Annotated in this window: 53 protein-coding genes and 6 tRNA genes (1 of these 59 cut by a window edge); 17 read left to right on the top strand and 42 right to left on the bottom strand. The window is 64.4% G+C overall.

Translation table 11 applies throughout. The features are described 5' to 3' along the window. A protein-coding gene (locus IFT65_RS18770) for a Cache 3/Cache 2 fusion domain-containing protein (protein WP_249405206.1) crosses the window boundary here: on the bottom strand, positions 1-315 show its start. It extends 2220 nt beyond the left edge of the window; the window shows 315 of its 2535 coding nt (coding positions 1-315); its start codon is at positions 313-315; its stop codon lies off the left edge, out of view. A gap of 237 nt (positions 316-552) precedes the next feature. Between IFT65_RS18770 and IFT65_RS17295 the strand changes: the two genes are divergently transcribed. After that, positions 553-628: transfer RNA gene (locus IFT65_RS17295), tRNA-Ala, on the top strand. Between the two features lie 62 nt (positions 629-690). Here the strand turns inward: IFT65_RS17295 and IFT65_RS17290 are convergent. Then, entirely contained in the window at positions 691-861 is a 171-nt protein-coding gene (locus IFT65_RS17290; protein WP_188326792.1) for a hypothetical protein, read from the bottom strand. Between the two features lie 170 nt (positions 862-1031). On the opposite strand from IFT65_RS17290, the gene IFT65_RS17285 reads away from it, so the two are divergent. Then, positions 1032-1493 (top strand): hypothetical protein, encoded by a 462-nt coding sequence (locus IFT65_RS17285; protein WP_192082623.1) that lies wholly within the window; start codon positions 1032-1034, stop codon positions 1491-1493. Between the two features lie 13 nt (positions 1494-1506). Here IFT65_RS17285 and IFT65_RS17280 read toward each other — a convergent pair whose 3' ends face one another. Continuing rightward, positions 1507-2535: an NADP-dependent oxidoreductase gene (locus IFT65_RS17280; RefSeq protein WP_192082621.1), complete on the bottom strand. Its 1029-nt coding sequence runs from the start codon at positions 2533-2535 to the stop codon at positions 1507-1509. A gap of 337 nt (positions 2536-2872) precedes the next feature. Here IFT65_RS17280 and IFT65_RS17275 point away from each other — a divergent pair. From IFT65_RS17275 to dxs, 8 genes are all read left to right on the top strand, one after another. Continuing rightward, positions 2873-2948, top strand: a tRNA-Phe gene (locus tag IFT65_RS17275). 104 nt (positions 2949-3052) lie between these two features. Next, positions 3053-3265 carry a ParD-like family protein gene (locus IFT65_RS17270; protein ID WP_192082620.1) on the top strand — a complete coding sequence of 71 codons (213 nt, stop codon included), beginning with the start codon at positions 3053-3055 and terminating at the stop codon, positions 3263-3265. Continuing rightward, a complete protein-coding gene (gene map, locus IFT65_RS17265) occupies positions 3262-4029 on the top strand; it encodes a type I methionyl aminopeptidase (protein ID WP_192082618.1) in 768 nt (255 codons plus the stop codon). Before IFT65_RS17270 ends, map begins: the two co-directional genes overlap by 4 nt. A gap of 282 nt (positions 4030-4311) precedes the next feature. Beyond that, entirely contained in the window at positions 4312-4863 is a 552-nt protein-coding gene (locus tag IFT65_RS17260; protein WP_192082617.1) for a lipocalin family protein, read from the top strand. 174 nt (positions 4864-5037) lie between these two features. After that, the gene (locus tag IFT65_RS17255; protein WP_192082615.1) at positions 5038-5514 is read left to right on the top strand and encodes an LEA type 2 family protein; all 477 of its coding nucleotides are present in this window, start codon (positions 5038-5040) and stop codon (positions 5512-5514) included. A 44-nt stretch (positions 5515-5558) separates the two neighbouring features. Next, entirely contained in the window at positions 5559-7346 is a 1788-nt protein-coding gene (locus IFT65_RS17250) for an acyl-CoA dehydrogenase C-terminal domain-containing protein (RefSeq protein WP_192082613.1), read from the top strand. Positions 7347-7466: 120 nt separating this feature from the next. Continuing rightward, positions 7467-8132, top strand: coding sequence for an HNH endonuclease (locus tag IFT65_RS17245; RefSeq protein ID WP_188326784.1), 666 nt, complete (start codon positions 7467-7469; stop codon positions 8130-8132). Between the two features lie 104 nt (positions 8133-8236). Continuing rightward, complete coding sequence (gene dxs, locus IFT65_RS17240; protein WP_192082652.1) at positions 8237-10144, top strand: 1-deoxy-D-xylulose-5-phosphate synthase; 1908 nt, start codon at positions 8237-8239, stop codon at positions 10142-10144. A 138-nt stretch (positions 10145-10282) separates the two neighbouring features. Here the strand turns inward: dxs and IFT65_RS17235 are convergent, their stop codons facing one another. The 3 genes from IFT65_RS17235 to IFT65_RS17225 form a co-directional block, all read right to left on the bottom strand. Further along, positions 10283-10879, bottom strand: coding sequence for a DUF3011 domain-containing protein (locus IFT65_RS17235; RefSeq protein ID WP_192082611.1), 597 nt, complete (start codon positions 10877-10879; stop codon positions 10283-10285). A 149-nt stretch (positions 10880-11028) separates the two neighbouring features. Beyond that, entirely contained in the window at positions 11029-11232 is a 204-nt protein-coding gene (locus IFT65_RS17230; RefSeq protein ID WP_192082609.1) for a hypothetical protein, read from the bottom strand. Positions 11233-11396: 164 nt separating this feature from the next. Then, a complete protein-coding gene (locus IFT65_RS17225; protein ID WP_192082608.1) occupies positions 11397-11615 on the bottom strand; it encodes a hypothetical protein in 219 nt (72 codons plus the stop codon). Between the two features lie 409 nt (positions 11616-12024). On the opposite strand from IFT65_RS17225, the gene IFT65_RS17220 reads away from it, so the two are divergent. Both IFT65_RS17220 and IFT65_RS17215 read left to right on the top strand, forming a co-directional pair. Further along, positions 12025-12258 (top strand): DUF1653 domain-containing protein, encoded by a 234-nt coding sequence (locus IFT65_RS17220; RefSeq protein WP_192082606.1) that lies wholly within the window; start codon positions 12025-12027, stop codon positions 12256-12258. 53 nt (positions 12259-12311) lie between these two features. Beyond that, positions 12312-13091 carry a transporter gene (locus IFT65_RS17215; protein ID WP_192082605.1) on the top strand — a complete coding sequence of 260 codons (780 nt, stop codon included), beginning with the start codon at positions 12312-12314 and terminating at the stop codon, positions 13089-13091. 307 nt (positions 13092-13398) lie between these two features. Here IFT65_RS17215 and IFT65_RS17210 read toward each other — a convergent pair whose 3' ends face one another. Then, positions 13399-14721, bottom strand: coding sequence for an MFS transporter (locus IFT65_RS17210; protein ID WP_192082603.1), 1323 nt, complete (start codon positions 14719-14721; stop codon positions 13399-13401). 394 nt (positions 14722-15115) lie between these two features. Between IFT65_RS17210 and IFT65_RS17205 the strand changes: the two genes are divergently transcribed. After that, positions 15116-16882 (top strand): sensor domain-containing phosphodiesterase, encoded by a 1767-nt coding sequence (locus IFT65_RS17205; protein WP_249405205.1) that lies wholly within the window; start codon positions 15116-15118, stop codon positions 16880-16882. 326 nt (positions 16883-17208) lie between these two features. Here IFT65_RS17205 and IFT65_RS17200 read toward each other — a convergent pair. From IFT65_RS17200 to thrS, 9 genes are all read right to left on the bottom strand, one after another. Beyond that, positions 17209-17285, bottom strand: a tRNA-Pro gene (locus IFT65_RS17200). 68 nt (positions 17286-17353) lie between these two features. Further along, on the bottom strand, positions 17354-17710 hold the full coding sequence (locus IFT65_RS17195) for a MerR family transcriptional regulator (protein ID WP_042612987.1): 357 nt from the start codon (positions 17708-17710) through the stop codon (positions 17354-17356). Beyond that, positions 17691-17990: an integration host factor subunit alpha gene (locus IFT65_RS17190; protein WP_188326777.1), complete on the bottom strand. Its 300-nt coding sequence runs from the start codon at positions 17988-17990 to the stop codon at positions 17691-17693. The genes IFT65_RS17195 and IFT65_RS17190 overlap by 20 nt, the downstream gene beginning before the upstream one ends. Positions 17991-18018: 28 nt before the next feature. Further along, the gene (pheT, locus tag IFT65_RS17185; RefSeq protein WP_192082602.1) at positions 18019-20400 is read right to left on the bottom strand and encodes a phenylalanine--tRNA ligase subunit beta; all 2382 of its coding nucleotides are present in this window, start codon (positions 20398-20400) and stop codon (positions 18019-18021) included. A 71-nt stretch (positions 20401-20471) separates the two neighbouring features. After that, positions 20472-21467, bottom strand: coding sequence for a phenylalanine--tRNA ligase subunit alpha (locus IFT65_RS17180; protein WP_188326775.1), 996 nt, complete (start codon positions 21465-21467; stop codon positions 20472-20474). 193 nt (positions 21468-21660) lie between these two features. After that, positions 21661-22020 carry a 50S ribosomal protein L20 gene (rplT, locus tag IFT65_RS17175; protein ID WP_166924555.1) on the bottom strand — a complete coding sequence of 120 codons (360 nt, stop codon included), beginning with the start codon at positions 22018-22020 and terminating at the stop codon, positions 21661-21663. 11 nt (positions 22021-22031) lie between these two features. Continuing rightward, positions 22032-22229, bottom strand: coding sequence for a 50S ribosomal protein L35 (gene rpmI / locus IFT65_RS17170; RefSeq protein ID WP_002811096.1), 198 nt, complete (start codon positions 22227-22229; stop codon positions 22032-22034). Between the two features lie 494 nt (positions 22230-22723). Then, positions 22724-23251 (bottom strand): translation initiation factor IF-3, encoded by a 528-nt coding sequence (infC, locus tag IFT65_RS17165; protein WP_342029549.1) that lies wholly within the window; start codon positions 23249-23251, stop codon positions 22724-22726. A 64-nt stretch (positions 23252-23315) separates the two neighbouring features. After that, on the bottom strand, positions 23316-25217 hold the full coding sequence (gene thrS / locus IFT65_RS17160) for a threonine--tRNA ligase (protein WP_192082601.1): 1902 nt from the start codon (positions 25215-25217) through the stop codon (positions 23316-23318). A 385-nt stretch (positions 25218-25602) separates the two neighbouring features. Here thrS and IFT65_RS17155 point away from each other — a divergent pair, with 385 nt between their 5' ends. From IFT65_RS17155 to IFT65_RS17140, 4 genes are all read left to right on the top strand, one after another. Next, a complete protein-coding gene (locus IFT65_RS17155; RefSeq protein WP_188326772.1) occupies positions 25603-25920 on the top strand; it encodes a hypothetical protein in 318 nt (105 codons plus the stop codon). Continuing rightward, positions 25920-26183, top strand: a complete 264-nt coding sequence (locus tag IFT65_RS17150) for a hypothetical protein (protein ID WP_192082600.1) — start codon at positions 25920-25922, stop codon at positions 26181-26183. The genes IFT65_RS17155 and IFT65_RS17150 overlap by 1 nt, the downstream gene beginning before the upstream one ends. A 10-nt stretch (positions 26184-26193) precedes the next feature. After that, positions 26194-27756, top strand: coding sequence for a PepSY-associated TM helix domain-containing protein (locus IFT65_RS17145; RefSeq protein WP_192082599.1), 1563 nt, complete (start codon positions 26194-26196; stop codon positions 27754-27756). Between the two features lie 157 nt (positions 27757-27913). After that, positions 27914-29353 (top strand): insecticidal delta-endotoxin Cry8Ea1 family protein, encoded by a 1440-nt coding sequence (locus IFT65_RS17140; protein ID WP_192082597.1) that lies wholly within the window; start codon positions 27914-27916, stop codon positions 29351-29353. A gap of 126 nt (positions 29354-29479) precedes the next feature. Here the strand turns inward: IFT65_RS17140 and pnp are convergent, their stop codons facing one another. The 26 genes from pnp to tpiA all read right to left on the bottom strand — a co-directional run bounded on the left by pnp (position 29480) and on the right by tpiA (position 56355). Continuing rightward, a complete protein-coding gene (gene pnp / locus IFT65_RS17135; RefSeq protein ID WP_192082595.1) occupies positions 29480-31588 on the bottom strand; it encodes a polyribonucleotide nucleotidyltransferase in 2109 nt (702 codons plus the stop codon). Positions 31589-31737: 149 nt separating this feature from the next. Next, positions 31738-31998 carry a 30S ribosomal protein S15 gene (rpsO, locus tag IFT65_RS17130; protein ID WP_188326768.1) on the bottom strand — a complete coding sequence of 87 codons (261 nt, stop codon included), beginning with the start codon at positions 31996-31998 and terminating at the stop codon, positions 31738-31740. Positions 31999-32169: 171 nt separating this feature from the next. Next, positions 32170-33081 carry a tRNA pseudouridine(55) synthase TruB gene (gene truB, locus IFT65_RS17125; RefSeq protein ID WP_192082593.1) on the bottom strand — a complete coding sequence of 304 codons (912 nt, stop codon included), beginning with the start codon at positions 33079-33081 and terminating at the stop codon, positions 32170-32172. A 96-nt stretch (positions 33082-33177) separates the two neighbouring features. Beyond that, the gene (gene rbfA / locus IFT65_RS17120; protein WP_188326766.1) at positions 33178-33561 is read right to left on the bottom strand and encodes a 30S ribosome-binding factor RbfA; all 384 of its coding nucleotides are present in this window, start codon (positions 33559-33561) and stop codon (positions 33178-33180) included. 95 nt (positions 33562-33656) lie between these two features. Beyond that, positions 33657-36302, bottom strand: a complete 2646-nt coding sequence (gene infB / locus IFT65_RS17115; RefSeq protein WP_192082591.1) for a translation initiation factor IF-2 — start codon at positions 36300-36302, stop codon at positions 33657-33659. Positions 36303-36394: 92 nt separating this feature from the next. Continuing rightward, positions 36395-37906, bottom strand: a complete 1512-nt coding sequence (nusA, locus tag IFT65_RS17110; RefSeq protein ID WP_188326764.1) for a transcription termination factor NusA — start codon at positions 37904-37906, stop codon at positions 36395-36397. Positions 37907-37910: 4 nt separating this feature from the next. Next, the gene (gene rimP, locus IFT65_RS17105) at positions 37911-38495 is read right to left on the bottom strand and encodes a ribosome maturation factor RimP (protein ID WP_188326763.1); all 585 of its coding nucleotides are present in this window, start codon (positions 38493-38495) and stop codon (positions 37911-37913) included. Positions 38496-38851: 356 nt separating this feature from the next. Then, positions 38852-38928, bottom strand: a tRNA-Met gene (locus tag IFT65_RS17100). Between the two features lie 710 nt (positions 38929-39638). Further along, a tRNA-Met gene (locus tag IFT65_RS17095) sits at positions 39639-39715 on the bottom strand. A 122-nt stretch (positions 39716-39837) separates the two neighbouring features. Beyond that, the gene (gene nuoN, locus IFT65_RS17090) at positions 39838-41298 is read right to left on the bottom strand and encodes an NADH-quinone oxidoreductase subunit NuoN (protein WP_188326762.1); all 1461 of its coding nucleotides are present in this window, start codon (positions 41296-41298) and stop codon (positions 39838-39840) included. 36 nt (positions 41299-41334) lie between these two features. Continuing rightward, a complete protein-coding gene (locus tag IFT65_RS17085) occupies positions 41335-42843 on the bottom strand; it encodes an NADH-quinone oxidoreductase subunit M (RefSeq protein ID WP_188326761.1) in 1509 nt (502 codons plus the stop codon). A gap of 23 nt (positions 42844-42866) precedes the next feature. Then, positions 42867-45086 (bottom strand): NADH-quinone oxidoreductase subunit L, encoded by a 2220-nt coding sequence (gene nuoL, locus IFT65_RS17080; protein WP_192082589.1) that lies wholly within the window; start codon positions 45084-45086, stop codon positions 42867-42869. Between the two features lie 7 nt (positions 45087-45093). Further along, on the bottom strand, positions 45094-45399 hold the full coding sequence (gene nuoK, locus IFT65_RS17075) for an NADH-quinone oxidoreductase subunit NuoK (protein WP_042614969.1): 306 nt from the start codon (positions 45397-45399) through the stop codon (positions 45094-45096). Then, positions 45396-46067, bottom strand: coding sequence for an NADH-quinone oxidoreductase subunit J (locus tag IFT65_RS17070; RefSeq protein ID WP_192082587.1), 672 nt, complete (start codon positions 46065-46067; stop codon positions 45396-45398). The genes nuoK and IFT65_RS17070 overlap by 4 nt, the downstream gene beginning before the upstream one ends. A gap of 9 nt (positions 46068-46076) precedes the next feature. Next, a complete protein-coding gene (nuoI, locus tag IFT65_RS17065; protein WP_005417924.1) occupies positions 46077-46565 on the bottom strand; it encodes an NADH-quinone oxidoreductase subunit NuoI in 489 nt (162 codons plus the stop codon). A gap of 4 nt (positions 46566-46569) precedes the next feature. After that, complete coding sequence (gene nuoH, locus IFT65_RS17060) at positions 46570-47664, bottom strand: NADH-quinone oxidoreductase subunit NuoH (RefSeq protein WP_188326758.1); 1095 nt, start codon at positions 47662-47664, stop codon at positions 46570-46572. Further along, a complete protein-coding gene (gene nuoG / locus IFT65_RS17055; protein ID WP_192082585.1) occupies positions 47661-49895 on the bottom strand; it encodes an NADH-quinone oxidoreductase subunit NuoG in 2235 nt (744 codons plus the stop codon). The genes nuoH and nuoG overlap by 4 nt, the downstream gene beginning before the upstream one ends. Next, positions 49892-51232, bottom strand: a complete 1341-nt coding sequence (gene nuoF, locus IFT65_RS17050; protein WP_188326756.1) for an NADH-quinone oxidoreductase subunit NuoF — start codon at positions 51230-51232, stop codon at positions 49892-49894. The genes nuoG and nuoF overlap by 4 nt, the downstream gene beginning before the upstream one ends. A 3-nt stretch (positions 51233-51235) precedes the next feature. Next, complete coding sequence (nuoE, locus tag IFT65_RS17045; RefSeq protein WP_188326755.1) at positions 51236-51763, bottom strand: NADH-quinone oxidoreductase subunit NuoE; 528 nt, start codon at positions 51761-51763, stop codon at positions 51236-51238. A 97-nt stretch (positions 51764-51860) separates the two neighbouring features. Further along, the gene (locus IFT65_RS17040; protein ID WP_192082583.1) at positions 51861-53168 is read right to left on the bottom strand and encodes an NADH-quinone oxidoreductase subunit D; all 1308 of its coding nucleotides are present in this window, start codon (positions 53166-53168) and stop codon (positions 51861-51863) included. After that, complete coding sequence (locus tag IFT65_RS17035) at positions 53165-53911, bottom strand: NADH-quinone oxidoreductase subunit C (protein WP_188326753.1); 747 nt, start codon at positions 53909-53911, stop codon at positions 53165-53167. Before IFT65_RS17035 ends, IFT65_RS17040 begins: the two co-directional genes overlap by 4 nt. A 35-nt stretch (positions 53912-53946) precedes the next feature. After that, positions 53947-54501, bottom strand: a complete 555-nt coding sequence (locus IFT65_RS17030) for an NADH-quinone oxidoreductase subunit B (protein WP_182339617.1) — start codon at positions 54499-54501, stop codon at positions 53947-53949. After that, a complete protein-coding gene (locus tag IFT65_RS17025) occupies positions 54492-54848 on the bottom strand; it encodes an NADH-quinone oxidoreductase subunit A (protein ID WP_042614960.1) in 357 nt (118 codons plus the stop codon). Before IFT65_RS17025 ends, IFT65_RS17030 begins: the two co-directional genes overlap by 10 nt. Before the next feature lie 116 nt (positions 54849-54964). After that, positions 54965-55049, bottom strand: a tRNA-Leu gene (locus tag IFT65_RS17020). A gap of 51 nt (positions 55050-55100) precedes the next feature. Continuing rightward, positions 55101-55571, bottom strand: a complete 471-nt coding sequence (gene secG, locus IFT65_RS17015) for a preprotein translocase subunit SecG (RefSeq protein ID WP_192082581.1) — start codon at positions 55569-55571, stop codon at positions 55101-55103. A gap of 28 nt (positions 55572-55599) precedes the next feature. Then, on the bottom strand, positions 55600-56355 hold the full coding sequence (tpiA, locus tag IFT65_RS17010; protein WP_192082580.1) for a triose-phosphate isomerase: 756 nt from the start codon (positions 56353-56355) through the stop codon (positions 55600-55602). Positions 56356-56617: the final 262 nt, after the last annotated feature.

Here is a 56617-nt window from a genome sequence, read left to right as displayed (position 1 = left end):
CGCGGACTGGCCGGCCACCTCGACACGCTGCTCGGCGTCGACCGTCGGATCGCCGGGCGGCAACGCACTGCGGAACAACTCGGCCATATGGCGTGTGCTCTCACCCAGGCTGCGGTCATACAGCGCCACGGAGTCGCGCATCAGGCTGGCCGATGTGGTGAGTCCGGCCTCTACCCGCTGCTGGTAGCTGGCTGCTGTCTGCCGGTAGATCAGCAGGGCGAGCAGGATGAAGGCCGTGGCCGTGATCGCGGCGAGCAGAAGCGCCAGGCGGCTGGAAATGGACATCGTGGAACCGGTGGCGGCAGAAGTCGTCATCGAGAGGCACTTTGGTTGGAAGGGGAAGGCGCGTGTTGCACGTCACACTTCTATCGGCACCAATTCGGTCCTCTTTAGCCTTGGATCGATCCAAGGAACCCCGCGATTTATCTGCAAGCCGTTGATCGGAATCGAAATAGCCGTGTAACCGGTTACATCACCACGATGTGCGCCCTTCCGGGTGAAGCGCGGATGCTTGGCAAGTATTCAGCAGTTGGATAGACTCGACCACGCCATGGGGCCATAGCTCAGCTGGGAGAGCGCGTCGTTCGCATCGACGAGGTCAGGAGTTCGATCCTCCTTGGCTCCACCATGATTACAACGAAAAACCCCGGGAGCGATCCCGGGGTTTTTTGTTGTCGCGGCCGGCACGGATCAGGCTGGCTCGCCGCCACCATCCTTGCGCTCCGGTTTCTTCGAGTGCGCGTCACGCACTTTCTCGTCCTGCTGGCCCGGCCGCTGCTTGGCCACGTCGTCGTGGCGCTGGTCCTGCTGGCTTTCCTGCACGCCGGCCTTGTCGTCCTGGTTCTGCTTGTCATCCACCATGAGTGCTGCCCTGTGCTGCTGCGGCGGCACGATGCCCCCGCCTGCCGACCACGCTAGCGACGTGCTCGTGAGCCGCACATCACGACGACGCGATGGCGCCGTGCAGCGTCGCTTGGCGCGGCCGCATGACCGCGTCACACTGGGCGCCTGCCATCGAACACGGACGTCCCATGCGCATCACCCTGCTGCTCCCTGCCCTGCTGCTGTGCGCCAGCTGTGCCCATCACGGCAGCGTTGCGCCGCCACGGCCGCCAGCGATGGCAGGCTGGATCACCCCTGCCGAAGCGGTGCACGCCGCCAACGATGATCCGCAGCGCGGCATCAGTGGCACCTTCGTGATCAACGTGCGCGCTGTCGACCTGACCGACCACGGGTTGTACCTCAACAGCGAAACGGACTATCGCCACCAGGCCAATCTGACCGTGTGGCTGGCGCCCGAGCAGGCCGATGCGCTGCGGGCACGGCTGGACAATCTGCCGCTGGACCGGCTGGTCAACCGCCGCCTGCTGGTACAGGGCACCGCCCGTCGCGAGAAGATCGTCTTCAGCCGCGATGGCGTGCCCAGCGACAAGTACTACTACCAGACGCACGTGCGCCTGAGTGACCCGCGCCAGGCCCGCTTCGCCCCCTGATCGCGGCGGCTGATCAATCCAGCTTCACCACCAGCTTGCCGAAGTTGCGTCCCTGCAGCAGTCCGAAGAAGGCATCCGGAGCCGCATCCAGCCCCTGCACGATGTCTTCGCGGTACCGGATGCGGCCTTCGCGCAGCCACTGCGCCATGTCCTGTTCAAAGCGCGGGAACAGATCGTTGAAGTCGGACTGGATGAAGCCGCGCACGTTCAAGCGCTGGCGCAGGACCTGGCTGAAAAAGCCGGGCAGCCGATCCGGCCCCGGCACCTGCACACCGCGTGTGTTGTAGGTGGCGATGGTGCCGCACACGGGCACGCGGGCGAAGTCGTTGAGCAGCGGCAGCACCGCATCGAACACTTTGCCGCCGACGTTCTCGAAGTAGACATCGATGCCGTCAGGCGCAGCGTGGCGGAGCTGCTCGGCGAAGTCATCCGCACGGTGGTCCAGTGCCACATCCGCGCCCAGTGTTGCCACATACGCGCGCTTGGCCTCGCCACCGGCGATGCCCACCACGCGCGCGCCCTGCTGCTTGGCCAACTGCACCACCGTAGCGCCCACCGGGCCACTGGCGGCGGCAACCACCAGGGTTTCGCCGGGCTGCACACGGCCGATTTCCTGCAGCCCCGCGTAAGCGGTGAAACCCGGCATGCCATGCACGCCCAGCGCGGTGCTCAGCGGCAATCCCGCGGGGTTCAAGCGGCGGCTGATCGATGCGGCATCCACCACGGCATGGGTCTGCCAGCCACCGGGCGCGATCACCAGCGTGCCGACCGTCAGCGCATCGTCGGCCGACGCCACCACCTCGCTTACCGTGCGTCCCTCCATCACGGCATCCAGCGCAACCGGCGGTGCATACGACGGTCCCTCTTCCATCCGACCGCGCATGTACGGGTCCAATGAGAGATAGTGATTGCGCAACAGCACCTGCCCCGGTTGCAGCGGAGGAAGTGCGGCCTGCTCACGACGGAAGTTGGCCGCCACCGGCGCCCCGTTCGGCCGCGAAGCAAGCACGATGCGGTCGGTACTGCTGACAGAAACGCTCATCGGTCATATCCATTTTCTGAAAGGAGACCACCGACGTTACGCCCCTCGGCCGCAGCAGAGTGCGACACGAAAACAGCGTTCCATGGCGTGCTGTGCATCTGCACGCGTGCGGTGCCTGACACAGCAGCATTGCCCACGCACGCGTCGCGACAGTTTTCCACGCAGCGCATCGCACACGCAGAAGGCGGGTTGCAGCAACGCAGGATCAACCACTTGCATGCGCATCCGCAGCGCGCAGACACGAATGTGAAGTTTTTTCTGCAAAAGGCTTGCCGAACTGCTTCGACGTCCGTAATATGCGCCTCCTCGGCAGCGACATCGCTGCAACGAAACAAGTGGCCGAGTAGCTCAGTTGGTAGAGCAGGGGATTGAAAATCCCCGTGTCGGCGGTTCGATTCCGTCCTCGGCCACCATTAGTTTCGAAGGGTCTGCGTACATGCAGGCCCTTTTTTTTTTGCCCGTTGCTTGCGATATACGATACATATACGATTCGTATATTCCGTAACCAGGTACTTCCATGGGCATCGTCAACATCGACGACGAACTGCACGATCAGCTGCGTCGCGCGTGCACGGTCAGCCACCGCTCGATCAATGCGCAGGCCAACTTCTGGATCAAGGTGGGCATGCTGTGCGAAATGCATCCGGAGACGAGCTTCCAGGACATCGTCGCCAGCGAGCTGCGCGCTGCCGGCGTACAGCCGAAGCGACTCAGTGAACCGCGCACATGATCAAGAGTGCGCAGGAAATCGCCTTGATGGCCACGTCCGGCGCCCTGCTCGCGCAGGTGTTCGATCGCCTGGACCGGCTGTCGCTCGAGGGCCGCAGCACGATGGAGCTAAATGATCTGGTCGAACGGATGATCGTCGACGACCTGCAGGCGCGACCGGCCAGCAAGGGGCAGTACGATTTCCCGTTCGTGCTCAATGCGTCCATTGACGACATCGTCTGCCACGGCATGCCGTCAGCAGATGACGTGCTGCGCAGCGGGCAGATCGTCAATCTCGATATCACCCTGGAAAAAAATGGCTACATCGCCGATTCCAGCACGACGTATCTGGTGGGCGAAGTTGCCTATCCGGCGCGTCGCCTGGTGCGCGCGACGTACCTGGCGATGTGGAAAGGCATCGCGGCGGTGCGGCCGGGTGCACACACCGGCGACATTGGCCACGCCATCGCCCGCTTCGCGCGCGAAATGGGCTACAGCGTGGTCAAGGAATACTGCGGTCACGGCATCGGTACGGAGATGCACGAGGAACCCCAGATCCTGCATTACGGCCATGCCGGCACCGGCGTGGAACTGGAAGAGGGAATGGTGTTCACCATCGAACCGATGCTCAACCAGGGCAAGGCCGCGATCCGGCACCGCCCGGACGCATGGCCCGTGCATACGCGCGACGGCAAACTGTCAGCGCAGTTCGAACACACCGTGGCGGTGACACGCGAGGGTGTGCAGGTACTGACCCTGCGACAAGGCGAGAGCGCTCCCGCCTGAGCGGAGCGCCCGCACCTGCCGGCAGTTCGTGCGGATCAGGTCGGCGCGAAGCTGCGGGTTGCCTTCTTTTCGGTCTTTTCCGCCTTCTTTTCCTTGGCCGTCTTCGCCGGCTTCTTCTTCTGGTCTTTCTTCTGGTTCATACCCTTGCTCATTACGGCATTCCCTTTGTCGGTAGCGACGGCCGGAGCATGGCACATCCGGGGCGGAGGCGGATCGCGCACTTCACATCGGTGGAGCTGTCGGCATGGCTAAGATCGACCCCTACGACCTTGGGCCCCCACCATGAAAAATCGTCATGCCCTGCCCCGCCTGCTGGCATCCGCTGCGCTGCTGTGCCTCACCGTGAGCGCATACGCTGCCGAGCCGGTGCGCTCGGTTGCAGCGCTGGATATCGACCGCTACGCCGGCCAGTGGCATGAGATCGCGCACCTGCCCGTGTCGTTCCAGAAAAAGTGCGTGGGTGACATCACCGCGACCTACAGCCTGCGCAGCGACGGGCGTATCAGCGTGCTCAACGGCTGCCGCGTGGAAGATGGCAGCCGGCTCCAGGCTGAGGGCGTGGCGCGTCCGGTCACCGGCGAGCCCGGACAGCTGCAGGTGCGCTTTGCGCCGGACTGGCTGTCGTGGGTACCGCTGGTATGGGCGGATTACTGGGTGATCGCGTTGGACCCGGACTACCAGTGGGCGGTGGTGGGCGAGCCGGATCGCGAATACCTGTGGATCCTGTCGCGCTCGCCAAGCATGCCGCGGGCGCAGTTGGACGCACTGAAGGCACGTGCCGAATCGATGGGCTACGACCTGGCGCCACTGCGGGTGTTGGCGCCCATCGAATAACGGGCTCGCCACGATGATCCAGGAGCCGGATCCAGCTTGCGGCACTGCAGAGGGCGCGGGCCCCGTCGTCGTGCGTACCGATTAGGATTGGCGTTCAGCCGAAGCCCTGTGCACGGCACCATACGCCGTAGTATCTTCCTTCCCACGCACTCTCTTCCGCGAGGACCTGCGCCCATGTTCCGCCGCTTCCGTACTGCCCTGATTCTGCTTTCCCTGCTCGCCCTGACCGCCTGCGGCGAGGGCGTGGTGAAGCGCGTTTCCGAACCCGCCACGCGCCTGCAGCAGCTCACCGTCAATGCCGACGGGAGCTGGAAGATCGCGCTGCGCCTGCAGAACTTCAGCTCGATGCCGATGCGCTTCGATGACGTGGCACTGAAGCTTTCGGTCGGCGACGCCGACGCCGGGACGCTCAGCGCCAAACCCGGCGTGTCCATCGGCGGCACATCGGCCGACGTGATCGAACTACAGGTGCAGCCCGCTGCACAGGCGCGCCTGATGGTGGCCGATGCGCTGGCCGGCAACCACACCCTTTCCTACACGCTGGAAGGATCGGTCTCAGCCACGCCGGAAGAGAAAAAGCAGCGCACGTTCCAGATCAACAACCGCAGCACCCTCAACCCCGCACCGGGCCTGCCCGGCGTGCTGCGCTGATTCCCACCTTCCCTGCCCCCCGCCCCTGATCGAGACGCTTCACGATGAGCAGCTATACCGCACCGCTTTCCGACCTGCGCTTCGCCCTGCATGACGTGCTCAAGGTGGAGGCGCTGTTCGCCCGCCTGGGCTTCAGTGATGCCACCGCCGACGTGGTGGATGCCGTACTCGAAGAGGCAGGCCGCTTCAGTGGCTCGGTGCTGGCGCCCTTGAACAGCGTCGGCGACGAAGTGGGCTGCGCGCTCGACCAGGCAAGCGGTGAAGTCACCACGCCGCCGGGCTTCAAGCAGGCCTACGACCAGTTCGTCGAGGGCGGGTGGACGGGCCTGACCGCGTCGCCCGACGTTGGCGGACAAGGTCTGCCGCACACGCTGGGGGTCCCGCTCAATGAAATGATCAACGCGGCCAACCTGGCCTGGGGCAATTTCCCGCTGCTGTCGCACGGTGCGATCGAGGCGCTGAAGCACCATGGTGAAGCGTGGCAGCACGAGGCGTTCCTGAAGCCGCTGATCGAAGGCCGCTGGACCGGCACCATGTGCCTGACCGAACCCCACTGCGGCACCGACCTGGGCCTGCTGAAGACCAAGGCCGAGCCGAATCCGGATGGCAGCTACGCGATCACCGGCACCAAGATCTTCATCACCGCCGGCGAGCACGACCTGACCGACAACATCGTGCATCTGGTGCTGGCCAAGCTGCCCGGCGCACCGGCCGGCGCGAAGGGCATTTCGTTGTTCGTGACGCCTAAGCTCAAGGTCGATCGCGAGGGCCAGGTCGGCGAACGCAACGCGCTGCGGTGTGGCTCGATCGAACACAAGATGGGCATCAAGGGCTCGGTCACCTGCGTGATGAACTTCGACGGCGCCGAAGGGTATCTCGTCGGCCAGCCGCACAAGGGCCTGCAGGCAATGTTCACCATGATGAACACCGCGCGCTTGGGTGTAGGCCTGCAGGGCATCGGCCTGTCCGAGCGCGCTTATCAGAACGCGCTGAAGTATTCGCGTGAGCGGCTGCAGTCGCGCTCGCTGAGCGGCGCGAAGTTCCCGGACAAGCCGGCTGATCCGATCATCGTGCACCCCGATGTGCGCCGCATGCTGCTGACCATCAAGTCGCTGCTGGAAGGCAGCCGCCTGCTCGCGCTGCATGCCGGCACGTTGATCGACATCGCCCACGGCGCGCAGGACCCCGCCGAGCGCGAGCGTGCCGACACGCTGGTGAGCTTCCTGACGCCCATTTCGAAGGCATGCCAGACCGAATGGGGCATCGAGAATACCTACAACGCCCTGCAGTGCTTCGGCGGCCACGGCTATATCCGCGAACACGGCATGGAGCAGTTGGCCCGCGATGCCCGCATCACCACGCTGTATGAAGGCACGACCGGTATCCAGGCCCTGGACCTGATCGGCCGCAAGACCGCCTCCAGCCAAGGCGCAGGCCTGAAACTGTTCCTGGCGGAGATCGAAACCTTCGCGCAGGCGCACCAAGGGGATGACGCGTTGGCGGAGTTCATCGCACCGCTGCGCGCGAAGGCCAGTGAGTGGGGCGCATTGACGATGGACGTCCTGCAGCGTGCGGCCGGCAATCCCGACGAACTCGGCGCAGCCAGCCACGACTACCTGTTCTACTCCGGGTATGTGGTGCTGGCGTACTGGTGGGCCCGCAGCGTGGCCGCCGCTGATGCCAGCGCACAGAGCGATGCGTTCAAGCAGGCCAAGCGCGAAACGGCACGTTTCTACTTCGCGCGCGTGCTGCCACGCACCCTGGCCCACGCCGCCGCGATCGAGGCCGGCGCCGACACGCTGATGGCGATGGACGACGCGCGCTTCGGCTGACGGCCAGCGGCCGTCACTACCCGGTAGCGCCGAGCCATGCTCGGCGAGCGCAGCGGCGGTCATGACCGTGCGGGGGCTGTTACACAAAGCGTCATCTTTCGGGTATAAGCTGTTACTCCGATGGAGACAGACACTACACGCCTGGGTCTGATCACTACCGGAGCTGCCTCATCCGCTCCGGAGGCCGGGTCATCGCCGCTCGCCAGCGCACTGCATCGCCCCGGCACCGTCCGCCTGCTTTCCCTTGATGCCCACGGCCGGGTCCTGGACTGGATCAACTGGCAGGACGCGTCGTGCCTGTATGCCCGCGGTGCGGTGTCGTGGACGCTGGGCGACCCCTGCCTGCACATTCACGGCGGCGTCAACCGGCTCAGCGGCCTGCGCAGCGGGATGGACCTGCACCCCATCATCGCCACCCGCGGGCACGCGCGTTCGCGGTCGCCCGCTCCCACGCCCAACCTCACCAATGCCGCGCTGTTCGCGCGTGACGCCCATCTTTGCCTGTACTGCGGGCAACAGCATTCACGTCCGGTTCTCACCCGCGATCATGTGATGCCGCTGTCCAAGGGAGGCCTGGATGTCTGGGAAAACGTGGTCACCGCGTGCTTCCACTGCAACTCGCGCAAGAGCAACCGGACCCCGCAGCAAGCGGGCATGCCCTTGCTGGCCGTGCCTTTCCGGCCGAGCTGGATCGAACACCTGATCCTGTCCAACCGCAATATCCTGGCTGATCAGATGGCCTTCCTTAAAGCGCAGCTGCCGAAGAAATCCAAGCTCTCGGCGTGATCCGGCAGCCATCAGCACTCACCGGGCGATCACGGATGTCGGAGTCTGCTTGCTCCACCTTGGAATGAGCGCGAAAATAGACGGTCAGCACAAGTACGAACATGATGATCGACTCTGCCCGCTATCCCCGTCTCTCGCGCATCCAGACACCGGATGAACTGCGCACGTTCGAAGAACCCGAACTGAGGGCGGTCGCCGACGAACTGCGCGCCTATCTGATCGAATCGGTAGGCCGCAGCGGGGGGCATTTCGCTGCCGGCCTGGGCGTGATCGAACTCACTGTCGCCCTGCATTACCTCTATCAGACGCCGCACGACCAGTTGGTATGGGACGTGGGCCACCAGACCTATCCGCACAAGATCCTGACCGGACGGCGCGATGAGATCCATACGGTAAAGCAGAAAGACGGCGTCGCTCCGTTCCCCAAGCGCGAAGAGAGCGAATACGACACCTTTGGCGTCGGCCATTCGTCGACCTCGATTTCGGCCGCGCTGGGCATGGCGATCGCCCGCCAGCGTGAAGGCGATGATCGCCGCGTGGTGGCTGTGATCGGCGATGGCGCGATGACGGCAGGCATGGCCTTCGAGGCCCTGATGCACGCCGGCGGCATGGAACCGGAGCCGAACCTGCTGGTGATCCTCAACGACAACAACATGTCGATCTCCGAAGCCGTGGGCGGACTGACCAAAGTACTGGGCCGCGCAACGGGCAGCCGCACGCTCAATGCCCTGCGCGAAGGCGGCAAGAAGATCCTCGGCGACAAACGCAATAATCCCGCGCGCTTCGTCAAACGCTGGGAAGAACACTGGAAAGGCATGTTCGTGCCGTCCACGATGTTCGAAGAGATGGGCTTCCATTACACCGGCCCCATCGATGGCCATGACATGCCAGCGCTGCTGTCCACGCTGAAGACCCTGCGCACGCTGAAGGGCCCCAAGCTGCTGCACGTGCTGACCACCAAGGGCAAGGGCTACGAGCCGGCCGAGGGTGACCAGATCGGTTACCACGCAGTGGGGCCGTTCGATCCGGTCAAGGGCCTGGTGGCCAAGGGCGGCACGAAGAAGCCCACCTACACCGATGTCTTCGGCGACTGGCTGTGCGACGCCGCCGCCGCAGAGCCGCGCCTGCACGCCATCACCCCGGCCATGCGCGAGGGCTCCGGCCTGGTGCGTTTCAGCCGTGAGTATCCCGACCGCTACAACGACGTAGCGATCGCCGAACAACACGCGGTGACACTGGCAGCCGGCATGGCCACGCAGGGCGCCAAGCCGGTGGTGGCGATCTATTCCACCTTCCTGCAGCGCGCCTATGACCAACTGGTGCATGACGTGGCGATCCAGAACCTCGACGTGCTGTTCGCCATCGATCGCGCCGGCGTAGTGGGTCCGGACGGTGCCACGCATGCCGGCAACCTGGACCTGAGCTTCCTGCGCTGCGTGCCGAACATGGTGGTGATGGCGCCGTCCAACGAAGCCGAATGCCGGCAGATGCTGAGCACGGGCCTGCAGCACGCGGGTCCTGCCGCCGTGCGTTACCCGCGTGGCAGTGGCACCGGCGTGGCCGCCGGCACCGATCTGTCCACCCTGCCGATCGGCAAGGGCGAGGTCCGCGTGGAGGGCAGCCGGATCGCGCTGCTGGCCTTCGGCAGCACCGTCAACGATGCCGAGGCCGTCGGCCGCGCACTGGGCCTGACGGTGGTCAACATGCGCTTCATCAAGCCGCTGGATCGCGATCTACTGCTGCAGCTGGCTGCGCGCCACGAGGGCTTCGTGACCATCGAAGACAACGTGGTGGCCGGTGGTGCCGGGTCCGCCGTGGCTGAGCTGCTCAGCACGGAAGAGGTGCTGAAGCCGTTCCTGCACCTCGGGCTGCCGGATGCCTTCCAGCATCACGCCAGCCGCGAAGATCTGCTGGGGGAAGCCGGCATCGATGCCGCCGGGATCCGGGCGGCGGTGCTGAAGCGCTGGCCGACGTTGGCGGCGGGCAGTACGCCGCTGAGCGCGGCAGGCTGATCGGGTAGCGCCGACCCCGGGTCGGTGGCGTGTCGCGTGGCTCCCGCCGAGCATGGCTCGGCGCTACACGCATTCCGATGGATCGTCAGGCCGTCCGTAGCGCCGAGCCATGCTCGGCGGGCCCCTGTATCCGCTAGCTCAGCGGACCTGGAACTGGCCGCGGCAGCCGTTGCTGACCCACACACCGTTGCGATCCCAGCCCCAGCTTTGCCCTTCGATGCAGGCCGTACCGGATTTCTGCTTGATCAGGCGCGCGTCCTGCCGGATGGTGACGTTGCAGCGGCGCTGGCGACGATCATTCGAGTCGCAGTCGATCACCTGCCCTGCCGAGCCCCAGCCATTACCGTTGCCATTGCCGCCGCCCCAGTTGCCGCCGCCGCCGTGGCCCGGGCGTGAGGGACGTCCCCGCTCGCCGACGAACTCTGCACGGCACCCATTGCTGACCCACACGCCGCCGCGCGACTGGCCCCAGCTCCGCCCTTCAACGCAGGCCGCGCCGGACAGCTGGCGTACCAGCCGTGCACGGCCATCAAGTCGGCATTCCTTGTTGCGGTTTTTCACCGATTCGCAGCGGATGGTGGTGTTGCTGTTGCCGTACCGATCCTCCGCGTAGCGATCGTTGTCACGATACTGCGCGTGTGCCGTGCCGGCGATGCCGGCACCGACCAGCAGCGGCAGGCAGATCGCCCACAAGGAGCCCAAGGGGCGGCGTGAGGAAGACAGTTCCTGGGTCATGTGAAGCGTCCTGATCGATCGGTAGGCCGAGCATGGCGCAAGTTCAGCCCGACGCAAAGCCTCCACGGGCGGAACCGGTCAGCCTCCGTTGTACTACCCCTACGCCCTGTTCAGCCTTGGGGCCACCTGCCTCGCGCTGTACTGCGATTTCAGCCGTAGCGGACGGTGTCAACGTAACTGTCGGGGGTTTCCACGCGTACCGCGCAGGCCTGGCCGGTGCGTGCATGCAGTTCACGCGCAAGCGCATCTGCGAAGTCGAACGCGGCGGTGCCTTCGTGGAACGAAACGGTTTCAGTCTTCTGGGGATGGAGCACGCGCCAGTGGCGCTGCTCGTTCTGGACGCGGATCAACATGTCGGTCTCTCTCCATGAGCAAACGGGATGCCACGACATACGGCCCGGGAGGGAAGCCTTCGCGCTGCCCTCGCCGTCCTGACCTGTGCCTGGCACCAATGGCCCCCGCCAGCCACCGAGACTAGGGGATGTCTGTCTCGGACTCCATCAGGGTTTTCTGATTTTCAGGCGGGGCCACTGCCACTGATACGCAGCGCCTCCACGCCCGCCTGGAACGCTTCGACACGCACCACGACATCCTGGCCACCCTCGCGGTGGCAGGAGCGGGCCAGTGCAGCCGCCACGTTGAATGCATCGCTGCCGCTGGCGAAATCCCGGTGCAAGGGATGCTGGGGGTGGACGACACGCCAGCGGCGTTCGACCTTTTCTACGACGATGACCATGGGGGAGCTCCTGGCAGGTAGGTGTGGGTCGGGTCAAGGCTGATGACGACAGCCCAGCCGTTGAGCAGATGCTAGGCGCCGGGCGTCCCTGACCCCATCGGTCCGGTCTGAAAGGCCCGCCCTGCCGGGAAATCACATCCCTGAGTCCGTTCACCGTGAACGCTACGTGATGCTTGTCACGTACCGGTGTTTTATTTCACACTGCGTACACCACAGGGGGCCCCTTCCACATGCGCACCTACTTCGCTCAACGTCCGTCATTGATCAAGTTCTACTTCGTCGCCAGCTACCTGGTCCTGGTCGAAGAGCTGCTGCGCGCCACCGTGTTCTGACCCGCGCTGCAACCGCAGTGGACGTGGCGACCGGGCCGTTGAACAATCCCGGTTCTTCCCCGTTGACCGGTGCCGCCATGTCCGACCTCCCCGCCCTGCCTCACCTGACACCGGGGCGCTATCGTCATTTCAAGGGCGGCCTCTATGAGGTGGTCGACGTCGTGCGCAGCAGCGAGTCGCTGCAGCCGATGGTGTTGTATCGCGCCCTGTACGGCGAAGGCGGTCTGTGGGTACGCCCGTACGACATGTTCGTCGAAACGATCGCCGGCGCAGAGGGTCCGCAGCCCCGCTTTGCCCGCCTGATCGATTGACCCGGGTATCGCGGCGGTCGCATCATCCGCGCACCGTTTCTGCAGGACATCCCATGCGCACTCCCCTGTTCGTCGCCTCCTTGCTGGGCCTGCTGCTGAGCGGCACCGCCGCCGCGCAACAGACAGACGATGAGGACGTCCCCGCGTTCGATCGTCCGGGTCTCGGGCTGGGGACCGGTATCGTGACGCGTGGCGCCATGGCACTGGAACTGGGCCTGCCGTCCTACACGCGCGACACTGATCGCGACGGCGTCCGCAGCGAACAGTTCGACAGCGAGGTCACCCTGCGCACGGGCCTGGCGCCGCAGCTGGAACTGCAACTGTCGGGGTCGCCCTGGCAACGCGAGCGCATGCGTGCACCGACGGAACCGAGTCTTCGTGAGCGCGGCACCGGCGATACCCAGGTCGCACTGAAGTGGCTCGCCCCCCTGCGCACCGAGAACGACCGCTTTGCCGTGCTGGCGTCTGCGACGCTGGCACGGGGGAATGCCGCGTTCAGTGAGGGCAGGCAGTACGCGCTCGCCGGCAGCTGGGAACATGATTTCACTGAGGATCTGACCAGCGATCTGTATGTCAGCCATAGTCGTGGCGACGGACAGCGCTCAACGGTGTGGTCACCCAGCCTGTCGCTGGCCTTGGGGCCGCGCTGGTCAGCTTTCATTGAAGCGGGTTTCACCCATACGCGGGGCGAGCCCAATGAATCGGTCGCGGGCGGCGGTGTCACCTTCCTGTGGAGCGAACGCATCCAGCTGGATGCGTCACTCGATGCCGGTCTGGACGCTGACAGCCCGGATCTGCAGGCAGGTGTGGGGCTGGCGGTCTACTTCGACTGAAGGGGACAGCGCGTTACCAGGGATTGAACATGGTGATGAACACGATCACCAGTACGACTGCAAAGGCGACCCAGAGGTAGCGGCCCTGACGCCACGAGGGCTTGGGCTTGCCGGGAGTATTCATGTGGCTCCGATCAGGTGAAGGACATTCCCAGAGTGCGTGAGTGGCAGCATCCGCAAGGTGCACGCCGCGTGCAGGGCGCGTCAGCATCGACGAGCCACACCTGTCCGCTCCGCACCACGAAAAAGGGCCCGCGCATCGCTGCACGGGCCCTTCTCATTTCATCACTGCTGGGGCTCAGCGCAGTCAGTTGCGTGTGCCATCCAGCCAGTTCGGGCCCTTGTTCTTCAGGAAGAAGATATAGACCACCAACGACACGGCAATGACCGCCGTGATGTAGATGATGAATTCATCCACGCGGCCCGTCGCGAGCGCGCCCTGGTACAGCAGCGGCGCGGTGCCACCGAACAACGAGTTGGCCAGGGCATAGCCCAGTCCGACGCCCAGCGCACGGATGTGTGCCGGGAACAACTCGGCCTTCACCACGGCGTTGATCGAGGTGTAACCGGTCAGGATGACAAAGCCGGTGGCCAGGATCAGGAACGCCGACAGGGCCGAGGTCTGCTGCGGAAGTGCCGTGATCAGGTACCAGGTGTAGAGCACGCCACCGATGCCGAAGAACACCAGCAGGCTCTTGCGGCCGATCCGGTCGGACAACAGCCCGCCCAGTGGCTGCAGCAGCATCAGGAACGTCAGGACGCCCAGGTTGATCAGCGTACCGGTGATCACGTCATCGCCGGCGAAAGCGGTCTGGATCATCTTCGGGCCATTGATGGTGTAGGTGTAGAACGCCACGGTACCGCCGGCCGTGATCAGGAAGCACAACAGCAGCGGACGCCACTGGTTGACGAACAGCTCACGCATGGAGCCCGTGGCCTTCGCCTTGCCGTCCTTCGCCGCTTCGATCGATTCCGCGCTCAGCGATTCGTCCATCGTGCGTCGCAGCCAGAACACGACCAGCGCGCCGATGCCGCCGATACCGAAGGCCACACGCCAGCCCCATTCAGACACGTGCGTCGCGTCCCAGGACAGCAGCATCACCAGCAGCACCGCCTGTGCGAGCACGTGGCCGCCGACCAGGGTCACGTAATGGAACGAGGACAGGAAACCGCGCCAGCCGGGAACGGCCGCCTCGGACATGTATGTCGCACTGGCGCCGTATTCGCCGCCGGTGGCGAAGCCCTGCAGCAGGCGGGCAAACAACAGGATCACCGCCGCCCAGATGCCGATGGAGGCCGCCGTAGGCGCGATGGCGATCAGGAACGAACAGGCGGCCATCACGCTGACCGACACGGTGAGCGCAAGCCGGCGGCCGTAACGGTCGGCGAAACGACCGAAGTACCACGCGCCGATCGGGCGCATCAGGAAGGTCGCGGCAAAGATGCCCCAGATGTACATGTTGGAGTTCTTGTCGTCGGCCGAGAAGAACTGGGATTCGAAATACTTGGCAAACACCGAGTAGACGTAAACGTCGTACCACTCGACCAGATTGCCGGCAGAGCCTTTCAGGGTATTGGATACCGAGCGCCGGAGAGCACCGGGCGCCAGGGGGATGGGGGAATTGCTCATGGGTGGATCATGCCCTCGGATGAAAAACAGATGGTCCTTTCGGCCCACGTCACACGGCGTTTCAAACGACACAGGTGAGCGCAGGCAACGCGGTACCTTACCTCACGTCAATAACACCTGTCCGGTGAAGCCCCTGAATACGCAGCACTTTCTGATCCGGACTATCGGCGTGACGCGGCGTTGATGTCGCAGGGTGCACGCTGTGCGCATGGCACCGGGACGTGACGGGGGGTGGCGGGATACTGCAGCGGAACATGCGATCTGCCTCTGCACCACGTCTGTGCACTGAACGATTTAGCCGGCTTGCCGATGATGTGCGCCTGCATCTGCCGCTTCTGCCCTCAGTGCGGCACTATCGAATCGTTCATTGCAGTCCAAGAGCCTTGCACCACCCATGACGCCGATGTCAGAGGAACTGAAAACCCAGGAACGGATGGCCGCCGTAGGTGCCCTGCAGGTGCTGGATGCGGCAGCGGGCGCATCGCTGGACCGCATCACGCAGCTCGCCGCATTCGCGTTCAATGCGCCGGTCGCATTCGTTTCGATCGTGGGTACGGACTCCCAGCGCTTCATCTCCAAAGTCGGACTGGACATTCCCGGAACCGATATCCGCTCGTCTGTCTGCTCCTACACCATCACCGCTGCCGACGTCTTGGTGGTGCCGGACCTGCGCGCGGATCCCCGTTTCGCGGGTAACGGCCTGGTGTGCGGTCCGCCGCACCTGCGCTTCTATGCCGGTGCCCCGCTGGTGGCCAAGAACGGGGTGCCGATCGGCGCGATCTGCGTGATGGCGCGCGAGCCGCGCGAGCTGAGCGAAGACGACCGCCAGCACCTCAAGACCCTCGCCGCCATGGCCATGAGCCAGTTGGAGCTGCGGCGCCTGTCCGGGCGGCAGGATCCGGTCAGCGGCCTGCCCAACCGGCACCAGTTCCATATTGATTACGACGGCCTGGTATCGCGTGCGCGGGGCCCTGTGCACGCCGTGCTGCTGGACGTGCTGGATGTACCGCGGTTGGAAGAAGCAGGCCAGGCACTGGGCATGCCGCCGCTGGAGGCGATGATCCACCGCTCCGGCGTTCGCCTGCGCGTCGCCTTGGAGGACATCGCCGATATCTACCACGTCGGCACCAGCCGCTTTGTTTTTCTGGTCGATCAGCCGTTGGCGGAGGATGTAGAGACGCTGTTGCTGGAACTGAAGCAGCGCATCACCCGCCCGGTGATGGCCGCCGCCGTGCCCATGTCACCGCAGTTCCATGCCGGCATCTGCACGTTCGATCCGGCCAAGGACAGCAGCAACGATGTGCTGCGCAAGCTGCTGGTCAGCCTGCAGGCGGCCATCACCGGGCGCCTGGATTTCTGCTGGTACTCCGAGCGCCGCGATGAGCTGCTGCGGCGTGGTTACCGCCTGGCAGCGGATGCGGAGCGCGGCCTGCGGCGCGAGGAGTTCTACCTGCTGTTCCAGCCACGCGTGGAGGCGATCACGCAGAAGATCGTTTCGGCCGAAGCGCTGATCCGCTGGAACCATCCCCGCCTGGGGCCGGTAGGGCCGGCCGAGTTCATTCCCGTCTTCGAGCGTACGGCGCTGATGCCGGCAGTCAGCGGCTGGGTCGTCGATGCAGCGCTGGACCAGCTGGCGACGTGGCAGCTGGCCGGCCTGTCGCTGTCGCTGTCGGTCAACCTGGCCGCGTCGGATCTTTCCACCGAGGGCATGGCCGAGCGCCTGCTGCAGAAACTGGCTGCACGTGACCTCGCGCCTTCGCTGTTGGAAATTGAGATTACCGAAGGAGAATGGCTGCGAGCCAACACCGTGGCGGGCGAGCAGTTGGCGCGCCTGGCGGGCGTGGGCGTGCGAATTGCAATTGATGACTTCGGTAGCGGCTACAGCAACTTCGGGTATCTCTCACGGCTGCCCATTTCCACGATCAAGATGGACAAATCGCTGGTGGATCACCTGGCGGATGATCCGGGTGCGCGCTTGAAGGCGAAGGCGATCATCGAGCTCGCCAAGGGCCTGGGCTATACGACCGTGGCCGAAGGCGTGGAAACCGCAGCGCAGCGGGATGTGCTGACCGACCTGCACTGCGACCAGCTGCAGGGATTCCTGTTTGCCGCCCCCCTGTCGGCTGATGAGCTGGCGACGATGGTGGGCATCGGCGGGTAACGCCCCCGCTGATCACCGGGTAGCGCCGCGCCATGCTCGGCGAGCGCGAAGCCCGGCCTGTGTCCAACATCGCGGTGCCGGACGGAGTCTGCCGAGCATGGCTCGGCGCTACACGCACAGGCGGTCGGTCCGGTAGCGCCGAGCCATGCTCGGCGAGCGCGAAGCGCGGCCTGTGTCCAACATCGCGGTGCCGGACGGAGTCCGCCGAGCATGGCTCGGCGCTACACGCACAGGCTGCCAGCTCGGCGAGCGCAGCGGTAGTAGAAACTCCGAAAACGAAAAAGGCCCGCGCATTGCTGCACGAGCCTCTTCGTTTACATCAACAGTGGTCGGGACGGCCGGATTCGAACCGACGACCCTCTGCCCCCCAGGCAGATGCGCTACCAGGCTGCGCTACGCCCCGAATATCTGCGATGTTGCCCCGCCGTTGATGCGGGCCGTGAAGTATAGCGGATCAGCGCGAAAAAGGAATCAGCGGCGAAGCAGTTGCAGCACTTCTTCCAGTTCCACGCGCACCTGCTTGATGATCTGCTGGCTCAACGCGGCTTCGCCGCGCGCATCGGCGCCATCCAGCCGCAGCCGCGCGCCGCCGATCGTGTAGCCCTGTTCGTACAGCAGGCTGCGGATCTGCCGGATCATCAGCACGTCATGGCGCTGGTAATACCGGCGGTTGCCGCGTCGCTTGGCCGGCTCCAGGCTGGGAAATTCCGTCTCCCAGTAGCGCAGCACATGCGGCTTGACGTCACACAGCTCGCTGACCTCACCAATGGTGAAGTAACGCTTGGCCGGTATCGGCGGAAGTTCTCGGTTACTGCCCGGATCCAGCATACGCTTCCACCCTTTCCTTGAGCTTCTGGCCTGGACGGAAGGTGACTACCGTGCGGGCGGAAATCGGAATTTCCTCACCGGTTTTCGGATTGCGACCGGGGCGCTGGTTCTTGCGCCGCAGATCGAAATTGCCGAAGCCGGACAGCTTTACCTGACGTCCCTGTTGCAAGGCGTCACGCAGCACATCGAAGAACGCATCGACGAATTCCTTGGCTTCACGTTTGTTCAAGCCCACTTCGTCGAACAGTTTTTCGGCCATTTCGGCCTTGGTCAGTGCCATCGCCTGCTTACCCCTGGGTGCTGCCCGCTCAACCGCGGATCCGGGCGTGGTGTTCACGCTCGATGGCGGTGACCACCTCGGCCACCACCGCGTCCACGTCGCGGTCCGTCAGAGTGCGCGACTTGTCCTGCAAAATCAAGCCCATAGCGAGACTCTTGAAGCCCGGCTCTACCCCCTGTCCGACGTATCGATCAAACAGGTTGAGCTCGCGCAGCAAGGGGCCGGCGGCCCGTCGCACGGTGGCCGCCAGATCGGCCCAGTCGACGGTATCGGGGGCCAGCACGGCCAGGTCGCGACGCATCGCCGGGAAGCGCGACAGCTCGCCGGCACGCGGCAGTTCACGGGCCGCCAAGGGCGCCAGATCCAGCTCCAGACCGTACACGTCCACGTCGACCGCCATCGCCTTGGCCAGACGCGGATGGATCTGTCCGATCCACCCCAGCCGCACCTCACCGCGGTACACATCGGCCGATCGCGCCGGGTGACCGAAGGGCTGCACGGACGGCTTGAAGGTCAGCTCAGCCCCGCTGGCAGCGGCCAGCGCTTCCAGATCGCCCTTCAGGTCATGGAAATCGACCTTGCGCGCCGCCACGCCCCACTGCTCGGCATCGGCGTCGCCGCACACCGCAACGGCCACGCGCTGCGTTTCCAGAGGTGCGGGAGCGCCCTCGCCGGCCTGCGCGGCGAACGCGCGGCCGATTTCGAACAGGCGTACGCGACCGGCCTGACGCGCCACGTTGCGGCCCAACGTGGCGACCAGACCCGGCAGCAGCGCCGGACGCATGATCGCCAGCTCGGCCGACAGCGGATTGGCCAGCGGCACCAGACTGTCATTGAGCTGCCACTGCTGCAGCAGCTGCGCATCGACAAACGCGAAATTGATGGTTTCCTGCAGTTCGCGCGCCAGCAACTGGCGACGCACGCTCAGCTCTTCCAGACGGGTCTCGCTGGGCATCGCCACGCGCGCGGCGCCACCGGGCAACGTGGTCGGGATCTGCTCGTAGCCATGGATACGCGCCAGCTCTTCGATCAGGTCTTCTTCGATGGCCACATCGAAGCGGCGGCTCGGCGAAGTGACCTGCCAGCCATCGGCTGCGGCGGCGACCTCCATGCCCAGCGCGCGCAGGATGCGCTCGACTTCCGCATCGGCGATGGTGATGCCAAGCACGCGGGTGATGCGCGCACGGCGCAGGCCGATCACCGCCGGCGACGGCAGGTCGGACGCACGCACCGCTTCGGTCACCGGGGCGGCCGTGCCACCGGCCAGCTCCAGCACCAGCGCGGTGGCATGCTCGATAGCGGTGCGCGGCAGCGCCGGGTCCACGCCGCGTTCGAAGCGGTGCCCGGCATCGGTATGCAGGCCCAGCTTGCGGCCGCGACCCATGATGGCGGCCGGCGCGAAGTGAGCGGCCTCCAGGAATACGTCGGTGGTGGCGTCGGTAACGCGCGTGTCGAAGCCGCCCATCAGGCCGGCGAGGCCGACAGGACGGTCTGCATCGGTGACCACCAGGAAGCTGTCATCCAGCGCGGCGTCGCGGCCGTCGAGCAGCTTCAGGGATTCGCCGGCACGCGAGCGACGCACGGCGATGCTGCCCTGCAAGGTGCCCAGGTCATAGGCATGCATCGGCTGGCCCAGTTCCAGCATCACGTACTGGGTGATGTCGACCAGCAGCGACACCGGCCGCACACCGCTGCGACGCAGGCGCTCGGCCATCCACAGCGGGGTCTTGGCGGCCGCGTTGACGCCTTCGATGACACGCCCCAGATAACGCGGCGCTTCGGCACCGGCATCCAGCGAGATCGACAGCTCGCGCGTGGCAGTGGCCGGTACCGCATCAGCGGCAAACGGCACTACGTCGCTGCGGGTGGCAGCAGCCACGTCGAAGGCAATGCCGCGCACGCTGAAGCAGTCGGCACGGTTCGGGGTCAGCTTGATCTCGATGCTGGCGTCGGGCAGGCCCAGGTACTCGACCAGGCCTTGGCCGATCGGTGCGTCATCAGGCAGTTCGAACAGGCCGGATGCATCGCTGTCCAGGCCCAGTTCCTTGGCCGAGCACAGCATGCCATTGGAGTCGACGCCGCGCAGTGTGGCGGCACTGATCTTCAGGCTGCCGATCTGCGCACCGACCAGTGCCAGCGGCGCGACCAGGCCGGGGCGCGCGTTCGGCGCGCCGCAGACGATCTGCAGCAGGCTGCCCTGCCCCGCATCGACCTGGCAGATCTGCAGCCGGTCGGCTTCGGGATGGCGCACGGCCTCGACGATGCGGGCCACGACCACGTGGTCCAGGCCCGCACCCAGCGCGTCGACCGCTTCCACTTCCAGGCCGATGGCCGTCAATACCGCGCTGAGCTCATCGCGCGATGCGGCGGTCGGGACGTGGCTGCGCAGCCAGTTTTCGGAGAATTTCATGAGGTTCAACCTGGTTGAATGGAGCAACCGAGCAACAGCCGCCGAGCATGGCTCGGCGCTACGGATCGGGATTACGCGAACTGCTTCAGGAAGCGCACATCGTTCTCGAAGAACGCGCGCAGGTCGTTGACGCCATAGCGCAGCATCGCGAATCGCTCCACGCCGAGGCCGAAGGCGAAACCGGTATAGCGCTCCGGATCAATCCCGACACTGCGCAGCACGTTCGGGTGCACCATGCCGCAGCCCAGCACTTCCAGCCAGCGCGTGCTGCCATCGGGCTGCTGCCAGGCGATGTCGACTTCCGCACCCGGCTCCACGAAGGGGAAATAGCTCGGTCGGAAGCGCATCTCGAAGTCACGCTCGAAGAAGGCGCGCACGAACTCGGACAGCGTGCCCTTGAGGTCGGCGAAGTTGGAATGCTCGTCCACCAGCAGGCCTTCCACCTGGTGGAACATCGGCGAATGGGTCTGGTCGCTGTCGCTGCGATAGACCTTGCCGGCCGCGATCATCCGCAGCGGCGGTGCGTGGTCGCCCATGTAGCGCACCTGCACACCGGAGGTGTGCGTGCGCAGCAGGCGGCCATCACCGAAATAGAAGGTGTCGTGCATGGCGCGCGCCGGGTGGTGCGGCGGGAAGTTCAGCGCCTCGAAGTTGTGCCAGTCGTCTTCGATTTCCGGCCCTTCGGACAGCTCGTACCCCAGCCGCGCGAAGATCTCGGTGATGCGTTCCAGCGTGCGGGTCACCGGGTGCAGGCCACCGCGACCACTGCGACGGCCCGGCAGGGTGATGTCGATGGCTTCGGCGGACAGGCGCGCGTCCAGCGCAGCGTCTTCCAGCACGGTCCTGCGCGCAGCAAGCGCAGCGCCCAGTGCGTCACGCGCGAGGTTGATGGCTTCACCGGCGGCCTTGCGCTCGTCGGCCGGCAAGGCGCCGAGCTGCTTGAGCTGCGCGGTGATGCTGCCACTCTTGCCCAGCAGGGAGACGCGCAACTGCTCCAGCGCCTCGGGACTCTGCGCGGCAGCCACATCGGCCAGTGCCTGGTGGGTCAGGGATTGGATGTCACTCATGGGGTGCCGAAACCTCGGGTCGGATGTGCCCTCGCGATGCGCGAAGGGCCGACCCCCGTCGCCACCGCCGTCCGGTCGCCGCGCATTGCGCTGGCCACCGCACAAAAAAGAATGGGGAAGGACTTGCGCCCTTCCCCATGCATTGCCTCAACCACCACCGTTGCGCGCGAACGGCAACGGCGGGGATGGGGACTTATGCCGCCAGTGCGCCCTTGGCCTTTTCAGCCAACGCGGCAAAAGCTGCCTCGTCGTGCACGGCGATATCAGCCAGGACCTTACGGTCAAGGGTGATGCCCGCCTTCAGCAAACCATTCATGAAACGGCTGTAGCTCAGGCCGTTGATGCGGGCTGCTGCGTTGATGCGGACGATCCACAGCGAGCGGAAATTACGCTTCTTCTGCTTACGACCGATGTACGCGTACTGCTGGGCCTTGATGACGGCCTGCTTGGCAACGCGGAAGACCTTACGACGGGCATTGTAGTAGCCCTTCGCCAGAGTCAGGATTTTCTTGTGGCGGCGACGCGCCTGTACGCCACGCTTTACTCGTGCCATGTGTCAGTTCCTCAGAGGTAAGGGAGCATGCGGTCCAGACGGCCGGCGTCTTCTGCGCGGACGTGATTCGTCTGCCGCAGGTTACGCTTCCGCTTGGTCGCTTTCTTCGTGAGGATATGGCTACGGTTTGCGTGGCCGCACTTGTACTTGCCCGAGGCGGTCTTGCGGAAACGCTTGGCCGCCGCCCGGTTGGTCTTGATCTTGGGCATTGCAATGTCCTTGATGGGATATGACCCTGGTTTCTGACTGATCTGGCGGTGGCCGTGGCCACTCTTTCCGTCCTGCCATGATCCGCGTACGACCCCTCCTGATGGGTCGAGCCGGCAATCATACAGGGGAAATGGGCCTCGGGCAACGCAGTGTGTGCGCAGTGCAGGAATCACCCCGCGCCCCACCGCTTCTCTTTCTTTTTTTGCGTGGCGGGTGGCCACCGGAAGCTGTCACGGGGTCGGGCGGGTGGGGGCATGGGGGACTGTTGGAGCCCATGGATGGGCGTAAACAAGCCTACATGGACGTACTTGCGGCGGGTCCCCCATGTCCCCACCCGTCCGGCCAAGCTCCAGAAGCCGCAGTTGCTCCACAACCCGCCGCGAAGGGGTCTCACCCGTTCGACCCATATCCGGAAAAGCAGAAAGGCGCCATGAGCGCCTTTCCACCGTGACGATTCAGCCGCCAGGCGCCCCGCAGGGCAGCCCGTCAGGCTTTATGTCTTCTTCTTCGGAGCAATCATCATCACCATCTGACGGCCTTCCAGGCGCGGACGGGATTCGATCACGATGTCCTCGCCCAGATCGGTCTCGATCCGACTGGCGATTTCACGACCCAGTTCCTGATGGCTCATTTCGCGGCCACGGAAGCGGATGTTGACCTTGATCTTGTCGCCCTCTTCGAGGAAACCGCGCATCTTGCGCAGCTTGATCTGGTAGTCGCCCTCATCCGTGACCGGACGGAACTTCACTTCCTTGATCTCGACCTGCTTGCTCTTCTTCTTGGCCTCGCTGGCCTTCTTCTGGGCTTCGAACTTGAACTTGCCGAAGTCCATGATCTTGCACACCGGCGGATCGGCCTGCGGCTGGATCTCGACCAGGTCCAGGCCCTCGTCTTCGGCCATGGACAGTGCTTCGTCGCGCGTCAGCACGCCGATCATCTCACCGTCACTACCGATCACGCGGACGCGCGGGACACGGATTTCCTGATTCCTGCGATTCTGTTTGTTGTCAGGGGTACTGATATTGCGATCTCCCAAGGGTGTTGAACCGACCCGCGCGCCTTTGCGCACGGGTCGGACCTTTTGATTACGCGCCTTCGGCCTGCAGCCGCTCAACGAAGGCCTGGAGACTCATGCTGCCCAGATCCTCGCCGGAGCGCGTACGCACCGCGACCGCGCCGTTTTCCTTCTCACGGTCACCAATGACCAGGAGGTACGGCACGCGCTGAAGCGTGTGCTCGCGAATCTTATAACCGATCTTCTCGTTACGCAAATCGGCGGTAACGCGGAAGCCTTGATCCGCAAGGGATTTGCGCACCTCGCTTACGTATTCAGCCTGCGCATCGGTGATGTTGGCCACCACCACCTGCGTCGGCGCCAGCCACGCCGGGAACTGGCCGGCGTGGTGCTCGATCAGGATGCCGATGAAACGCTCCATCGACCCCACGATTGCCCGGTGCAGCATGACGGGGTGCTTCTTCTGGCTGTTCTCGTCCACATACTCGGCCCCCAGGCGTCCCGGCATCATGAAATCGACCTGCATGGTGCCCAGCTGCCAGGTACGGCCGATCGCATCCTTCAGGTGGTACTCGATCTTCGGCCCGTAGAAGGCGCCCTCGCCCGGCAGCTCCTGCCATTCCACGCCACAACTGGACAGCGCCGAGCGCAGCGCGCCTTCGGCCTTGTCCCACGTGGCGTCGTCGCCCAGGCGCGATTCCGGGCGCAGTGCGATCTTGATCTGGATGTCCTCGAAACCGAAGTGCTGGTACACCGCCAGCGCCTGCTGGTGGAATGCCGTCACTTCGTCTTCGATCTGCGATTCGGTGCAGAACACATGGCCGTCGTCCTGGGTGAAACCGCGCACGCGCAGGATGCCGTGCAGCGCACCGGAGGGCTCGTTGCGGTGGCAGGAGCCGAACTCACCGTAGCGGATCGGCAGGTCGCGGTAGCTGTGCAGGCCCTGGTTGAACACCTGGATGTGGCCCGGGCAGTTCATCGGCTTGACGGCGTAGGTGCGCTTCTCCGATTCGGTGAAGAACATGTTCTCTTTGTAGTTGTCCCAATGGCCGGACTGCTTCCACAGCGACACGTCCAGGATCTGCGGGCAGCGCACCTCGCCATAGCCGCTGTTGCGGTAGACCTTGCGCATGTACTGCTCCACCACCTGCCACAGCGCCCAGCCCTTCGGGTGCCAGAACACCAGGCCCGGCGCCTCTTCCTGCAGGTGGAACAGGTCCTGCTGCTTGCCGATGCGGCGGTGGTCGCGCATTTCCGCTTCTTCGATGCGCTTGATATAGGCATCCAGCTGCTTCTTGTCGGCCCACGCGGTGCCGTAGATGCGCTGCAGCTGCTCGTTCTGCGCATCGCCGCGCCAGTACGCGCCCGAAATGCGGGTCAGCTTGAACGCTTTGAGGAAGCGCGTGTTCGGCACGTGCGGACCACGGCACATGTCCACGTATTCCTGGTGGTAATACATGCCCATCGCCTGGATGTCGTCGGACATGTCTTCGATCAGGCGCAGCTTGTAGTCCTCGCCACGCGCTTTGAAGATTTCCACGACTTCGGCGCGCGGGGTCACCTTTTTCACCACGTCGTAGTCCTGCGCGATCAGCTCGCCCATGCGCTTTTCGATCGCGGCCAGGTCATCCGGGGTGAACGGACGTTCGGACTGGATGTCGTAATAGAACCCTTCGGCAATGACCGGGCCGATCACCATCTTGGCATCGGGGTACAGCTGCTTCACCGCGTGGCCGACCAGATGCGCGCTGGAGTGGCGGATGATCTCCACGCCCTCCTCGTCCTTGGCGGTGATGATGCGCAGGGTCGCGTCATGATCGATCACGTCGCTGGCATCGACCAGCACGCCATCCACCGAGCCGGCGATGGTGGCCTTGGCCAGGCCGGCGCCGATCGACTGGGCGACGTCCATGACGCTGACGGGATGTTCGAATTCGCGGCGGCTGCCGTCGGGAAGGGTGATCGTGATCATCGGGATATTTTTTCTGGCAAGGCCCGCGCAGGGGCTGGAATGCGGATCCGGGCAGCGCCCGGATAATAAAAAAGCGCCACGAAGGCGCCTGCAAGTGGGCCGTCGGGGCAGGTCAGCGGTGGGCGGTGGTAGTGCTCATGTCACACGCTCGGCCGGCGCTGGGCGCGGGCCACCTTGGTTCCAGTCAGGGTATCCACGCTGATCTTAAACCAGCCTGCCGCAAAGCCCAAGGTCAACACGGTGTCCGGCCTGAATAGCCGAGGCTGGCGGCGGCAAATGGCAATGATTACCATGCTCAGGCAATCGGCCCCGCCCTTCCTTCCGGCTCCCCCATGACCCCCTCTTCTGATCGTCCGTCCACGCGCGCCATGGGCTTGATCGCCGCATGATCCAGGTTCCCACCATCGGATTGTCTTCGTTGGGTTTCTGTTCGCTTGCCCTGGCAGCGTCGATATTCTCCACGATGGCCTTCTATGCCGCCTCCCGGCACTGCCGGTGGCCGCGCGTGCACCGTGCCGGCCGGCTCGGCCGCGAGATCGGCACGGTCGCAGCGGTGGCTTCGCTGTGGTTGTGGATGGCCAACCTGGGTGTCGGCGCAGGCCTGGTGGTGATGCTGTGCAGCTGGATGGCCATGGCGATGCTGCTGCCCGCCCTGGCCGCTTGGCACCGACCGCACGCTCACCCCGCCAAGGCGCGGCGCTGATGTGGGGCCGCGCATCGGCGGGCATCGTCGCCGGCTTCCTGGTCGCCGCCGGACTGACCGGTCTGGCCGCCTGGCTGCCCCCCGGGCACTGGCAGGCCGCGCTGGTGCCGAGCCTCATCGCCTTCATTCCGCTGTGGATGCTTGCAGCGATCTGGGCCTTCAGCTTCCGCACTGCGGCACGCGCATGGGCGCTGTTGGGCGCAAGTGCGGCAGGCACCTTCCTTCTTCTATGGCTGCTGCGCCTGTCCGGCGCGGTGCAGTGAGTAATCGCGCATGAAGTTCAGCTCGCAGACCCTGCGTACGTTCACCACGCTGCACACCTGGGTTGGGCTGGTGGCAGGCTTCGCGCTGTTCGTGGCGTTCTATGCCGGAGCCCTGACGGTATTCCACCATGACGTGCCGTTGTGGCAGACCCCGCAGGCCGTGACCCAGGCGCCCGCCACGCTGGCGGACACCCAGCGATTGCTTGACGGGGTGCTGGAGCGCCATCCGGCTGCACGCACGCACGTGGGCATGACGTTCCCCGGCGGCGACCACCCGCAGCCGATCGCCTACTGGCAGGACGCCAAAGGCGTCTGGCAGTACGCCTGGCTGGATCACTACGACGGCAGTGTCACCCCGCCGCAGACCGGCCTGGCTGAGCTGGTCAATGAACTGCATTACACGCTGGGCCTGCCGGTGGCCGGCATCTACCTGATGGGCATCGTCAGCCTGTTGTATGGCGTGGCCCTGCTCAGCGGACTGGTGATCCACCTGCCCAAGCTGGCCGGCGATCTGTTCGCGCTGCGGCCGGGCCGCAACCTGAAGCAGTTCTGGCAGGACGCCCACAATGTGGTCGGCGTGCTCAGCCTTCCCTTCCACCTGATGTTCGCGGTGACCGGGGCGTTGTTGTGCCTGGTCTTCCTCCAGATGGCCCTGCTCAACCCGCTGGTCTACGACGGCAAGCTGCTGCAGGCCGTGCCGGCGGCGATGGACACCGCACCCGTCCGTGCCCCCAGCGGCACCACCGGACGAGGCGTGGACCTGGCCGACCTGCATGCCCGTTCATTGCAAGCCGCCCGCGACCAAGGTGTACAGGGCTTTGAACCGGCCTATCTGAAGCTGGCAAATGCCGGCGACGCGATGGCCACGATCGAGATCACCGGCGAATCGGAGGGCACACTGGGGCCGGCAGGCGCGGTGGCCTTCGACGTCGCCAGTGGCAGCCTGCTGGCCAGCCAGCTGCCGGGCCAGCGTGATGCGAACCACGCCACCCTCAGCGCGGCCTATGCCCTGCACTTCGGGGAGTTCGGCAATGGACTGGTGGCCTGGTTGTATTTCCTGATGGGCCTGGGCGGCGCCTTCCTGTTCTACTCCGGCAACCTGTTGTGGATCGAATCGCGGCGCAAGCGGCGGCAGGTCGAGCAGGGGCGCGCGCAGGTCAACATGGCGCGGGCGACCGTCGGCGTGTGCATCGGCCTGGTGGTCGCTATCTCCGCAGCCTTCGTCGCGGCACAGCTACTGGAACGGTTCGCTCCGCACAGCGTCGACGCGGGCATCCGCTGGGTGTGCTTCGGCAGTTGGGCAGCCTGTGTACTGTGGGCTGCGCTGCGGCGCCCTGCGCAGGCAGCACGTGAACTGCTGTGGGCGGCTGCGATCGTGACCGCTGCAGTGCCGGTAGCGCATGGTGCGCTTACCGGATACTGGTGGTGGACCAGCGCCGGCCAGGGCTACTGGCCGCTGTTCTGGGTGGACGCGGTCGCTGTGGCGATGGCCGTTGGTTTTGCGGTGATTGCACGCGCGACTGCACGGCGCGCGCGTGACGGCGACCCGAACAGTGTCTGGGCCGACGCGTAATCAACGCAGAGGTGTGGTCGGGCAAGCGGCGGCGGCGACTTCAAGCGGGCAAGCCTGACGGCTATCGGCTTGGTCCACCGATGGGGTCAGTGTCCGCACAGTGAGAGGATCCTGAGAACTCGGCGACAGGGTGTCGCCGCTTCGAAAGGACCCTGCCATGCGTACCCCGCTCAAGCCGGACAGCAATGCACCCGGTGCCCCCTCGCCTGATGGATGCAGCAGAAGGCGCTGGATGCAGACCAATGCACTTGCCACCGCAGGCATGTTGATCGTTCCCAATGCGTTGGCACTGCCAGCCGATGGACACCCCCTGCTCTTGCAGCACCGCCCCCAGCCACCGCGTGCTGTTTCGTCAGACGATGCCTATGGCCTGCTGCGCGACGGCATCCTCGCCTCGCTCAATCTGATACCTACGGTCGGCGGATTTCTTTCCTACATCGGCGCCCTTGTCATCCCGGCAGCTGGCGAATCGCCTGAAGCAGCATGGCGCCGCTACACCGACCAGAAAGTATCGGAGTCACTCTTTGCGAGTGTGCGTGCCGACCTGGTCGGCCTGAGCGACGTCGTCTCTCTGTACATCAGGACGGTAGCCTCAGGTGATGCAAAGGCAGTGCAGGCGCAGAGCATTGCAGCCAACAGTCTGATGACTGCACTGCTGCCGCGGTTCCAGATTCCCGCAGAGGCGCTCGAGTTGCTTCCCCTGTTTGCCATTGGCGCGACGCTGCACCTGGCGCTGCTGCGGGACATCGCCCTGACAGGAAAAGCCGTTGGATTCGAGGATGCGTACGTGCAGTTCGTGGCAGAGGAATTAACCACACGAATCGCGTCTTATACCCGCCATGCCGACCTATGCCAGCGCAGGGCGCTGGAAAAAGTCCGCGACGATAATCCGACCGGCAGTGAGCCTGATCGCCGCAACCAGCCGATGAGCGCCATGCTGGAGAAAAGAACCTCGCTCTACTTGACCGTACTCGATCAGCGGGACACGTGGTATGCATTCGACAGCAGGAAACACCCCGGTCGTACAGAGGTCTATCTCACCAGAGAGGTGTTTACTCCGGTGATTGGGTGGTGGGATTCCGCCTCCACGCCTCCAACTGAACTGCCTGCATGGCCCGCACCGGCGGGCAGCCTTGACCAGATCAGTGCATGGAGTGACGGGAGGCCGGACGCCAGGTATCTGACCGGATTCAGCTGCCGGTACAGTGATGGCAATGAGACGAAAACGGGCACGCTGAAGGGCGAGGTCCAAACGCGCGACCTGGGCGCGGCATTTCTCACCGTTGATCAGGTCCGGAGCCATGTATCGGCCGCAATGGGTGGAATCGAGGTGCGCAGCCAGCCCGGTGGACGACAGACGTTGCTGGGGAGAGAGCCCGGGCGTCATGACCGCACCGTGACAAGCGCTGTTGACCAGCATCGGCTGTCGTCAGTGCGCGCCATTGGCCGCGGCAAAGATCACGTCGACGGTATGGTCAGCGGTTGTGTGCTGGGCTTCCAATTGGTCCACCAGGCCCGACGGGGACCGTCCGTGGAGGTACTGGATCGCGTCCGCCCTCACTTGCCGCGATCCCTGCTAGCGTGGCTGACGAGCTGAACAGGCAATGCCCAAAACAAACAACGCCCCTGACGGGGCGTTGTTTGTCTGGAGCAGATGCAGTGCCCCGACGCGCCGTGGGCGACAACTCCTGGTCGCCCCCCACCGCAATCGAGTTTCGGCCGATTACTCGGCAGACACACCCTCGCCTTCTTCAACGGCCTTCATGGACAGGCGGATACGGCCCTGCTTGTCCACTTCCAGCACCTTGACCTTGACCACATCGCCTTCCTTCAGCACGTCACCGACCTTCTCGACGCGGTCGCTGGAAATCTGCGACACGTGCACCAGGCCATCCTTGCCCGGAAGGATGGTGACGAATGCACCGAAGTCCATGATCTTGGCGACCTTGCCTTCGTAGATGCGACCCGGCTCGACGTCCGAGGTGATCTGCTCGATGCGTGCCTTCGCGGCCTGGGCAGCGATGGCATTCACCGACGCGATGACGATCGTGCCGTCATCCTGGATGTCGATCTGCGTACCGGTTTCCTTGGTGATGGCCTGGATGGTGGAACCGCCCTTGCCGATCACTTCGCGGATCTTGTCCGGGTGGATCTTGATGGTCAGCAGGCGCGGCGCGTAGTCCGACAGCTCCTGACGCGGCGCGGACAGGCCACTGGCCATCTCGCCCAGGATGTGCAGACGGCCGGCCTTGGCCTGCTGCAGTGCCTGCTTCATGATCTCTTCGGTGATGCCTTCGATCTTGATGTCCATCTGCAGGGCGGAAATGCCCTCAGCGGTACCAGCGACCTTGAAGTCCATGTCACCCAGGTGATCTTCATCGCCCAGGATGTCGGACAGGACGACGAAGCGCTCGCCTTCCTTGACCAGGCCCATGGCGATACCGGCAACCGGCGACTTGACCGGCACGCCGGCGTCCATCAGGGCCAGCGAGGAACCGCAGACCGATGCCATCGACGAGGAGCCGTTCGACTCGGTGATTTCCGACACGACGCGGATGGTGTACGGGAAGGATTCCAGCGACGGCATCACTGCCAGCACGCCGCGCTTGGCGAGACGGCCATGACCGATTTCGCGACGCTTCGGGCCCATCATGCGGCCGCACTCACCCACCGAATAGGGGGGGAAGTTGTAATGGAACAGGAAGTTGTCCTTGTACTCACCGGACACGGCGTCGATGACCTGACCGTCGCGAGCGGTGCCCAGCGTGATCGCGACCAGAGCCTGCGTCTCACCGCGGGTGAACAGCGCCGAGCCGTGGGTACGCGGCAACACGCTGGTGCGCACCGAAACCGGGCGCACGGTGTCCAGCGCACGGCCGTCTATGCGGACCTTGGTGTCCAGCACCGAGTTGCGCATGGTGCTGTATTCCAGCTCGCCGAATTCCTTCGACAGTTCGGCCGGGTTCCAGCCTTCAGCGGCCACGCGGCCTGCCAGCGACTCGACCACGTCCTTCTTGATCGACGAGATGGCGTCACGGCGCTGCAGCTTGTCACGCACCTGGAAGGCTTCGCCCAGGCGCGGGCCGATGGCTTCCTGCAGGGCGCTGATCAGCGCATCGTTCTTGGCCGGGGCAACCCACGTCGACGGCTTGGTACCGGCTTCGGTGACCAGCTCGTTGATGATGTGGATGACCTTCTGCATTTCGCGGTGACCGAAGGTCACGGCACCCAGCATCACGTCTTCGGACAGCAGCGCGGCTTCGGATTCCACCATCAGCACGGCGTTGGAGGTACCGGCAACCACCAGCTCCAGCTCCGAATCCTTCAGCTCGGTCACGGTCGGGTTGAGAATGTACTCACCGTTCTTGTAACCGACCTTGGCAGCGGCAATCGGACCCTTGAACGGGGTGCCGGCCAGGGCCAGCGCAGCGGAGGCGCCGATCAGGGCCGGGATGTCACCGTCGATGTCCGGGTTCAGCGACATGACCGTGGCGATGATCTGCACTTCGTTCTTGTAGTCTTCCGGGAACAGCGGGCGGATCGGACGATCGATCAGACGCGAGATCAGGGTTTCCTTCTCGGTCGAGCGGCCTTCGCGCTTGAAGAAGCCACCCGGAATACGGCCACCGGCGTAGAACCTCTCCTGATAATCAACGGTCAGCGGGAAGAAGTCCTGGCCCTCACGCGCGCTCTTTGCAGCAACGGCGGAGACCAGCAGTACGGTGTCGTCGAACTTGACGATGACCGCGCCGCCGGCCTGGCGCGCGATTTCGCCGGTCTCAAGCGTGACGGTATGTTTGCCGTACTGGAAGGTTTTGGTGATTTTTGCCACGGAGGGTGTCCTTGGGGATGCTGTCTGCGAATGGACCGTCGGCGACCCATGCCGCCTGCGGGTGACCGGTGTCCCGGTCTGAATGCGATGAAAAACGATGCTGCAAAACAAAACCGCGGCGCATCACTGCGCCGCGGAGGATTTCTTGCTTAGCGACGCAGGCCAAGCTTTTCGATCAGACCCTTGTAGCGGGCAACGTCTTTCTTCTTCAGATAGTCGAGCAGGCTGCGGCGGCGGTTGACCATCTGCAGCAGGCCACGACGGCTGTGGTGATCCTTCTTGTGGGTCTTGAAGTGGCCGGTCAGCAGTTCGATGCGTGCGGTCAGCAGGGCAACCTGGACTTCCGGGGAACCGGTGTCGGTGGCGCTGCGCTTGTTGTCTTCAATTACCTTCTGGGTGTCGATCGACATTGCTTTTTCTCTTTTGATGCGGGGCCAGCAGGAACGTGTTCACGCACCGCTTGGCTCGCCGTAGGCTGATGATGAACCTGCAGGACGCAGGCTGCCCTGTAAAGGGCCGCAAAATTGTAACGGGAGCGACCTCCCGGAACAAGGACCTGGGCTGAATCGCCCGGTTGCATGTCACGGATTGAAGCGTCGCTGCGAGGCCAACAGGCCGGTTTCGTCTACCTGGCCCAGGCCGCATACGCCGCCGGCGGCGTCATGCACCACGACCAGCCCGGTCGGCCATGACGTATCGCGCAGCCGCTGGCCCATGCAGAATCGCGCAGCCTGCTGTTCATCCAGATGTACAGGCGGATACGCAACCAGGCCGGCCGCCAAGGGCAACAGATGGGCTTCCATCCCCGCCTCATCGCCGGCGTCGGCCAGCGTACGCAGTTGGTCCAGGGTCACCATCACCGGATCGAGGAAGGGTTCCACCCAGAGGCGTCGCAACGCGCCGATGTGCGCGCCACACCCCAGCGTCTCGCCAAGGTCACGGGCGATGCTGCGGATATACGTCCCGGAGCCACAGGTCACGCGCAGGCGCAGACGATCAGCCTGCTGCTCAAGCACCGTGATCGACTGGACATGGACGTCGCGCTCGGGCGCATCGATCACCTCGCCACGCCGCGCCTTGAGATACAGCGGCTCGCCGCCCTGCTTCAACGCCGAATACACCGGCGCGCGCTGGCGGATGTGACCCAGGAAGGGAGCCAGCGCAGCCTGCAGCGCATCGGCACTGATGGACGGCACCGGCCGTTGCAGCAGTACCTGGCCTTCGGCGTCGTCGGTGTCGGTGCTCTGCCCCAGCACGATGTCGGCGTCATACGCCTTGGCCGAGCCCAGCAGCAGGCCGGCGATCTTGGTCGCTTCGCCAAAGCACAGCGGCAACAGCCCGGTAGCCAGTGGATCCAGGCTGCCGGTGTGGCCGCCCTTCTCTGCCCGGAACAGGCGGCGCGCACTCTGCAGCGCTGCGTTGGAGCTCATGCCGGTCGGCTTGTCGAGCAGCAGAATGCCGTCGAGGCGACGGAATTGAATACGGGGTTTCATTGTGGAACGCCAACGTTGGGAGCGCCGAGCCATGCTCGGCGGGCAGGATCCGTGCCCACGGGCAATCGCCGAGCAGCGCTCGACGCGACGGAGTCCTTATTCTTCGTTGCCTTCGCGCTTCTTTTCCGCCGCCAGCGTATCGGGCAGCTCGCGCAGCAGGTTGTCGATGCGTTCGCCGCGATCAACTGAATCATCGTAGTGGAAGTGCAGTTCGGGCACGTGGCGTAGCTTCATCGCGCGCGCCAGGTCCATGCGCAGCTGCCAGGCCAGTTCCTTCAGGCCCTTCATTGCTTCTTCGGATCGTTCCGCCATCAGCGCGGTAACGAAAATCTTGGCATGAGACATGTCGCGGGTGATTTCCACATCGGACACGCTCACCGAGGGCAACCCGTGTACACGCACGGCGTTGTGCACCAGGGTGCCGAGCTCGCGGCGGATCTGGGCGGAGACACGGTCGGTTCGATGGAAAGTCTTGGGCACGCGGCAGGGCTCTTTGTATTTGGAGTAATGACAGCAGTCTAACGGGTGGTGCCTGAAAGCAGGACCGGGCCTTTCGGCCCGGTCCCTTGCAGCCGTTACAGGGTGCGCGGCACTTCGATACGCTCGAAGCACTCGATCTGGTCACCCGGCTTGACGTCGTTGTAAGCCTTCACGCCGATACCGCACTCGGTACCATTGCGGACTTCGTCGACGTTTTCCTTGAAGCGGCGCAGCGATTCCAGCTCGCCCTCGAACACCACGACACTGTCGCGGAGCACGCGGATCGGCTTGTTCCGCTTGACGATGCCTTCCACGACCATGCAGCCGGCCACTGCGCCGAACTTCGAGCTGCGGAAGACGTCGCGCACATCGGCGATACCGATGATCTCTTCGCGGATCTCCACGCCCAGCAGACCAGAAGCCACCTGCTTCACCTGATCGATCACGTCATAGATGATCGAGAAGTAACGCAGGTCGACGCCGTTGGATTCAATCAGGCGACGGGCCGAAGCGTCCGCACGCACGTTGAAGCCGATGACGGTGGCCTTCGAAGCGACCGCCGAGTTGGCGTCCGATTCGGTGATGCCGCCCACGCCGGAGTGGATCACGTTGATGCGGATGTCGTCGTTGGACAGACCGACCAGCGCCTGGCTGAGCGCCTGCACCGAACCCTGCACGTCGGCCTTGATGACCAGGTTGAGGACCTGCTGGCCCTCGCCCTTGCCCAGCTGCGCCATGATGTCTTCCATGCGGCTGCCGGCAGACTGCACCAGGCGCGATTCGCGGCGCTTGGTTTCGCGCTGCTGCGCAACGTCCTTGGCCAGACGCTCGTCGTCGACCACGGTGAAATCATCACCCGCTTCCGGCACGCCGGACAGACCCAGCACCTGCACCGGAATGGACGGACCGGCCTGGTCCGGCTGCTTGCCGGTTTCGTCGAACAGCGCACGCACGCGGCCGTACTGGATACCGCACACCAGGTAATCGCCCTTCTTCAGCGAGCCCTGCTGCACCAGCACCGTCGCGACCGGGCCACGGCCCTTGTCCAGCGAGGATTCGATGACCACGCCGCTGGCGCGACCATCAGACACGGCCTTCAGCTCGAGCAGTTCGGCCTGCACGGAAATGGCTTCCAGCAGGTCGTCGATGCCCAAGCCGGCCTTGGCCGAAATCTCGACCATCTGGATGTCACCACCGAAGTCTTCGGACACGACCTGCTCGGTGAGCAGCTCGTTCTTCACACGCATCGGATCGGCACCGGACTTGTCGATCTTGTTGATCGCCACGATCAGCGGCACGTTCGCCGAACGGGCGTGCTGGATCGCTTCCTTGGTCTGCGGCATGACGCCGTCATCGGCGGCCACGACCAGCACCACGATGTCGGTCAGCTTGGCGCCGCGGGCACGCATCGAGGTGAAGGCAGCATGGCCCGGGGTATCCAGGAAGCTGATCACGCCCTTCGGCGTTTCCACGTGGTACGCACCGATGTGCTGGGTGATGCCACCCGCTTCGCCGGTAGCGACCTTGGTGCGGCGGATGTAATCCAGCAGCGAGGTCTTGCCGTGATCGACGTGACCCATGATGGTGACCACCGGCGGACGCGAGACGGCTTCGCCGCGCTCTTCACCGGCAGCGGCGAGCAGCGCCTCTTCCACGTCGTCATTGCCGGCGCGGACCACGACATGGCCCAGCTCTTCGGTCACCAGTGCCGCGGTGTCGTGGTCGATGCTCATGGTGATGGTCGCCATGACGCCCATCTTGAACAGCGCCTTGACCACTTCGCCGCCCTTCAGCGCGAGCTTCTGCGCCAGGTCGGCCACGGTGATGCTGTCACCGATCGCCACTTCACGCACGACCGGTGCGGTCGGCCGCTCGAACGCGTGCGGACCACTGTTCTGGCTGCCGCGCATGTCACGACGGCCCGGCTGCGGGCGGCTGCCCGGACGGCCACGGTTGTTGTTGTTGTTGCTGTTGCCACGACGCGCGCGATCGGCGGCCGACAGGTGCATCTGGCCAGCGAAACGATCGCCGCCCGGACGGTCGGTACGTGCCGGACCCCGGTTGTTGCGGTCATCCGAACGCGGCGGTGCGGCGCCACGCGGCGGCGCGGACGGGCCACCGGCCGGCGGACGCGCAGCACGCGGTGCGGCAGGCGCAGCGGCATCGGCCGGTCGCGCAGCCGGACGGCTGGCGGCTTCGGCTTCGGCCGCCTTGGCCGCGATGGCAGCTTCTTCAGCGGCCTTCTTGTCTGCCTCGGCGCGCTCCTTGGCAGCGACCTCTTCTTCGCGCTTGCGCACGATGGCTTCATCGCGCAGACGGTCTTTCTCCGCCAGCGCTGCCTGTTCATCAAGATTGCGCTGGCGGGATTCCTCCAGCTTGCGCAGGATGTCGGCGCGCTCCTCATCCGGGGTCATGCGCGCAGCCGCCTTGTCGTAGGTGCGCTTCTGGCGCACTTCCACGTTCACGGTGGTCTTGCTGCGACCCGCATTCACCGTCACTTCCTGGTGCTTGCGGCGGTTCAGGGTGATTTTCTTGGAGGCCTCGGTGGCTTCTTCGACGGCCTGCTCGGGCTTGCCATGGGCACGGCGAAGGAAGCCCAGGAGCTTCACCTTCTCGGTGCTGGTCACGACCTGTTCTGGGCCGCTGAACTTCATGCCGGCACCCGCCAGCTGTTCCAGCAGTTTTTCAACCGGTGTATTGACCAGTTCGGCAAGCTTGCGGATGGTGGTTTGCTGCGACATTCGGATCCTATGATCTTGAGGGCGCCCCCCCGTTTTTGGAGGTAGCGCGGATTCTACGCCCTGATCGGCTCAGGGCCCTGTTCATTGCCGGCTCATTCGCCGCGTTCCAATCGGGCGATTTCCTCGGCACGGGCGGACAGGATCAGCGCCGCGGCGCGCTCCTGGTCCAGCCCCTCGATGCCGAATTCAACCACCTCGTCGGCAGCCAGGTCCGACAGGTCCTCACCGGTGCGCACGCCATGGCTGGCCAGGGCGTAGGCGGTAACCTCGTCCATGCCTTCCAGGGCCAGCAGGTCGTCGGCGGGAACGCCGTCTTCCAGGCCTTCTTCAACGGCCAGCGCCTCGTTGAGCAGCGCGTCACGGGCTCGTGCGCGCAGTTCCTCGACGATGTCCTCGTCGAAGCCTTCCACCGCCAGCAGCTCGCCGACGGGTACATACGCGATTTCTTCGACAGTGCCGAAGCCTTCGCTCACCAGGATGCTGGCGATCTCTTCGTCCACTTCCAGCTTGTCCATGAACAGCTGGCGGGCCGAGGTCTGCTCGGCTTCGGACTTGGCGGTCACCTGATCCTGGGTCATCACGTTCAACTGCCACCCGGTCAGGCGGCTGGCCAGGCGAACGTTCTGTCCGCCCTTGCCGATGGCCTGGGCCAGGCGGTCTTCCGCCACGGCCAGATCCATGGAGTGCTTGTCTTCATCGACGATGATCGACTGCACTTCGGCCGGCGCCATCGCATTGATGACGAAGTTGGCCGGATTCTCGTTCCACAGCACGATGTCCACGCGCTCGCCATTGAGCTCGTTGGACACGGCCTGCACGCGCGAACCGCGCATGCCGATGCAGGCACCGATCGGATCGGTACGGGTGTCATGGGCCAGCACGGCGATCTTGGCGCGGTCGCCCGGATCACGTGCACAGGCCATGATTTCCACCAGGCCCTGGCCGACTTCCGGCACTTCCAGCTTGAACAGCTCGATCATGAACTCCGGCGCGGCGCGGCTGATGAACAGCTGCGGGCCACGCGGCTCGGAGCGCACTTCAGCCAGATAGCCGCGCACGCGGTCACCGGCACGCAGCACGTCGCGCGGGATGCCTTTGTCTTTCGGGATGAAGCCCTCGGCGTTGCCGCCCAGGTCGACGAAGATATTGCCGCGCTCGGCACGCTTGACCACACCGGTGATCAGCTCGCCGACGCGATCCTTCCATGCATCCACCACCTGCTGCCGCTCGGCCTCGCGCACACGCTGCACGATGACCTGCTTGGCGGCCTGGGCGGCGATGCGGCCGAAGTCCGGGTTTTCGATCTGTGCTTCGACGTAGTCACCGACTTCGGCGCCTTCCTGTTCGTCGATGGCATCCATCAGGCGGATCTGGCGGTCCGGAGACTCCATGACCACGTCGTCGGCGACCACTTCCCAGCGGCGGAAGGTTTCGTACGTGCCGTCCTTGTGGTCGATGACCACGCGCGCCAGCACTTCCTCGTCGGGGTAGCGCTTCTTCGCGGCCGACGCCAGAGCGGCTTCGATCGCGTCGAAAATCACTTCACGCGGCACGCCTTTTTCATTGGCGACCGCGTCAACTACCAGCAGAAGTTCCTTGCTCATTGGCTCACTCCGCGCGCGGCTTCTTGGCCGCAGGCTCGTTGGATGGATTCTTGTTCGGCTTCGGCTGCTTGGCAGGACCGGTCGGCTTGCTCGGGGCCAGCCCCAGCGCCACCCAGTCCGGCATGATGCGTGCCTTGTCGATGTTGTCGGCCGACACCACCAGCGTGGTCTTGTCGACAGTGAAACTGATCGTGCCCTGCTCTGCGTCGACCGAGTCGATACGGCCCTGCAGACGGCGACGATTCTCCTGCGGCAGCTTCAGCTGCACCTTGGCGTTCTGCCCCAGGTGCTGGCCGAACTGCTGCAGGTTGAACAGCGGACGATCCACGCCAGGCGATGAAACCTCCAGCGTATAATTTCCGCTGATCGGATCTTCGACGTCCATCTGCGCGGACACTTCGCGACTGACGCGCTCGCAGTCCTCGACGTTGATGGTGCGCTCGTCCTGCTCGGCGATCAGCACGTCGATGTACAGACGCAGCGTGGCGCCGCCGGGTGCGGGCAGATACTCGACGCCCAGCAGTTCCAGGCCCAGCGCATCGACGGTGGGGCCGAGCAGATTCGCGATTTCGGTTGCCTTGTCGCTCACAGCCTGCCTTGTTGTTGAATGTGGATGGTGTCCGGACCCGCAGTGGGCCCGTTCCGGAAACGAAAAAGGGCCCGCTGGGCCCTTTGTCCGGTGAAATCCGGTCATTGGATTCCGGCCGCAGGGCGCGCTGACGCGATCCCCTGCGAAGCCCAACTTCTGGTCGAAGCCGGTGGCGGGATGGTCGCACTCATTGCAGAGCCCGCCATCAGATATACCGCCAGCCCGCTGATGATAGACCTTGCACCGGGTTGGTGCAAGCTGCGGATGCTGCCTTCGCCTGCGGAGGCCCTTCCTGCAAGGCTCCAACGAAAAAAGCGACCCCGTTTCCGGAATCGCTTTCTCGTCTGATGCCTAGTTGGTAGCGGGGGCAGGATTTGAACCTGCGACCTTCGGGTTATGAGCCCGACGAGCTGCCAGACTGCTCCACCCCGCACCAGAAGCGGAATTATGCAGCATTCTGCTGCGCCGCGCAACCCCTGTTGAACTTTCCCCTCGTTGGAGAAGGTCGAACGGGTGAGACCCCCTCGCGGCGGGCGGAAAAGCCACCGCCGGGGTTAGGCCGGGCGACGGGGCTGGTCGGGGGACGGCAAAGACTGCATCCATGCGTGCCTCGTTTCGCGCCATCCATGGCGCTCAACGCCCCCGCCCAGCCCCACCGCCCGGCCTCTGACAGGTTCCGTGGCCGCCCGCCGCGTATGAAGAAAAAGAAAAGCGGTAGCGCCGACCCGTGGTCGGCGAGCGCAGCGGGCCGTTGGCGGGAACATTCCGCCGACCATGGGTCGGCGCTACCGCAGGCGTCGTTGACCCGTCGGGTGGAGGGAGCCCCTGAGTCAGGGGCGGCCGCGAAGCGGCGGGGTGTGGGTGTTGGTGAGACGGGGCCCATGGTTTGCGAAGCAAAGCGTGGGAGCGGCAGCGCGAATGCGATGACGTGGACCCGCGCCATGGATGGCGCGAAACGAGGCCCGCATGGATGCGGTCCTTGCCGTCCCCCGCCAACCCACCCCGTCCCGCCCGACCAGCAGCCTTGCAGCTTTTGCAGTTGCAGTTGCAGTTGCAGTTGCCTGCCTTCTGCTTGCGCGGCCAGCGCATCCGAACCCCCATAACGAAAAAAGCGACCCCGTTTCCGGAGTCGCTTGTTCGTCTTGGTAGCGGGGGCAGGATTTGAACCTGCGACCTTCGGGTTATGAGCCCGACGAGCTGCCAGACTGCTCCACCCCGCATCAGAAGTGGTTGAATTGCTGCCCCGCGAGGGAGGCCTCTTGCAACGATGTTCTGGCAGAACCGCTGCAGTCACAACTCAGGAGATGAATATTACACGATTAACGCAGTTTTGTATCGTTTTTTAAGAAATATGTGCAAATGCCTGCTGGCACCACACCATGATCGGGTTCCAGGCCAGGCCCAACGCCAGCAGTGCCAACGCATTCACGCCCAGCACCACACCCAGCACGCGGTCGGTGTTGCGCGGCAGCGGCTCGCCCACCGGCTCATCGAAGTACATGACCTTGATGACCCGCAGGTAGTAGAACGCACCGATCACGGCACACAGCACACCCAGGATCGCCAGCCACAGCATGCCGCCGTTGACCGCCGCGCCCAGCACCGCCAGCTTGGTCCAGAAACCGAGGAACGGGGGAATACCGGCCATCGACGCCATGATGCACAGGATCAGCGCCGCCATCCACGGATTACGGGCATTGAGACCCTTGTAATCGTTGATGTTCTCGGCCTCGAAGCCATTGCGGGACATCGCGATGATCGCGCCGAACGCGGCGGTAGACATGATCGCGTAGCTGAGCGCATAGAACAGCGCGGCCGCGTAGCCCTGCGAGCCGCCACCGGCGATGCCCATCAGCAGGAAACCGATGTGCGACACGGTGGAGAACGCCAGCATGCGCTTCAGGTTGTGCTGGGCGACCGCCATCAGGTTGCCGATCACCAGCGACAAGGCCGCCAAGCCACCGATCAGGATCTTCCACTCATCCGAGAGCGGACCGACGCCCACTTCCAGCAGGCGGTAGGCCATGCCGAACGCCGCCAGCTTCGGGGCCGAACTGATGAACAGCGCGACCGGCGCCGGAGCGCCCTGGTACACGTCAGGCAGCCACATGTGGAACGGCGCCGCGCCCAGCTTGAACGCCACACCGGCGATCATGAAGACCGCACCGGTGAGCAGCAGCATCTTCTCGTCGGAATGCGGGATGGCCGCATTGATCGCATCAAGGTGCAGCGAGCCCGTTGCGCCGTAGATCAGCGACATGCCGTACAGCAGCAGGCCCGATGCCAGCGAACCCAGCACGATGTACTTCATCGCCGCTTCGGACGCCAGGCCGTTGTCACGGTTGCTGGCCACCAGTGCGTACGAGCACAGCGCAAGCAGTTCCAGGCCCAGGTAGACCATCAGCAGGCTGCCGGCGGACACCAGGATCATCATGCCGGCCGTGGCGAACAGCACCAGCACCGGGATCTCCCCCTGGAACAGATTGCGCTCGCGCAGGTAGCTCCAGCCGTACACCAGGCTCAGCCCGCTGCACAGCACGATCACCACCTTCATCACGTCGGCCGCGGTATCGCGCACGAACATGCCGTGGAAGACCTCGCCCTGCCCGCCCGTTCCGGTGGCCAGCATGACCAGCACCACCGCCAGGGCGGCGAGCGAGAACAGATGGGTGATCAGCTTGTTCTGCTTGCTGACGAACAGATCGAGGATCATCAGGGCGAAGGCGCTCGCAACCAGCACCAGCTCGGGAGCGAGCGGGGGCAGGTCAGCGGCGGTCAGTGGCAGCAACGGCGAGGTGGTCATTATCAAATCCTGGAATCAGTTCGCTCGGCAGGCCGATCAGAGCAATTTGCTGGAAGCAATCTGCATCGCCAGCTTGGCGATCGACGGCTCCATCAGGTCGGTCAGCGGCTTGGGGTAGATGCCCAGGGCCAGTACGCCGATGGCGAACACCCCCAGCACCAGCCATTCGCGGCCGTTGATGTCCTTCAGTTCGGCGACGTGCGCATTGGCCACTTCGCCGAAGAAGATGCGCTTGTACAGCCACAGCGTGTAGGCCGCGCCGATGATCAGGGTGGTGGCAGCGCCCAGTGCGATCCACGGATTACGCTGGAAGGCGGCCAGGATGACCATGAATTCACCGACAAACCCGGAGGTACCCGGCAGGCCGGCGTTGGCCATGAAGAACAGCATGGCGAAGGTCGCGAACCACGGCATCACGTTCACCACGCCGCCGTAATCGGCGATGCGGCGGCTGTGCATGCGGTCGTACAGCACGCCCACGCACGAGAACATCGCGCCGGACACGAAGCCGTGCGAAATCATCTGCACCATCGCACCCTGCAGGCCCAGGCGCGCGGCGTCGGCATTGCCGGCCTCACGCACCAGCCACAGGGCGATGAAGGTACCCAGGGTGACGAAGCCCATGTGTGCGACCGACGAATAGGCGATCAGCTTCTTCATGTCGTCCTGGACCAGCGCGACCAGACCCACGTAGATCACCGCGATCAGCGACAGGGCGATGACCAGCCACGCCCATTCCTGCGACGCGTCAGGGACGATCGGCAGGTTGAAGCGCAGGAAGCCGTAGCCACCGATTTTCAGCGCGATGGCCGCCAGGATCACCGAACCGGCGGTCGGGGCTTCCACGTGGGCATCGGGCAGCCACGTGTGCACCGGGAACATCGGCACCTTGACCGCGAAGGCGATCAGGAAGGCGAAGAAGATCCAGGTCTGCTCGGTCGCGGTGAGCTGCAGTGCGTACAGGTCAGCCAGCTGGAAGCTGCCGCCCTTCAGGTACAGGTAGACCAGCGCCACCAGCATCAGAACCGAGCCGAGGAAGGTGTAGAGGAAGAACTTCAGCGCGGCATAGATGCGGCGCGGGCCGCCCCAGACACCGATGATCAGGAACATCGGGATCAGCATCGCTTCGAAGAACACGTAGAACAGCATCGCATCGGTAGCGGCGAAGATGCCGACCGTGACGCCTTCCAGGATCAGGAAGGCGGCAACGTACTGGTTCACGCGCTTGTCGATGGCACTCCATGCGCCGATCAGGGCCAACACGCTGACCAGCGTGGTCAGCGCGATCAGCGCGATGGCGATGCCGTCGACGCCGAGGTTGTAGCCGATGTCGTACGCCGGGATCCAGGCGCGGGTTTCGACGAACTGGAGCGCGTCGATACCCGGGTCATAACCGGTGAGCAGCGGGATGCTCAGGGCGAAGGTCAGCAGCGCGACACCCAGCGACGCCCAGCGGGCGGTCTGCGCATCACGGATGGCAAGGACCAGGGCGCCACCGATGATCGGCAGCCAGATGAGGACACTAAGTAGGGGCCAGTTCGACACGTTTTCTTATTCCGTACAGGTCATCAACGCAGGTAATGCATCAGCAGGCCCAGAAGGGCAATCAGGCCGATGATCATCGCGAAGGCGTAGTGATAGAGGAAACCGGATTGGGTACGACGCAGCACATTGGCTGCTACGTCCGCCCCACGTGCGACCAGGTTGACGGTGCCATCGACGATGTTCGTGTCGATCCAGCGCGCCACCTTGCCCAGCTTGACGCTGCCGCCGGCGAAGCCGTCGATCCACAGCGTGTCCATGCCGTACTTGTTTTCCAGTACCGAAACAATCGGAGCAAACGTCCTGCGCGCCTTGCCCGACAGGTCCGGCTTCCACAGGTAGAAGATCACAGCCAGCAGGAAGCCTGCCACGGTCAGGAAGAACGGCGGCAGGGTCATGCCGTGCAGCGCGAACGCCACCGGACCGTGGAAGTGCTCGCCGAGGAAGCCGACCGTGTTCTTTGCCGGGTCATAGAAGTCCACGATGCCGGTGAAGAAGTTGGTGGCCTGGCCCTTGATGCCTTCGTGCGCGTGATGCCCGGCCCAGTCGGTGCCGTGCAGCATCGGACCGATGCTGAAGAAGCCGATAAGGATCGAGGGGATCGCCAGCAGGATCAGCGGCAGCGTCACCACCCACGGGGTTTCGTGCGGCTCGTGCGGACCGTGGCCATGGCTGTGGTCGTCATGACCTGCATGGGCATCGGCGGCATGGGCATCGACCGCATGCGCGTCGGCGGCATGCGCATGGTCATCGTGCGCAGTCGCATCGTGGCCATGACCATGGTCGTCATGCGCCACGTCACGGAAGCGCTCCTTGCCATGGAAGGTCAGGAACAGCAGGCGGAAGCTGTAGAAGCTGGTGACCAGCACGCCGCCCAGTACCGCCCAGTATGCGTAAGTCGCAACCCAGCTGTTGGACATGTGCGCGTGGATCTCGGCGGCCTCGATGATGGTGTCCTTCGAGTAGAAGCCGGAGAAGAACGGCGTGCCGACCAGGGCCAACGTACCGATCCACATGGTGATGAAGGTGATCGGCATGTACTTGCGCAGGCCGCCCATCTTGCGCATGTCCTGCTCGTGGTGCATGGCGATGATCACCGAGCCCGCGCCGAGGAACAGCAGCGCCTTGAAGAAGGCGTGGGTCATCAGGTGGAACACGGCGGCCGAGTACGCCGACACACCCAGCGCAACGGTCATGTAACCCAGCTGGGACAGCGTGGAGTACGCGACGACGCGCTTGATGTCGTTCTGCACGATGCCGATGAGGCCGGTGAAGAACGCCGTGGTCGCACCGATGAACAGCACGAAGTTCAGCGCGGTCGGCGACAGCTCGAACAGCGGCGACATGCGCGTCACCATGAAGATGCCGGCGGTGACCATGGTCGCGGCGTGGATCAGCGCCGAGATCGGCGTCGGTCCTTCCATCGAGTCCGGCAGCCACACGTGCAGCGGGACCTGGGCCGACTTGCCCATGGCGCCGATGAACAGGCAGATGCAGATCACCGTGGCACTGCCCCAGATGACCGGCTGGTCGAGTACCTGGATGGTGTGCAGGCCGAACAGGCTGATCGAGCCGGACCACACCTGCAGCGCACCGTTGGCCAGTTCCGGATCCATGATCTTGGCGAACACGGTGGCGTAGTCGAGGGTCCCGAACACCCACATCACGCCGCCGATGCCGAGCAGGAAGCCGAAGTCACCGACACGATTGACCAGGAAGGCCTTCATGTTGGCGAAGATCGCGGTCGGGCGCTTGAACCAGAAGCCGATCAACAGGTAGGAGACCAGACCCACCGCTTCCCAGCCGAAGAACAGCTGCAGGAAGTTGTTGCTCATCACCAGCGTGAGCATGGAGAAGGTGAACAGCGAGATGTAGCTGAAGAAGCGCTGGTAGCCCGGATCTTCTTCCATGTAGCCGATGGTGTAGATGTGCACCAGCAGCGACACGAAGGTCACCACCACCATCATCATCGCGGTCAGCTTGTCGACCATGAAGCCGACGTGTGCCGAGTACTGGCCCACTTCGAAGAAGGTGTACAGGTTTTCGTTGAACGGCTGCGCGCCGCCCCACAGCAACTGGTAGAAGGTGTATATCGACAGGGCGCAGCTGACGGCCACGCCGAGGATGGTGATGGTCTGCGCGCCGAGGCGCCCGACCTGACGACCGAACAGGCCGGCGATGATGCTGCCGAACAGCGGTGCAAGCACCACTGCGATCAACAGACTCTTGGCGAGTGTGATTTCCATCTGTTAATCAGCCCTTCAACGAATCGACTTCGCCGACATTGATCGTTCGACGTGTACGGAACAGGGTCACCAGGATCGCCAGGCCGATAGCGGCCTCGGCGGCTGCCACGGTCAGGATGAAGAACACGAACAGCTGGCCGGCCGTGTCACCCAGTTCCCGCGAGAACCCGACGAAATTGATGTTCACCGACAGCAGCATCAGCTCGATGGACATCAACAGGACGATGACGTTCTTCCGGTTGAGGAAGATGCCGGCCAGGCTGATGCAGAACAGCACCGCGCCCAGCGCCAGGATATGGCCCAACGTGATCATGGCTTGGTCTCCTCGCCGGTGGCCGGCATGTCGACGGCAGCCTTGGTGTTGCTGTGCACGAACGGCGTTTCGACGTCCATCTTCACCACCGTCAGGCGGTCACGCGACTTGACCATCGTCTGCTCGCCGGGGTTCTGCGTCTTGATGCCGGTGCGCTGGCGCAGGGTCAGCATCACGGCGGCGACCACAGCGACGGTCAGGATGACCGCAGCGAACTCGAACGGCAGCAGGTATTCAGTGAACAGGCTGCGTGCCAACCAAGTGATGTTGGAGGTGTCAGCCGCCAGCGCCGCCGCGTTGTCGGCCGGGAACGGCGTCACCGCCCTGCCCCGCACGCCGATCAGGGTGACGATCTGCACCAGCATCACCACCGCGACCACCAGCCCGACCGGCAGGTAACGCACCCAGCCCTCGCGCAGGTTGTCGGTGTCGATGTCCAGCATCATCACCACGAACAGGAACAGCACCATCACCGCGCCGACATACACCAGCACCAGCGCCACGCCGAGGAACTCGGCACCGACCAGGATCCAGATACAGGCGACGGAGAAGAAAGTCAGCACCAGGCAGAGCACGGCGTTGACCGGGCTGCGCGCACTGATCACCGCCGCTGCCGACACACTGGCTGCGATGGCGAAAACCCAGAAAGCGATATTTACCCAATCCATGTCTCGACCTCAGCGGTAAGCGGCGTCGGCGGCACGGCGCTCGGCGATTTCGGACTCAAGCCGATCACCCAGGGCCAGCAGCTGCGGCTTGGTAACGATGTTCTCGCCACGATTCTCGAAGTGGTACTCGAGGATGTGGGTCTCGACGATCGAGTCCACCGGGCAGCTTTCTTCGCAGAAGCCACAGAAGATGCACTTGAACAGATCGATGTCGTAACGCGTGGTGCGGCGGGTGCCGTCCTCGCGCTTGGCCGAATCGATGGTGATGGCCAGCGCCGGGCAGACCGCCTCGCACAGCTTGCAGGCGATGCAGCGCTCTTCACCGTTCGGATAACGGCGCAGGGCGTGCAGGCCGCGGAAGCGCGGGGACTGCGGGAACTTTTCCATCGGGTACATCATCGTGTACTTCGGTTTGAAGCTGTACTTCAGCGTCAGCCACAGACCGGCCAACAGCTCCAGCAGCAGCAGGCTCTTGAAGTAATGGGTAATCCTGTTCATTACGTTAGACACCCTTTTGAATCACGCCGAAGAACACCATCAAGGCGGTGACCGCGATCCAGAAAATGGTCAGCGGGATGAAGACCTTCCAGCCCAGCCGCATGATCTGGTCGTAGCGGAAACGCGGGAAGCTGGCACGGAACCAGATGTAGGCGCTGGCGAAGAAGAAGACCTTGATGAACAGCCACGGCCAGCCACCGGTCCAGATCCAGTCGATGAACGGCGAGATCGCACCCGGATTGACCCAACCCTGGATCGGGCTCAGCCAGCCACCGAGGAAGAAGATCGCGATCAGGAAGCTGATCAGGATCATGTTCGCGTATTCGGCCAGGAAGAACAGCGCGAACGCACCACCGGAGTACTCGACCATGTGACCGGCGACGATTTCCGATTCGCCTTCCACCACGTCGAACGGCGCGCGGTTGGTTTCGGCCACGCCGGACACCCAGTACACGATGAACAGCGGGAACAGCGGCAGCAGGAACCAGTCGAGGAAGCCGGAGCTGCCGGCCTGCGCCATCACGATGCCGGTCAGGTTGAGGCTGCCCGAAGCGATCATCACGCCGACCAGGGCAAAGCCCATCGCGATTTCGTAGCTGATCATCTGCGCCGAGGCGCGCATCGCACCCAGGAACGCATACTTCGAGTTGGATGCCCAGCCCGCCAGGATGATGCCGTACACACCCAGCGAGGTCATCGCCAGCAGGTACAGCAGGCCGGCGTTGGCATTGGACAGCACCAGCTGTGCATCAAAGGGCACCACCGCCCAGGCCGCGAAGGCCGGTGCGAGGGTGATCAGCGGAGCCAGCAGGAACAGCACCTTGTGCGCGTTGGCCGGCTGCAGCACTTCCTTGAACAGCAGCTTGAAGACGTCGGCGAAGGCCTGGAAGATGCCCATGCCCACGTACATCGGGCCGTGGCGGACATGCATCCAGCCGATCAGCTTGCGTTCCCAGACCACATAGAAGGCCACCGAGATGATCACCGGCATGGTGATCACCAGGATCTTCAGGATGATCCACAGCAGCGCGCCGATGTCACCAAGGCCAAGCAGCCACTGGTGCAGCGGGTCCACTGCGTTCAACAGCAATTCGTTCATGCAGCCACCACCGTTACACGAGCGGCACCCAGCGGTGCGGTTGCACCGTGGCCCGATTCAATCCAGACCGACCCTGCCGCGACGCGGCGGTCGACCACCACCGGCAGCGTGGCACGGCCGGCGTCGGTGCCGACCTTGGCCATCTGCCCTTCCTGCAGCTGCAGGCGCGCGGCATCGTCGGCATTGAGCACGATGCGCGGGGCAGTGTTCAGCGGATGCGACTGCAGCGCCGGGGCGCGGCGGACGACGGCGTCGGTACGGTAGATCGCTGCGGTCGACGCGACTTCCAGACCCTCGTTGCTCACGGCAACGGCGGTGGAAGCCGCCACGTTCACACTCACCGGTGCCAGACTGGCGCGCAGGCCGGCCAGATCGGTGAACTCGAAACCAGCCAGCGCCATCTCGCCACCCAGTGCACGCAGCACGCGCCAGCCTTCGCGGGCCTCACCCGGCAGCTTGCCGCCGGCGCGTGCCGACTGCGAGCGACCATCGAGATTGGTCAGCGTGGCGTCGATTTCCGGCAGCGCACCGATCGGCAGGATCACGTCGGCGACGTCGCGGGTCGAGGCACAGGCGAACTGGCTGAAGGCCACGACCTGCGCACCGGCCAGCGCCTTGCGGGCGGCGGGGGCGTCGGCGAAATCCAGGCCCGGCTCGAGGCCATAGACCACGTAGGCCTGGCGCGGCTGCGCCAGCATGGCGGCCACATCCTTGCCCGCCGGCAGCACGCCGGCACGGGTGAGGCCGATGGCATTGGCGCCCTGCGGGATACGGCACAACCGGGCGCCGGTTGCCGCAGCGAAATCACGCGCAGCGGCGCGGATCGCAGCAGCCTGCGGATGGTTCTCGGCAATACCACCGACGATCAGCACGGTGTTGCGACCGCCCTGCACCGCCGTACGCAGCTCGGCGTTGGCCAGCGCGTCGACGAACTTCGACGGAGCGACGATCTGCTTGCCGGCAATGCTGAAAGCGAAGTCGAAGTCGACGGGGTTGACCACGTGGATCTTCGCGCCGTTGCTGGTCTGCGCCTTGCGCAGACGGGCGTGCAGCAGGGGCAGCTCGTGGCGGACATTGCTGCCCAGCACGACGATCTGGTCGGCCCCTTCGATCTCGGCCAGCGGCAGGCCGAACACCTCGGCCGTGGCGGCGTCGGAGAAGTCGCGATTGGTGATGCGGTGATCGAGGTTCGTGCTGCCCAAGCCCGAAGCCAGGCGGGCCAGCAGCGCGCCCTCTTCGTTCGAGGTGGACGGATGCACCAGCACGCCCAGGGCATCGCCCTGGTTGGCCTTGAGGATGTCCGCCGCGGCGGCCAGACCTTCGGCCCAGCTCACTTCCTTCCACTCACCATTGACCTTGCGCAGCGGCTTGACCGCACGGTCTTCGCTGTACAGGCCCTGATGCGAATAACGGTCACGGTCGGACAGCCAGCACTCGTTGACCAGCTCGTTGTCGCGAGGCACGGTGCGCAGCACTTCGCCGCGACGCACGTGCAGGAACAGGTTCGAGCCCATCGCATCGTGGTAACCGAGCGATTCACGCGCGGTCAGTTCCCACGGACGCGCGCGGAACTGGAACACTTTGTTCGTCAGCGCGCCCACCGGGCAGACGTCGACCACGTTGCCGGACAGTTCGGTGGTCAACGGCTTGCCGTCGTAGGTACCGATCTGCAGATTCTCGCCGCGGTACATGCCACCCAGTTCGTAGGTGCCGGCCACGTCGGCGGTGAAGCGGACGCAGCGCGTGCACTGGATGCAGCGGGTCATTTCGGTGGCCACCAGCGGCCCCATGTCCTCGTCCACCACCACGCGCTTGCGCTCGTTGAAGCGGCTGACCGAACGGCCATAACCCAGCGACACGTCCTGCAGCTCGCACTCACCGCCCTGGTCACAGACCGGGCAGTCCAGCGGATGGTTGATGAGCAGGAACTCCATCACCGAACGCTGGAACTTGAGTGCCTTTTCGCTGCGGGTGGCAACCTTCATGCCATCCATCACCGGCGTGGCACAGGCAGGCGCCGGCTTCGGCGACTTCTCCACGTCCACCAGGCACATACGGCAGTTGGCCGCGATCGGCAGCTTCTCGTGGTAGCAGAAGCGCGGGATCGGAATGCCGGCTTTATCGGCCGCCTGGATGATCATCGAGCCCTTCGGCACGACCAGCGACTGGCCGTCGATTTCGACGGTGACGTGATCCGGTGGCACGCTCTGATTTACGGGTTGCGCGCTCATGCGGCAGCAGCCTCCACCTTCTTGCCGTCAACCATCGAATGACCGTTGACGATGTAGTACTCGAATTCGTCCCAGAACTGGCGCAGGAAACCCTGGATGGGCCATGCCGCCGCTTCACCGAACGCGCAGATGGTGTGGCCTTCGATCTGGCCGGCCACGGCCTTCAACTGGTGCAGGTCTTCCATCGTGGCCTTGCCGGCGACGATGCGCTCCAGCACCCGGTGCATCCAGCCGGTGCCTTCGCGGCACGGCGTGCACTGACCACAGGATTCCTTGTGGAAGAACTGGCTGATGCGGCAGGCGAACTTGACGCAGCACACGCTGTCATCCAGCACCACGATGGCGCCCGAACCCAGGCCGGTGCCCAGGGCACGCAGGGTGTCGTAGTCCATCTGCAGGCCCTTCAGCTCTTCGGCCTTCAGCACCGGCATGGACACACCACCCGGCACCGCGCCCTTCAGCGTGCGGCCCGGCTTCAGGCCACCGGCCATTTCCAGCAGCTCGTCGAAGGTGGTGCCCAGCGGCACCTCGAAGTTTCCGCCCTGCTGTACGCAGCCGGACACCGAGAAGATCTTCGGACCGCCGTTCTTGGTCAGCGACAGACCGGCGAACCACTCCGGACCGTTGCGGATGATCGCCGGCACCGAGGCATAGGTCTCGGTGTTGTTGATCGTGCTGGGCTTGCCGTACAGGCCGAAGTTCGCCGGGAACGGCGGCTTGTAACGTGGCTGGCCCTTCTTGCCTTCCAGCGATTCCATCAGCGCGGTTTCTTCGCCGCAGATGTAGGCGCCAGCGCCCAGTGCACCGTAGATGTCGATGTCCACGCCGCTGCCGAGGATGTCCTTGCCCAGCCAGCCGTTCGCATACGCGTCGGCCAGTGCCTGTTCGAAGTTCTCGAACGGCTCGTGGTGGAACTCACCACGCAGGTAGTTGTAGCCCACGGTGCTACCGGTGGCGTAGCAGGCGATCGCCATGCCTTCGACCACCGAATGCGGGTTGTAACGCAGGATGTCGCGGTCCTTGCAGGTACCCGGCTCGGATTCATCCGAGTTGCACAGGATGTACTTCTGCATCGTGCCCTTGGGCATGAAGGACCACTTCAGGCCGGTCGGGAAACCGGCGCCGCCACGGCCGCGCAGGTTCGACTGCTTGACCATCTCGATGACCTGCTCCGGGCTGATCTTCTCTTCGAGGATCCTGCGCAGGGCGGCATAGCCACCGGTCTTGAGATAGCTTTCGTATGACCACGGAGTGTCGTAATGCAGGGTGGTGTAGACCACCTGGTGCGGCAACGGTGCGGGACCGACCGGACCACTGGGTGCGTGATGATGTGCCATGGCTTACTCCAACCCGTCCAGCAGCTCGTCGACTTTCTCGACGGTCAGGCGCTCGTGGTAATGGCCATTGATGACCATCATCGGCGCTCCAGCACAACCGGCCAGGCATTCTTCTTCGCGTTTCAGGTAGATGCGGCCGTCGGCGGTGGACTGGCCGGTCTTGCAGCCGAGCTTCTTCTCGGCATGCGCAACCAGGTCCTCGGCGCCATTCAACCAGCAGCTGATGTTGGTGCAGAAGGCCACGTTGTGGCGGCCGACCTTTTCCAGCTCGAACATCGAGTAGAAGCTGGCGACCTCATAGGCCCATACCGGCGGCAGGTCCAGGTACTTGGCCACGCCGGCGATCAGCTCGTCGGTCAACCACCCGCCGTTCTGTTCCTGCGCGGCGTGCAGGCCCTGCAGCACAGCCGAACGCTTGCGGTCCGGCGGGAACTTGGACAGCCAGTGCTCGATGTGAGCACGGGTCTTGTCGCTCAGCACCACCATCGGATCGACGTCGCGCGCCGCCTCGAAATTACCTGTCGCCTTCATCGGCCGACCTCAGCGAAATGCATGTCTTGGAATTCCATATGCTGCGGCGCCGGCTTGCGCCGGCTGCCTGCAGGAAAGAGGGTCAGGTCGGCCGGATTCACCGGTCGACCTCGCCGAACACCAGGTCGTAGGTGCCGATCATCGCCACCACGTCGGCCAGCATGTGGCCGCGCACGATCGAATCGATCGAGGACAGATGGGCGAAGCCCGGCGCACGCAGGTGCACGCGGAACGGCTTGTTCGCGCCATCGGACATCAGGTAGCAGCCGAACTCACCCTTCGGCGCTTCGACGGCGGCATAGGTCTCGCCAGCCGGCACGCAGTAGCCTTCACTGAACAGCTTGAAGTGGTGGATCAGCGCTTCCATGTCGTCCTTCATCGCCTCGCGGCTGGGCGGCGCGACCTTGAAGTTGTTAACGATCACCGGGCCAGGGTTGGCCTTCAGCCACGCCACGCACTGCTTGATGATGCGGTTGGATTCGCGCATTTCCGCCACACGGCACAGATAACGATCGTAGCAATCGCCTTCCTTGCCCAGCGGGATGTCGAAATCGACGGCATCGTACTTCGCGTAAGGGCGCTTCTTGCGCAGATCCCAAGCGATGCCCGAGCCACGCAGCATCACGCCGGTCATGCCCCACTGATGGGCCAGCTCCGGGGTGACCACGCCGATACCGACGGTACGCTGCTTCCAGATACGGTTATCGGTGAGCAGGGTCTCGTATTCGTCGACGCGACCCGGGAATTCGTTGGTGAAGTTCTCGATGAAGTCCAGCAGCGAGCCTTCGCGCGATGCATTGAGCTGCTTCAGGGCATTGCCCTTGTGCCAGCGCGACTCCTTGTACTTCGGCATATGGTCCGGCAGGTCGCGGTAGACGCCGCCCGGACGATAGTACGCAGCGTGCATGCGTGCGCCGGAGACCGCTTCATAGCAGTCCATCAGCTCTTCGCGCTCACGGAAGGCGTACAGCATCACCGCCATCGCGCCCAGATCGAGCGCATTGGAGCCCAGCCACATCAGGTGGTTCAGGATGCGGGTGATTTCGTCGAACATGGTGCGGATGTACTGCGCACGCTCCGTCGCCTCGATTCCCATCAGGGTCTCGATGGCGCGCACGTAAGCGTGCTCGTTGCACATCATCGACACGTAATCCAAGCGGTCCATGTAACCGATGGACTGGTTGAACGGCTTGGATTCGGCGAGCTTTTCGGTACCACGGTGCAGCAGGCCGACGTGCGGATCGGCACGCATGATGGTCTCGCCGTCCATTTCCAGGATCAGGCGCAGCACACCGTGCGCGGCCGGATGCTGCGGACCGAAGTTCATCGTGTAATTGCGGATTTCCTGCCGACGCTCGGCCGTGTTGCTGGCGAACGCCTGGTGCGCCTGCTCGAACTGACTCACTTCACTGCCTCCTGCGAACGCTCGCCGGCCGCGGTCTGCAGGCGGGCGTCGTCACGGATCACGCGCGGCACGCCGACGCGCGGCTCCACCGAGGTGACCGGCTCATAGACCACGCGCTTCTTTTCTTCGTCGTAGCGCACTTCGACGTTGCCGATCAGCGGGAAGTCCTTGCGGAACGGATGACCGACAAAGCCATAGTCGGTCAGGATGCGGCGCAGGTCCGGATGGCCTTCGAAGATAACGCCGAACAGGTCGAACGCTTCGCGCTCGAACCAGTTCAGTCCCGGCCAGATGTCGGTCAGCGACGCGACCACCGGCAAGCCTTCGTTCGGCGCGAAACAGCGCAGGTGCATCATCAGGTTGTGCTGGTACGAGCGCACCTGCGCCACCACGGCGAAACGCTGGGTCGGCATGTGCTGCGGCTGCGCGCCACCGGCATCCTCTTCGCTGGGGAATTCACCCCAGGCGAAGCGACCGGCGCCCTTGCCTTCGACACCGCGACTGAAGCCCTGCGAAGACACGTCTGCGGTGTCCCATTCGTCAGAGCCGTAGCCGAGATAATCGACGCCGCACAGGTCAACGGCCTGCTCGAAACCAAATTCGTCACGCAGCGCCAGCGCGGTGGCGTGCCAATCGGCGGCAGGCACTTCCAGCGTCACTTCGCCGCGGGGTTCGACCACGATGACCTGGCCGCCAGCGAAGCGGGCGGAAAGTCGGTCGATGAAGGATGCTTGCTCTGCCATGGGGGCTTGGCGCGCTCTTGATAAGGTGGGAAGGGTCAGCGGGCGATGGTCTGCGTACGCCAGATCTTCTTCTGCAGCTGCAGGATCCCGTACACAAGCGCCTCGGCAGTCGGCGGGCAGCCCGGGACATAGATGTCCACCGGGACCACGCGATCGCAACCGCGGACCACCGAATACGAATAATGGTAATAACCGCCGCCATTGGCGCAGCTACCCATCGAGATGACCCACTTCGGGTCCGGCATCTGGTCGTAGACCTTGCGCAGCGCCGGGGCCATCTTGTTGACCAGCGTACCGGCCACGATCATCACGTCGGACTGGCGCGGCGACGGGCGGAACACCACACCGTACCGGTCCAGATCCAGGCGCGCAGCGCCGGCGTGCATCATTTCAACGGCGCAGCAGGCCAGACCAAAGGTCATCGGCCACATCGAACCGGTACGCGCCCAGTTCAGCAGGGCATCGACGCTGGTGGTGACATAGCCTTTTTCCAGCAGCGGATTATCGCCGGCCGGCCGCAGGATGTCGTCAACCCGCCCTTCGGGGCTGGGGTTGTTCATCAGGCCGTCGAGAGTTTGGATCACTCCCATTCCAGCGCTCCCTTCTTCCAGACATAAATGAAGCCGAGGAACAGCATGCCGACGAACAGACCCATGGTGACCAGCGAACGGGCGCCGAGCTCCATGAAGACCTGGGTCCAGGGCACGATGAAGATGATTTCCAGATCGAAGACGATGAACTGGATCGCGATCAGGTAATAGCGCACATCGAACTTCATGCGCGCGTCTTCAAAAGCCTCGAAGCCGCATTCGTACGGCGAGAGCTTCTGCAGATCGGGACGGCGTGGGCCGAGGAATCGGCCAATCAGCATCAGCGTAATGCCGATACCGGTGGCGACGATCAGAAACAGCAGAGACGGCAAATATTCGGCCAGCACAGCGATTCTCTCTTGCCTCTGCCGCCGCGCCTGCAGGCGCTTTGGCATGGGGGAGTGGACGGGGACAACGCTACCCGGCGCAGAGCGCGCCGGACGTACCCGCTTTACTTACTAAATGGTGCCCAAGAGGGGACTCGAACCCCTACGACCTAAGTCGCTACCACCTCAAGGTAGTGCGTCTACCAATTCCGCCACCTGGGCTTACGATCGCGCTGGACTATCATTCCAGTGCGCGGCGTATTGTAACCGTCTTCAGTCTTTCTGGGAGCCTTCCGGCTGCTTTTCTTCACCAGAATTTGAAGATTCCGCCTGAGCCGGCACAGTCGCGGCCGGAACCGGCTGCTGCGCGGGCTGCTGGACCGGCACGGCATTGGCTGCCGGCACCGTGGCCGGGCGCTCGCCTGCCGGGGCGGCCGGCACGCTGGCGGCCGGCACGCTGGCGGCCGGCGCGGCCATCAGACCGAGATCCTGCTGCGCCGCCGGGCGGCTGCCATGGCCGGCGTACCAGGCCATGAACAAGCTGATACCGAAGAACACCACGGCCAGCCATTTGGTCGACTTCGACATGAAGTTCGAGGCACCCCGTGCACCGAACACCGTGCCCGAGGCACCGGCACCAAAGCCCGAACCGGCGGCCGCACCGGAACCACGCTGCATCAGGATGAGCGCGATCATGGCCACTGCCACCAGCACGTAAACGACATTGAGGATCAACATCAGCATCTGGAATCCGTCCTCGGACTACTTCTAATCAGGTTGCAGCCGCCGCCTGGGCGATGGCCAGAAAATCGGCAGCCACCAATGAGGCGCCACCTACCAGCCCACCATCGACGTCGGGCTGTGCGAACAGCTCTGCGGCATTGTCGGGCTTCACGCTGCCACCGTAAAGGATGGTCAGGGAATCGGCAATTCTAGCATCGACCTTGGCCACTTCGCCACGGATGAACGCGTGCACGTCCTGCGCCTGCTCCTTGCTCGCGGTGCGTCCGGTGCCGATGGCCCACACCGGCTCATAGGCGACGACGGCGTTCTGGAAGCCCTGCCCGCCCACGAGCGCGAGCACCGGGGCCAACTGGCTGGCGATCACGCTCTCGGTCTGTCCGGCTTCGCGCTGCTCCAGGGTTTCCCCCACACAGAGGACCGGTACCAGGCCGGCATGCAGGGCTGCAGCGAACTTGCGCGCCACCAGCTCACTGCTTTCGTGGTGGAACTGGCGCCGCTCGGAGTGGCCCACCAGTCCGTAGCGCGCGCCCACCTCGTGCAGCATCGCGGCGGAAACTTCGCCGGTGTACGCGCCCTTTTCATTGCTGCTGACGTCCTGGGCGCCAAAGGCGACGGCGGTGTCGGCGAAATCGTCAACCAGTTCGCCCAGATACGGCAAGGGCGGCAGGATGACCAGTTCAACGCCCTGCTCCGGTGCGCCGTTGGCGATGTCGGTGACCAGGGACGTGGCGAATTCGCGGCTGCCGTGCAGCTTCCAGTTTCCGGCGACGATCTTGCGGCGCATGGGCGATGGCTCCGTTTCGTATCAGCTGGACATGATAACGAATGAAATTATTCGCCGTTGGGTAGTAACCGGTTACACGTTGGTTTGAGGGTGATCGAACGGGTGGGACCCCCTCGCGGTGGGCTCTGACAGCGGGTTACGTGCTTGGGGCCGGGCGGTGGGGCTGGTCGGGGAACGGCAAAAGCCGCTCCTGCGTGCCTCGTTTCGTGCCATCCATGGCGGGGTCCACGTCATCGCATTCGCGCTGCCGCTCCCACGCTTT

Source organism: Stenotrophomonas sp. CFBP 13725 (genome assembly GCF_014841935.1).
Lineage (GTDB): Bacteria > Pseudomonadota > Gammaproteobacteria > Xanthomonadales > Xanthomonadaceae > Stenotrophomonas.
The sequence above is the reverse complement of the archived record's forward strand: the minus strand, read 5'-3'. Positions and strand labels throughout refer to the sequence as shown.

Bases quoted from the DNA above. Each gene is read 5' to 3' on its own strand.
- IFT65_RS17290 (WP_188326792.1), bottom strand. From the start codon at position 861: ATGGTGGATGACAAGCAGAACCAGGACGACAAGGCCGGCGTGCAGGAA.
- IFT65_RS17285 (WP_192082623.1), top strand. From the start codon at position 1,032: ATGCGCATCACCCTGCTGCTCCCTGCCCTGCTGCTGTGCGCCAGCTGT.
- IFT65_RS17280 (WP_192082621.1), bottom strand. From the start codon at position 2,535: ATGAGCGTTTCTGTCAGCAGTACCGACCGCATCGTGCTTGCTTCGCGG.
- IFT65_RS17270 (WP_192082620.1), top strand. From the start codon at position 3,053: ATGGGCATCGTCAACATCGACGACGAACTGCACGATCAGCTGCGTCGC.
- map (WP_192082618.1), top strand. From the start codon at position 3,262: ATGATCAAGAGTGCGCAGGAAATCGCCTTGATGGCCACGTCCGGCGCC.
- IFT65_RS17260 (WP_192082617.1), top strand. From the start codon at position 4,312: ATGAAAAATCGTCATGCCCTGCCCCGCCTGCTGGCATCCGCTGCGCTG.
- IFT65_RS17255 (WP_192082615.1), top strand. From the start codon at position 5,038: ATGTTCCGCCGCTTCCGTACTGCCCTGATTCTGCTTTCCCTGCTCGCC.
- IFT65_RS17250 (WP_192082613.1), top strand. From the start codon at position 5,559: ATGAGCAGCTATACCGCACCGCTTTCCGACCTGCGCTTCGCCCTGCAT.
- IFT65_RS17245 (WP_188326784.1), top strand. From the start codon at position 7,467: ATGGAGACAGACACTACACGCCTGGGTCTGATCACTACCGGAGCTGCC.
- dxs (WP_192082652.1), top strand. From the start codon at position 8,237: ATGATCGACTCTGCCCGCTATCCCCGTCTCTCGCGCATCCAGACACCG.
- IFT65_RS17235 (WP_192082611.1), bottom strand. From the start codon at position 10,879: ATGACCCAGGAACTGTCTTCCTCACGCCGCCCCTTGGGCTCCTTGTGG.
- IFT65_RS17230 (WP_192082609.1), bottom strand. From the start codon at position 11,232: ATGTTGATCCGCGTCCAGAACGAGCAGCGCCACTGGCGCGTGCTCCAT.
- IFT65_RS17225 (WP_192082608.1), bottom strand. From the start codon at position 11,615: ATGGTCATCGTCGTAGAAAAGGTCGAACGCCGCTGGCGTGTCGTCCAC.
- IFT65_RS17220 (WP_192082606.1), top strand. From the start codon at position 12,025: ATGTCCGACCTCCCCGCCCTGCCTCACCTGACACCGGGGCGCTATCGT.
- IFT65_RS17215 (WP_192082605.1), top strand. From the start codon at position 12,312: ATGCGCACTCCCCTGTTCGTCGCCTCCTTGCTGGGCCTGCTGCTGAGC.
- IFT65_RS17210 (WP_192082603.1), bottom strand. From the start codon at position 14,721: ATGAGCAATTCCCCCATCCCCCTGGCGCCCGGTGCTCTCCGGCGCTCG.
- IFT65_RS17205 (WP_249405205.1), top strand. From the start codon at position 15,116: ATGACGCCGATGTCAGAGGAACTGAAAACCCAGGAACGGATGGCCGCC.
- IFT65_RS17195 (WP_042612987.1), bottom strand. From the start codon at position 17,710: ATGCTGGATCCGGGCAGTAACCGAGAACTTCCGCCGATACCGGCCAAG.
- IFT65_RS17190 (WP_188326777.1), bottom strand. From the start codon at position 17,990: ATGGCACTGACCAAGGCCGAAATGGCCGAAAAACTGTTCGACGAAGTG.
- pheT (WP_192082602.1), bottom strand. From the start codon at position 20,400: ATGAAATTCTCCGAAAACTGGCTGCGCAGCCACGTCCCGACCGCCGCA.
- IFT65_RS17180 (WP_188326775.1), bottom strand. From the start codon at position 21,467: ATGAGTGACATCCAATCCCTGACCCACCAGGCACTGGCCGATGTGGCT.
- rplT (WP_166924555.1), bottom strand. From the start codon at position 22,020: ATGGCACGAGTAAAGCGTGGCGTACAGGCGCGTCGCCGCCACAAGAAA.
- rpmI (WP_002811096.1), bottom strand. From the start codon at position 22,229: ATGCCCAAGATCAAGACCAACCGGGCGGCGGCCAAGCGTTTCCGCAAG.
- thrS (WP_192082601.1), bottom strand. From the start codon at position 25,217: ATGATCACGATCACCCTTCCCGACGGCAGCCGCCGCGAATTCGAACAT.
- IFT65_RS17155 (WP_188326772.1), top strand. From the start codon at position 25,603: ATGATCCAGGTTCCCACCATCGGATTGTCTTCGTTGGGTTTCTGTTCG.
- IFT65_RS17150 (WP_192082600.1), top strand. From the start codon at position 25,920: ATGTGGGGCCGCGCATCGGCGGGCATCGTCGCCGGCTTCCTGGTCGCC.
- IFT65_RS17145 (WP_192082599.1), top strand. From the start codon at position 26,194: ATGAAGTTCAGCTCGCAGACCCTGCGTACGTTCACCACGCTGCACACC.
- IFT65_RS17140 (WP_192082597.1), top strand. From the start codon at position 27,914: ATGCGTACCCCGCTCAAGCCGGACAGCAATGCACCCGGTGCCCCCTCG.
- rpsO (WP_188326768.1), bottom strand. From the start codon at position 31,998: ATGTCGATCGACACCCAGAAGGTAATTGAAGACAACAAGCGCAGCGCC.
- truB (WP_192082593.1), bottom strand. From the start codon at position 33,081: ATGAAACCCCGTATTCAATTCCGTCGCCTCGACGGCATTCTGCTGCTC.
- infB (WP_192082591.1), bottom strand. From the start codon at position 36,302: ATGTCGCAGCAAACCACCATCCGCAAGCTTGCCGAACTGGTCAATACA.
- nusA (WP_188326764.1), bottom strand. From the start codon at position 37,906: ATGAGCAAGGAACTTCTGCTGGTAGTTGACGCGGTCGCCAATGAAAAA.
- nuoN (WP_188326762.1), bottom strand. From the start codon at position 41,298: ATGACCACCTCGCCGTTGCTGCCACTGACCGCCGCTGACCTGCCCCCG.
- nuoL (WP_192082589.1), bottom strand. From the start codon at position 45,086: ATGGAAATCACACTCGCCAAGAGTCTGTTGATCGCAGTGGTGCTTGCA.
- nuoK (WP_042614969.1), bottom strand. From the start codon at position 45,399: ATGATCACGTTGGGCCATATCCTGGCGCTGGGCGCGGTGCTGTTCTGC.
- IFT65_RS17070 (WP_192082587.1), bottom strand. From the start codon at position 46,067: ATGGATTGGGTAAATATCGCTTTCTGGGTTTTCGCCATCGCAGCCAGT.
- nuoI (WP_005417924.1), bottom strand. From the start codon at position 46,565: ATGAACAGGATTACCCATTACTTCAAGAGCCTGCTGCTGCTGGAGCTG.
- nuoH (WP_188326758.1), bottom strand. From the start codon at position 47,664: ATGAACGAATTGCTGTTGAACGCAGTGGACCCGCTGCACCAGTGGCTG.
- nuoG (WP_192082585.1), bottom strand. From the start codon at position 49,895: ATGAGCGCGCAACCCGTAAATCAGAGCGTGCCACCGGATCACGTCACC.
- nuoF (WP_188326756.1), bottom strand. From the start codon at position 51,232: ATGGCACATCATCACGCACCCAGTGGTCCGGTCGGTCCCGCACCGTTG.
- nuoE (WP_188326755.1), bottom strand. From the start codon at position 51,763: ATGAAGGCGACAGGTAATTTCGAGGCGGCGCGCGACGTCGATCCGATG.
- IFT65_RS17035 (WP_188326753.1), bottom strand. From the start codon at position 53,911: ATGGCAGAGCAAGCATCCTTCATCGACCGACTTTCCGCCCGCTTCGCT.
- IFT65_RS17030 (WP_182339617.1), bottom strand. From the start codon at position 54,501: ATGGGAGTGATCCAAACTCTCGACGGCCTGATGAACAACCCCAGCCCC.
- secG (WP_192082581.1), bottom strand. From the start codon at position 55,571: ATGCTGATGTTGATCCTCAATGTCGTTTACGTGCTGGTGGCAGTGGCC.
- tpiA (WP_192082580.1), bottom strand. From the start codon at position 56,355: ATGCGCCGCAAGATCGTCGCCGGAAACTGGAAGCTGCACGGCAGCCGC.